Genomic DNA, 57,337 nt, shown 5'->3' with positions numbered 1-57,337 from the left:
TACGGGTTGCCGGCCTTTGATACCGGAAACTGGTTCACGACCATCACCGGCATGTTTGTACTCTCCGAACCGGTGGCCTACCTCAGCGTGCTGCTGCTGATACCCCTGGGTGTGGGCTGGCTAGAGGTTACCCGCGGCAGCAAAACCGCACTACTGACCTTCTTCGGCGGGCAGCTAGGCTCGATTCTGCTCACCGCCGCCACGCTGCTGCTTTTTCGCGACTTGGGCTCGACGTGGATCGACGCTTTGGCGCGCGATGTTGATACCGGTCCCTCCGGTGGCATCTTCGCCGCCATCACGATGGCCGCTTGCCACGTGCGCCAGCCGTGGCGGGGACGCTGGCAATTTCTGCTCCTGGGCGTAGCTATCCTCGGCTCGACGCTCTTCGGGGAGATCCCCGATGTAGAACACAGTGCCGCCATCATCCTGGTGCTGATCATCATGCACCGCACGATTTCCCGGCCCAAGCTCCGCGAACAACGCTTCATCGCCTGGGTCGGACTCATGGCGCTGGTGTCGGTCCAGATCCTGACGATTATCGTGCCCACGCACGGCCCGTTTGGTCCCACCCAGGCCGGCGGCGCCCACATTGCCGTGCTCTTTGACGCCGCTGTGGCTCTAACACTGGCCAATGGGCTGCGCTCCGGGCGCCGTCTGGCCTGGCTTGGCGCCTTAACGTTGGCCACGCTCAATCTGCTCCGCGGCGCGCTGGGGATCACCCTAGTGCTCACCATAGGGCCCCAATTGCCCCGCAACGGCGGCTTGATATCTCTTGCCGCCGCGGTGGCCGGACTCTGGCTATTGTTGGCCGCCCACCTGGTGATTTCACGCCGGGCCTTCGGGGTGCGCAGACACCGGAGATTGCGTTCCGGTGTCAGGCAGCCACCCCTGGAGCGGGCGGACATCGTCACGGCGCTGAAGGAACACGGCGGGGGCACACTGTCCTGGATGGGCACCTGGGAGGGTACCGAGCACCATCGCAGTCCCGGTGGAACTCTGCTGAGCTACCAGATTCATGCCGGCTGCGCGATTGCCCTGGGCGATCCGGTGGGCCCGGTGGCCGACCGGGACGCGGCCATGGAAGATTTTGCCTCCACCGCCGAGCATGCGGGGCTCATCCCCTGTTTCTTCTCTACCTCGAGGCCACCGGGCGCCCCGGCCGACCGCTGGCGGGTCATGACGATCGCCGAAGACATCATCGTGGAGCTTCGCGGGCTGGAATTTTCCGGCAAAGTGTTTTCCGATGTGCGCACGTCACTGAACCGGGCCAGACGTGAGAACATCGCGTTTCGGATGACCTTGCTCATCGATGAACCCGCATCGGTTCTCCGGCAGCTGGAGGAAATCTCCGAGGCCTGGGCCGGAGACAAGCCACTGCCGCAAATGCGTTTCACCCTCGGTACCTTGGCTGAGGCACGTGACCCGGCGGTGCGGCTCGCCGTGGCTCAGGATCCCACGGGGCAGATCCTCGGGTTTCTTTCCTGGTTGCCGGTTCATGCGCCGGGTGGAACCGTCACCGGGTGGACTCTTGATCTGATGCGTCGAAAAGTCGGTGTTTTCTCCCCGGTGATGGAATTCCTGATCGCCTCCTCACTGCGCACCTTCGCCGCGGAGTGCGCAGCCTTCGCCTCACTATCCGGTGCCCCGTTGGCCGGTACCAGCAGTGTTAGCGGCAGCGAACCGGTGGACCGCGTGCTCACCGCCATTTCCCGTGCGCTGGAACCGCTCTACGGGTTCAGCTCGCTTCGGGCGTTTAAGTCCAAGTTCAATCCGCGGAGCACCCCGATGTATCTGGTGTATCGCGACGAGGCAGATTTGCCGCGCTTGGCCGGTGCGCTGGCGCGGGCCTACTGGCCCGAGGCTAGTTGGCGAGAGCTCGCCCGTGAAGGATTGGGCACGCTGCGAGAATTGCGCACCCAACGAGCCAAAGTTTAGGCGGCGTCAAAGCCGTCGATCAGCTGCAGGAATTCGCCCTCGGCCAGAATTGCTACCCGCTGTCCGGCCTCCTGGAGGCGCAGCACCCGCTTAGCCTTGCCGGTCAACCGGCCGGTGGAGAGATCTTCTGGCACAAATCCGTCGCCCACCACCAGGACCGTGGTGGCACGGGTGACCCGGCTGGCGGTGGAAGCACCACGCTCGGCCGCCCGGTCCTTAGCAACCTGGCGGGAAATGCGCAGGTTACCGGTGAACACCACCATCTCGCCGTATAACGGGTGCGCGGGGTCCGCCAGCGGATCGCCGCTACGATCCTCGCCCTCCTGCGGCCAGGCCGCCCACTCCGGCTGTATCGGCACCGTATTACCGCTGGCAGCCCACCCGTGCGCATCGCGCGTGGCCTTGGACAGCGCGTCACCCGGCGCATAGGCGGGGGCAAAGCCCATCTTGACCTTTAGTTTGTCGGCGGCCGCGACCACCGCATCCACGTCCTGGCGATGGGCGATGTCGATCATGATCTGGGCGCAGGCCCGCGCGTCGGCGAGCGCATCGTGGTGGTTCTCCATCGGAGAGCCGGCCTCTTCGGCCACAAAGGGCAGCGAGTAGGAGGAGAGTTCGTAGGTGCGTCGGGACATCTTCACGGTGCAGGCGTAGTCGAAGGCCGGACCGGAGAGTTCTGAGACCTCCAGCCCCGAGCGGATCACGCCCAGATCGAAGGCCGCGTTGTGCGCCACCAGGGTGTCGGTGCCGATGAAGTTGGCCATCGGGGTGAAGATCTCGCCGAAGCGCGGAGCGTTGGCGACCATGTCGGCAGTGATGTGGTGAATCATCACGTTTCGCGGATCGAAGTGGTCAAATCCCACCGGCGGGCGCATCAGCCAGTTGGCTTCCTCAACGATCTTTCCGCCACGGACTCGGCTGAGTCCGACGCTGCAGGCGGAGCCACGGAATCCGTTGGCGGTTTCAAAGTCTATTGCTGTAAAGTCCAGAGCCACGTGCCACAGCTTACCGCCGAACCCCCACGCGTCGGGAACCGGGAAGACAGGATGTGGCACGAAAGACATCACGCCTCCCTGCGCCACACCCCTTCCGGCACGGGAATCTACCCGGCCCGACTCAGGCGTTGGCCCGGCGCAGTGTGAGGTAGGATCCTCCGGCCAGCGCGACGCCAATGACGCCCATGACTAGGGCCAGTCCGGGCACCTTCATCGTGGCAAACCAGGAGCCCACTTGCGCCCAGGCGTCGTTGAGACCTACCAGCGCCAGCAGGCCAAGCACCAACACCGCGAAGCAGATGCCGGCGATCAGCAGGCCGGTGGCCTTCCAGCGCATGTATACCGTGGCGCTCCAGAACCCGATCATGAACAACAGCACCATGGCCACGAAGTAGAACAGGATTTGGATCGCGGCGTTGTTCTCCGCTATCCACCCCAGGGCGAAGATCTGGCCGTTAAAGCCCCACCCGCCGGTGGCAGTTTCCAACAGACCCAGGAGGTAGTACAGGATCGAGTAGCCCAGGGCTAGGGCAGCAAAGAGTCCCAGTGTTCCGAGGTAGAAGGTTCGCCGTGAGACGCTCATGGCCTGAGAGAAGGGGAAGGTGTAGGTCAGCGACTGGATGCCCAGCGCCAGGAAATACCACATGATTGCCTGGCCGGAACCCGAATAGAGTTCCCCATCTCTGGCGCTGGCCGGCAGAAGCGCCCAGATGGCCAGCGTCATGACGGTGGATCCCACCAAGATGACCAGCGGAATCCCCAGGAAGGTCCACCTGTTGATCATTTGCATCTTGGCGACGTTGATGATGCGACTCATTTGAGGACCTCCAGGAATTCGGTGTTGTCGAGGTTGTGTGTCCCGGCCATGGTGGTGCGTACCACCAGTTGCTGTAGCGGAACGACGGAGAGTTCTAGCCCGAGTTCGGCGGCCATGGCCCGCTCGGTATCGCCAAGCCGCGCCCGGATGGTGACGGATGCCAGAGACCCCATGGTGTCCCGGTGTAGTACCTGGTGTCCGTTGATGAAGGCGTCGACCTTTTCCCGACTTCCGGTGACAGCCACCGCCGAGCCGCGCAGCGATTCGGCGTCCTCGTTCAGCAGGATCCGTCCCTTGTCGATGACCACCACGTGTTCGAGCAGATTCGCAATCTCGTCGATCAGGTGGGATGAGAGCACGATGGTGCGCGGGTGCTCGGCAAAGTCTTCGAGCAGTCGATCGTAGAAGATCTGCCGGGCCACCGCGTCGAGCCCCAGATATGGCTCGTCGAAGAACGTCACCTCGGCACGGGCGGCCATGCCGATGATCACTCCTACCGCCGAGAGCTGACCGCGCGAGAGCTTCTTGATACGTCGCTTCATCGGCAGGGCAAAGTCCTGGATCAGGCGGTCGGCAAGATCTTGGTCCCAGTTGCCGAAGAAGAGCGCGGCTGCAGCGAATGCCTGCCGGGCGTTGAAGTCCTCGGGGTACTTCTGTGACTCGCGGATGAAGCAGATCTTCGCCAGCGTTTCGTCGTTTTCGTAGGGGTTGCGCCCGAAGATCAGCGCCTCTCCGCTACTGGGTAACCCCTGGCCGGTCAGGATCGACATCAGGGTGGTCTTTCCCGCGCCGTTGCGGCCCAACAGGCCGTAGATGCGCCCCGACTCGAGTCTCAGCGAGACATTATCAAGTGCATCTAACTCGCGGTAGGACTTTCTCAGGTTCCTAGCCTCGATGGCCGGTGCCGGTGTCTCGTTCATCAAAGAACACTTCCTTCGGTTGCCGCGGCGCTCAGTGATTCGTGAACCATCAAAGCGAGCTGTTCTGCGTTGATTCCCAGTTTGCGGGCCTCACGGGCCAGCGGCTGGACGTATTGATGCTGGAAGGCGCTGCGCCGATCTGCCATCAGCTTCTCGCGGGCGCCGGTGGCGACAAACATGCCGATTCCCCGTTTCTTGTAGAGGATCCCGCTTTCCACCAAGAGGTTGACTCCCTTAGCGGCAGTGGCCGGATTGATGCGGTAGTAGGCCGCGAACTCGTTGGTCGATGGAACTTGGCTCTCTTCTGCCATGGTTCCGGCAACGATCTCCGATTCGATCAGTTCAGCGATCTGGATGAAGATCGGCCGCGAATCGTCAATTACTGCCACGACGGCCAACCTCTCTCGAAACGCAACGACCACGCTCGCCTAGTTGGTTATGTGGTTCATTACTCATGTAACTAACCTAGGGCCGAGCCTTTCCCCTGTCAACCCTTTCTCACCACCACAGGCCTTCGCGCTACGCCCAGCTTGGCTCGACATTGGCCCGAGGTAGCGCGGCAGCAAAAAGCCCGGCCGCACATCAGCGGTTTCGCGTTAGTGCGAATTCCCGTCGTGACGTGCGACCGGGCTAGGGCCCTGCTGCGTCGAAGAGGACTAGTTGGCGGTTTCGCGCTCCCGCGCCGCCGACTTCTTGGCTCGCGTCTTGCGAATCTTGAACACCAGCCAGAGCACCAGCAAGAGGAAGACCACCACGATGACGATCTTCTGGAAAACACCGGCGTAGGCCTCAACGATGTGCCAGTTCTCCCCAAGGAAGTACCCGGAGAGGACGAAGATGGAGTTCCAGATCAGCGAACCGGCAGCGGTGAGCCCCAAGAACTTGCCCTGATGCATCTTGGTGATGCCGGCGGGAATGGAGATCAGCGAGCGGAAGATCGGAATCATCCGGCCAAAGAACACCGCCTTGGCACCGTTGCGCTCAAACCAGCCCTCAACCTTATCGACGTCATCGAGTTCCACCAGTGGCAGCCAACCGAAAATCGCGCGCGTACGGTTGCGGCCCAGGGCCCGGCCCACCCAGTACAGGGCGTAGGCGCCAACGATCGATCCGATCGTCGTCCACAGCAGCGCCTCAAAAAGCGTGAAGGATCCGCGGCTGGCGGTGAATCCCGCCAGCGGCAGGATGACCTCGGAGGGCAGGGGCGGGAAGAGGTTCTCCAAGGCGATGGCCAGGGCTGCCCCGGGGGCACCGATCACCTCCATCAGCTGAACTGCCCAGTCGGCGAATCGAGTAATCAGGCTGCCGTCGGTTGCTTCGGCGGGTGCGGCCTGTAGCGCAATCAAGATAGTCATTACCTTTCAGTCTCCCCTAAGCCCGCCGATTCCTCCCGCGTGGCGGAATGAATGTGGCCAAAAACTCACCAAAACTCCTCGCTCATGCGTACCCGATCAGCGCCAAATACTTCCCCGCGAGCGGGTGCCCACTTGTTAGAGTGAGCCGATGGGAAGCAACCACTCACCGCAGCCAGCAGTCATTCGGATGTTTGTCGACTACGCGGACACCGTGCTGTGGCTCGACGGGCCCATCGACTATGCGGACACGGCGCTGAGCGTCGAACTGGTCGCTGCCCTACGGGCGTGGGAGCGGGACTTCTACGCCTCGCTCAACGGCGATCATGAGTTCCGCACCGCTGGACTTGCTCTGGTCCACTCAGCCGAAGGCCAGCGCCTGGCACAGCGGGTGGCCAGGGAGGTGGGTCACGGTTTTGTCATCGATCGGCAAGGCGAGAATCGGCCCGCGTCCATTCGCCTTCTGCGCAGCGATCACCCCGCCACCAACCCGGAGGCTGCACGGTGTTTTACCGCGCTCTGTGCCGCAGCGCAGAAACAAGTCGATGAACTCACCGCCATGGCCCAGAAAGGCGGACTCTATTTCTCTGCACCGCGCACCGGTGAAGAGTTCCCCTCACGTGCGCAGCGCAAGAAATTCGGGCGCAACTAACGTCGGATAGAGCCCACCGGGTCAAAGCGCCTGCGCCCCGCGTTGCTCACCCGTGCCGTAGGTAGATTCCGGCATGGATCGCATGCACGGTGCGAGCGAGGCCCTGGCGTACATCCGCTCACTGCTGTGGAAGCTGCCCGATGCGGCATTCAGCAATCAGGAATCCAGCGCTCAGGACTAGAGGGTCCGCACCCTCTGCAGAGCCTTAGCCAACTCATCAACCGCGTGAGCAGAAGCGGCGGTTCCGACATCGGAGAAGGATCCCATCCCTCCATACAGCCCAAGAGCCGTAGCCGCGGCGACGTGTAGCTCCCTACCCTCCGTTGCGTCGAGGAACAGCCCCTCGAGCCAATCAGCAACCTGACTGCGCCGACTGTCACCTTCTGACCGGGCAACGGAACGGACATCGGCGATGGCCGCGGCAACATCATTTTGTACCGACTCGACGGTTGCCCGTCTGCTTTTCGCGGGCCGAATCCCTCGGCCTTGTGCTGGTCGTATCCGCTCCACCTCACCACATCCGCAGGTCCGACTTTCAGTTTTCCACAACTTCGCGGAGCTTGCCCCATGGTCCGTAGATCAAGCGCATGCTAACGGACATGGAAACCACCCAATTCATCGAAATCACTGCGGGCTCCCGCGGTATCCAGGGGCACGATGTGTCCCCGGACGATGAATTGTGCGCACTTTTGAAGGCCCAGGTCCTCGTCCGCGATTTGGGCCGCCGGGTGGCCGCCCACACTTCTTCCCCCGTTCGCGCCGCACTGTTCGCCCGCGCCGCCGAAGACGCCCATCGCACCGCTGCCCACATGCAACTCCTGGCAGCCGACAGTGTCAGGCATACCCTGGCCCATGAACTTCCCGAAACGACCTTCGATGAAATTGCTGCAATTCATCAAAACCCGACGAAGTACCTCAGCGGCAACGCCGACTTACCACCGGACCCCAGAACGGTTCCCACCGGTCGGCTTGTATTCAAAGACACCACCGACTTCCTCACCGGGTTCCTGCACATCGGCTACTACGAGGCCCGCGAACGCGTCCGTGCCATCGATCGGCTACTTCCCGGAACAGATATTCACGGCGTGCACATCCCGGCACAATTCCCGACCCTAGCAAAAGACCTAGCCGACGGTGCAGCAGATCCCCACGAAATCGGTACCGCCGCCCGCAAACTTGAAAAGCTGACACCGCAGATCAGCCAACTCCCTGATCCCGGGCCCGCGCGAGAACGGCTCGAAGGCCAAGTCGCTGAATCGGTCCGCCGCGAGGACCCCCGGACCACGGCGAAGCTACTCAGCGGCATCCAAACAACTCTCGACCAGGGAAACAAGGACATCCCCGAAGAGGTCCTGCGTTCACGATGCGGTTTCTTCTTCCGGGGTGTCATCGGAGGGCTAGGAGAATTTCTGCTGCGCACTCGTCCTTCAGACACCGAAGCTATCCTCGCCATGTTCGCGAGCACCGACAATCCTCGGAGCAAGGCAGGAAACCGCGACGGACTACTTTCGCAGGCTCGGGGCGTCAGCGGCCATGCGGACACCAGCGATCCCACCAGGGTTCACAGCGAAGCGGTAACCACGGAGCCGAACACCACAGATTCGAACAGCGGGACCACGACTGAATCAAGTACCACCGAGTCGTCCGGATTCCCCGATTTCCTCGTTAAGCCCTCCACCGGCGAACCACTGACAGATCCGGAAACCATCCGGAATCTATCCCTAGATGCCGACGGCATCGGCAATCTCCTCAACCTATTCAACGACAACGGCACCAACACCACTGGAACCGCCGCTCAGCTGAGCGCACTAAACGCCACGACATACGGCGTTGATGGACTCACCCCTCCGCAAAGGCATCTCCAAGGGCTGCTCAACCTGATCAGATCCGCAGGAACACCCTCCAGCGGTAAGAAGACCATCGGGATGCCATCACCCAAGACCCTGATCATCGCCACACTTGACGAACTGCGCGGGCTGGCCGAGACCAACGGCATCACCAGCCGCAGCCAAAAACTCTCTGCGGCAGAACTCCGACAATCGTTGTGCAATGGCAGCGTCATCCCCATGATCATGAACGGTAAGTCACGAATCCTGGATCTCGGCCGAGAGCAGCGTCTGTTCCCTGATTACATGAGGGAAGCGATTCTGGCCATTTATGGCGGTTGCATCTATCCAAATTGCACCGTCCCACCAGAGCACTGCGAGATCGATCATTTTGACGAATGGGAAGATGGCGGCAGCACGGAAATTAACTCCGGAGGACCTTTCTGCGGGAATCATCACCATGCTAAACACGCGGGGTTGATCACCGTGGTTCGTGATGAAGACGGGCTCTACAGCGTCATCTTGCCCAAATTCCTGGACCCCGAGCAAAAACCTCGACGCAATACGTACTGGCGCAGCCGTCCGCAAAATCCGACGCTGTTTTGAGGCTCCCCGTTGTGGATTCCAGCGGAGCCGGTGCCTGCTCCAGAGAATAAATACCCAGCACTCCGATTCTGCCGCAAGGCACAAAAAGGGCGACTCCCCGTCGGGGTGAGCCGCCCTTCAAACGTCACTAATGTGGCGAAAGATCTTACTTGGACGCTTGTTCCCCCAGCGCCTTCACGATCTGTGGCAGCAATGAACGGAACGCTCCTCCGCGGTGGCTGATCGCGTTCTTTTCCTCGCTGGAAAGCTCTGCCACCGAGATGTCGTAGCCCTCGGGCTGCAAGATCGGGTCGTAACCAAATCCGCCATTCCCTCGTCGTTCGTGCAAAAGCCTCCCGCTCAGATGACCCAACTCCACCGCATCAAACCCGTCGGGCGTCGCCAGAGCCGCGGCACAGACAAATGACGCGCCGCGATGTTCCTCGGCAATGTCCCCCAGCTGGGCCAGCAACAAGTCGATGTTCGCCTCGTCGTCCCCGTGCTTTCCTGCCCAACGGGCGGAGAAAATGCCCGGCGCGCCACCGAGTACATCCACGGTCAAGCCCGAATCATCGGCGATCGCAATCATTCCGGTGGCTTCGGCTACGGCGTGCGCCTTGAGCAGCGCGTTGCCTTCGAAGCTCACTTCGCTCTCCACCACGTCCGGCGCCCCAACGGCGGCTGCGTCAACAACCTGAGTGTCAACGTCAAGGCCCGGAACCTGTCCGCGCAATAGCTCGCGCAGTTCACGCAATTTGCCTTGGTTATGGGTCGCCAAGACTAAGCGTGGAGTGCTGCTCATCTTCAGAGCCCCAGCGTTTCGCGCTGGATGCGTGCCAGATCCTTGGTGCCGATGAGCGCCAGGTCCAGCAATGCGTCAAGCTCGGCACGCTTGAAGGGAACGCCCTCGGCGGTACCCTGAACTTCAACAAAGTCGCCGGAACCGGTGACCACTACGTTCATGTCGGTCTCGGCGCGAACGTCTTCCTCGTACGGAAGATCAAGCATCGGGGTGCCGTCGATAATGCCCACGGAGATCGCTGCCACAGAGTCGGTGAGCACGGTGGCGTTGGCCTTTACCAGCTTCTTGGTCTTTGCCCATTCGATGGCCTCTGCCAGAGCGACATAAGCACCGGTGATCGAGGCGGTGCGGGTCCCGCCATCTGCCTGGAGAACATCGCAGTCAAGCACAATGGTGTTCTCGCCCAGAGCTTTGGTATCGATGACGGCGCGCAGCGAGCGGCCGATCAAGCGGGAAATTTCGTGGGTACGCCCACCGATCTTGCCCTTCACGGATTCGCGACCATTGCGGGTGTTGGTGGCACGCGGCAACATCGCGTACTCGCTGGTCACCCAGCCGGTGCCCTGTCCCTTAAGCCAGCGCGGCACACCCTCAGTGAAAGAGGCGGTGCACAGCACCTTGGTGTTGCCGAATTCAATCAGGGCCGAACCTTCGGCCTGCTTGGACCAGCCACGGGTAATGGTGATCTCTCGGAGTTGGTCTACGGTGCGTCCGTCGGCGCGCACTACTGCTGTGGTTGATGCTGAAGTCATGGTTTCAAGTCTAGTCGCCACGACTGGCGGCGCGCGGCGGTCAAGGCTTCCACCGCGCCGCGCACCGCACTACCGTCGCTTTTTGAGGGGTTGAGTGCCCGGCCATTCTCGGTTCGGTGCCGAGCGCACAATGGAGACCGGCGCGGTGGGTAGCGACTTGGGTGTGCCCAGTTGTGAGCCGGAAAAGACACCGTAGGTGACGCCGGAGACGGCCACGGCAATCCCTCCGCTGTAAACTTCCTTCGCCTCGTTGACCACGGTGTTAATGTCGGTCCAGACCGGGATGTGAGTCAGCAGGAGCCGCTCGACGTTGGCCTCGGTGGCGGCCTGACCGGCACGCTTCCCGGTGAGGTGCACTCCGTCGATGCCATCGTCGCGACCCTCTTCGAAGGCCGCCTCGCACAGGAACATATCGGCACCCGCCGCGGCTTCGACGAGCTCGGGGCAGGAATCGGTGTCACCGGAGTAGGTCAAGACGCTGGTGCGCATCGAACCGTCGGCGACGGGCTCGGTGGCCTCCACGCGCAGGGCGTAGGACTCCTCGATGGGGTGGCGCACCGGGTACGGGGTGATTGAGAACGGGCCGATTTTCACCGGCGTCCGAGACTCCCAATTCTGGAAGTCGTAGTCCGGATGCATGCCCTCCTCCAGCGGCAATCCATAGGCGGTGGCCATGCGGTCCGCGGTAGCTGCGGGACCGTGAACCAGCATTCGATCGCGGTTCCAGCCGTTCGGATCCCAGCGGATGGCCACGTGCATACCGCAAAGGTCCATGCAGTGGTCTGGGTGCAGGTGGGATATGAAGATCCCGTCAAGGTCCTTGATGTCCACGTAGCGCTGCAGCACGCCGAGTGCTCCGGAGCCGAGGTCAAGGAGAATCTTCCAGTCGCGTGTCCCATCGAACGCCGTGATCAGGTAGCAGGAGGCGGGTGAGCCCGGACCCGGGAAGGAACCGGTGCAGCCAATGATCGTCAACTTCATGAGGCACTCGCTTTCGAAAGGGCAAGCATCTGCGGAGTGATCATCGCGATGGAGCCGGTCGGATAGTGGGCGGCCACGTTCTTTACTTGCTCCACGGCAAGGACCTCGGGGCCCAAGAAGCGACGGGCAAGAATCTCAAAACTTTGAGCATCCCCGGTAGCAAGGAATTGGTGGCTTGGCGCGGATTCTTCGGTGCGTGCCAGATCATGGCGCATCAGCTCGCGATATACGTCCTTGGCAGTTTCCTCAGCGCTGGAAACCAGCGTGACGTCCTCGCCCATAACGTAGGAAATAACACCGGTGAGCAACGGGTAGTGCGTACAACCCAATACCAGCGTGTCAACGCCTGCTGCCTTGAGCGGCGCTAAGTAGGTTGCTGCAGTTTCCAATAGCTCGGCGCCTGTGGTGATGCCGTTTTCAACAAACTCAACAAATCGCGGGCAAGCCACCGAGGTAATGGAGTAGTGCGGTGCTGCGGCAAAGGCGTCCTCGTAGGCCCGCGAACTCACGGTAGCCAGGGTGCCGATGACACCGATCTTCCCATTGCGTGTCGCCGCGACGGCACGGCGCACGGCCGGCTGAATGACTTCAACAACGGGAATCCCGTAGCGGGCGGTGTAGCGCTCCCGGGCGTCGCGCAGCACGGCGGCGGATGCGGAATTGCACGCGATCACCAGAAGTTTAACTCCGGCGTCAACCAGCTCGTCCATCACCCCCAGCGCATTGGCGCGGACCTCTGCGATGGGCAAGGGGCCGTAGGGTGAATTCGCCGTGTCTCCGACGTACATCGTCGATTCGCCCGGAAGCTGATCGATGATGGCGCGAGAGACAGTTAAACCGCCAACCCCCGAGTCAAAAATACCCAAGGGCGCATTCGCCTGGGGACTCACGGGGGGACGCTGATCGTTGGAGGACGCACTTGTCATGGTCTACGAAGACTACTTGGTTTTTTCACGCAACCGTTAGCAAGCGCGACACAGTGTCGCTGGACTCACAGCGATTTCAGCATGGCCTGCATCAGGGATTCTTGCATCCACGTGACGAAATTATATACCAGTGCAAGGTATTCGTCGACCGATTCTGCCTTCGACCAATCGTCCTGCGCGTGGATCCGTTCAGCATCTTCTTCGCTCTCCAGACCCAGCCGTTCAGCCAAGACTAGGCGCACGTCATTGATGGCGGCGGCAAAACGTGGGGCTGTTTGTTCACTGAGCAGAATGCTGCCCGATTCCATCAATAGGGCGGCTTCGCGGAGCGCTCCGATTTTGCGTTCACGGATGCCACGCTCGGAAAGCCGGCGGAACTCCAGCGACGCGTCCGCGTCATCGGGGTTTGAATCCGGCAGTAGGCGCATGGTGGCACGATCGGTCGGCGGGCCAAAGTCTTCGCGGTGGGCATTGGAATCCATCCCCACCATGGCCCACAACGGATCCTCGTCCGGTACGACTTCCGGTTCCAGCAACGTGATGACGTCCTGAAACAGGCCGCGCATCAATTGACGTTCGGCGGCTTCCAGCGTTGCGGAGAATCCGCGCGGGGTGTTCTTGAATGCTCGAGCCATGATTAGGCGGCGTCCTCTTTCGACAGGGTGGCCCACAGACCGAAGCCGTGCATGGCCGCGACATCGGACTCGATCTTTTCCCGGTTACCGGTGGCGACCACACTGCGGCCGTCCTGGTGCACCTGCATCATCAGCTTCTCGGCCTTCTCCTCGGAATATCCGAAGTAGGACCGGAAGACATAGCTGACGTAGCTCATGAGATTCACCGGGTCATTCCAGATGATCAAGATATAGGGCTGATCCAATTGGTGTGCTTGGGCCTGCTCCACGTGCTCAAGCACATCGGGCATCGCAGTCATGGTTGGCATGATTCCATTCTACGACCGGGTGCCACCGATTCGAACCCAGTCCAAAGTCCACCTGTGCGTATGTTAGGTGCCCACGGTCCAAAGTGAAGCAAGTGTGTCCGACGCGCTCGGTTCTGACAACAAGGTTCCGGCAGCGGGTTTAGAGTAGCTTCTAACGAACGAACCGCCGGATCTATTGGAACCCACCGTCCATGGTGGGGCACCACCGCGTCCCGCGCCGGGCAATGGTGCCCGGCACAGCAACAATCAACCACCCCCATTCCCCCGTCGCGAGGAGCCCTCGGCTATGTGGCAGCAGCCCACTTCACTGTTTACCGACCACTACGAGCTGACCATGCTGCAGGCCTCACTGCACTCGGGCGCGGCCCACCGACCCAGTGTTTTTGAAGCCTTCGCTCGTCGTCTTCCCGAGGGCCGGCGCTACGGCGTCTTGGCAGGGACCGGCCGGATCTTAGAGGGCCTGAAGGAATTCCGGTTCGGCGAGGAGCAGCTGCGCTTCCTATCCGACACCAAGGTGGTTGATGCAACCACCATCAAGTACCTCGAAAATTTCTCGTTCAGCGGAAACATCTATGGTTATGCCGAAGGGGAAATCTACTTCCCCTATTCACCGGTCATGATCGTTGAGTCAACCTTCGCCGAAGCCTGTGTCTTGGAGACTTTTGTGCTCTCCGCACTGAATCACGACTCCGCGATTGCCTCGGCAGCCTCACGCATGATTGCCGCCGCCGGAACGCGCCCGTGCATCGAGATGGGGTCCCGACGCACCCACGAGGAGTCGGCCGTGGCCGCCGCCCGCGCGGCCATCATCGCCGGATTCGACTCGACGTCCAACTTGGAGGGCGGACACCGCTACGGCCTCAAGACCGTGGGAACCGCCGCACACTCCTTCACCCTGCTGCACGACTCCGAGCGGGCAGCATTCCAGGCTCAGGTCGATTCGATGGGCGTGGGCACCGCCCTCCTGGTGGATACCTACGATGTGGAGCAGGGTGTGCGCACCGCCGTGGAGGTGGCAGGTTCCGAACTCGGCGCCGTGCGTCTTGACTCCGGCGACCTCGTGGAGCAGGCCCGCTGGGTACGCACGCTGCTTGATGATCTGGGCAACGAGAACACCCGGATCATGGTCACCTCCGACCTCGACGAATACGCCATCGCCTCCCTACAGTCGGCCCCGGTTGACTCCTACGGCGTGGGTACCTCGCTGGTCACCGGTTCCGGACATCCGACGGCCTCGATGGTCTACAAGCTGGTCTCGCGCCACAACGACGCCGGTGAATTTGTCGATGTTGCCAAGGCTGCCAAGAACAAGGTTTCCGTGGGCGGACGAAAGTACGCCGTACGTCAGCTGGACGAACGTGGCCGAGCCACGGAGGAACTGATCGGGATTGGCGAGATTCCCGAGACCGACGCCAACGACCGCCTCTTGCTGGAGCAGTTTGTTGTTAATGGCGAGATCAACACCGATTTCACCGCAGCCTCCGGAGTGCGTCGCGCCGTAAAGCGTCACCGTGACTCGATCAAGGAGATGCCGGGGACCTCCCGGCGTCTGCAGCGCGGGGAACCGGTGATCCCCACTCGCTTCATCAATGAGGACTAGCTCCCCCGCACCCTCTCGTCGTCGTCTCCCACTACTTTAATGCCGCAAAGGAACAGTGCCATGAGCCAGGAAGTAACCGAATCAGCTGATCGAGCCCCGCTCAGGGCCTTGATCATCGTTGATGTTCAGAATGATTTCTGTGAGGGCGGTGCCCTGGGCATCACCGGCGGGGAGGCGGTGGCCACGGCCATTGCCACCGTGGTGCGGGAGCGCGCGGATTCATACTCAGCGGTCCTCGCGACCCAAGACTGGCATATTGATCCGGGGCCGCACTTTTCACCAACGCCCGACTTCACCAATTCCTGGCCCGAGCACTGCTTGGCTGCTCAGCCGGGAGCGGCGCTGCATCCGGCGATGGATGAGGTGGCCGGATTGATCGGACAGCATTTTCGCAAGGGCCACTTTGCCGCGGCGTATTCGGGGTTTGAGGGCCGACTGGCAGCTGCCGACGCGCACGCCGCCGATGAATCGGGTCCGCTGCTCGGCGATTGGCTCCGCGACGCTAACGTCACCGCGGTCGACATCGTTGGCCTGGCCACCGACTACTGCGTGCGGGCCACCGCACTGGATGCCATCGCCCAGGGATTCGACACCACCGTCATTTCCCAACTGACAGCTGCCGTCCATCAGGAAAACGCGGCATCGGTGCTTCAAGAATTGCGTGACGCCCGGGTGACGGTACTCTCGCTGGGTTAGTCAGCTGGAGGCTGGGAAGAGTGTCGCTGCCCGTCGTCTAGGCACAAAAATGCCGCTCACCTCGGGTGTGACGAACAGTTCGTCACACCCGAGGTAAGCGGCATTTGCCGTTATGGTTACTTCTTGCCGATGAACCAGCCCTGTAACTTCGCCAGGCGCTTTTGTAGCTGCTCGGCATCGGCTTGGGCGACGGCCGGTCCCCCACAAACCTCGCGCAGCTTCGTGTGAATGACCCCGTGCGGAGTGCCGGTCCGGGCACTCCACGCCGAAACGTTTTTCGACAGTGTCGAGCGCATATCCATCAGCGCGCGGTGGTCAACCAACGGAGCAGCCTCCGGCTCCTGCGCCGTCTTGCGCACCTTGCGGCGGGAAACCTGTTCTGCCTGGCGCTGGCGTAGTAGTACCCCCACCTGCTCGGCATCCAAGAGCCCGGGAATGCCCAGGAAGTCTTCCTCTTCCTCCGAACCCACGGCTCCGCCGGTACCAAATTCGCCGCCGTCAAAGAGCACCCGGTCGAAGGAGGCGTTGGAATTCAGCGCCTCAAACTTCGCCTTGTTCAGCTCATCGCTGGCCTTTTCCTCGCGGTTGGCCTCGGCAACCAGAGCATCCTCGGGATTGTAGTCCGGGTCCTGGAAGTGCTGCTCCGGGCGATCCAGCGCGTGGTCACGCTCGGTTTCCATCTCGTTGGCCAGAGCCATGAGCACCGGCACCGAGGGCAGGAAGATCGACGCGACTTCGCCGCGCTTTCGGCTTCGCACATAACGGCCCACGGCCTGAGCGAAGAACAGCGGGGTGGAGGTAGAGGTGGCGTACACGCCCACGCATAACCGAGGCACGTCAACACCTTCGGACACCATCCGAACGGCGACCATCCAGCGCGAATCCCCGGCGGAGAACGCATCGATCTTCTTGGAGGCACCGGAGTCATCGGAGAGGATGACGGTGACCTTCTCGCCGCAAATCTTCTCCAGCTGCTCGGCATAGGCCCGCGCATCTTCATGGTCGGTGGCGATGACCAGGGCACCGGCATCTGGCACCGTGCGGCGCACCTGAGTCAGCCGCTTATCCGCGGCGGCCAGCACCGAAGGGATCCAGTCTCCGGCAGGGTTCAGCGCCGTGCGCCAGGCATTGGCGGTGATGTCCTTGGTGAAGCCCTCACCAAGCTGGGCTTCCATTTCCTCACCGGCTGCCGTCTTCCAGCGCATCGAACCGGAGTAGGCCATGAACAGCACGGGGCGCACCACGTGGTCACGCAGCGCATTGCCATAGCCGTAGGTGTAGTCGGCCTTGGAGCGGCGAATGCCATCGGGTCCCTCCGCATATTCAACAAAGGGAATCGCAGCGGTGTCAGAGCGGAAGGGGGTACCAGTCAGCGCCAGGCGCCGGGTGGCCGGCTCAAAGGCCTCACGGATACCTTCGCCCCAGCTCAGGGCGTCACCACCGTGGTGGATTTCGTCCATGATGACCAGGGTGCGGGCACCCTCGGTTTTGGCGCGGTGCAGCAGTGGCTTGGAGGCGACCTGCGCATAGGTCAGTACGATGCCGATGTAGCCATCGCCGTGGCGTCCATCGGAATTCTTGAAGTTCGGATCCAACGCCAAACCGACGCGACCGGCGGCATCCGACCACTGCTTTTTGAGGTGGTCGGTGGGGGCAACAACGATGATGCGGTTCACCGTTTTGGCGTCGACCAACACCTTGGCCAGACGAAGCGCGAAGGTGGTTTTACCTGCACCGGGAGTTGCCACCGCCATGAAGTCGCGCGGGTTGTCGGTGAAGTACTTATCCAGGGCTTCGGCCTGCCAGGCACGCAGCTTGGGACCCGTGCCCCAGGCGGCACGTTCGGGGTACGCGGGAGGAAGACGGTCCTCCAGGGGCAGCTTGTCTGCAAGTGAGAACAAGGTATCGGTCATGCATACACCTCCACGGCGCTAAAAACTTTCCCCCTTGCACACAGCTGTGCACAAGGGGGTATTACTCATGAATTGCGTAGTGGAAGCCCTACTTTTTGGGCTTGTCGCCGCCGTTGAAGCCCTCGTAGATTTCCTTGCATTCGGGGCATACGGGGAACTTCTGCGGGTCGCGGCCCGGGATCCAGACCTTGCCGCACAGGGCGATGACGGGGTCGCCGGACAGCGCGGACTCCATGATCTTTTCCTTACGCACATAGTGTGCAAAGCGTTCGTGGTCCCCCGCCTCAACTTCCTGGGCGACCTCGGTGCGCTCGATCGTGGTGGCACCTCCGCCGGAGGTAGTGTGCGGGTCATTACGGAACGGATCCAGGGGCATGCTCATGTCCACCAGTCTAACAAGGCCGACCCCCTTTGCCAGCAGATCGGCAGCGTGCGGTAGGTCGCATCCGCCAAAACCTCTCTACTTGTTGACCATCACCGCACCCATGAGCTCCGGAGCGCGCCGATCCATCCAGCGTCCGCCGATGCGGATTCCCAGTACCAACAAAACACTGCCGATGACGATCCCCACCACACCACCGAGCCAGCCCAAGAGATCATTTCCGGTGAGGTATTGCGCCAAGCCGAGTCCGGCCGCTGGAGCCAACAGCACGCCCATAACGGAGAAGGTGGCCAGCTGCACCACGGCAATGCGCGCACCCGCCCCGGGAGGCGTCTTGAAGGGACTCTCCCCCGGCAACGGCACCGAGTAGGTGAAGCGGGCCGAGGCCACGGAGGAAACTCCGAGTCCGGTCAGCAGTGCACACAGTGAGATTCCGATGGAGGCCGGCAGCAACTCGGCTCGGCCCAGTAACACCGGCGGCAGGATCGATGCCAGGAGCGTCACCGGAAGTCCAATGACGGCACAGGCCAGCACGCGGCCGGCACGGTCATGAATCCCACGTACCCCGGAGAGCACATGCAGACAGAAAGCCGTGGAGTCGTAGGAAACATCGGCGGAAATGGCGAACCCCATCAGCACACCCAGAAGCGGACCGAGCAACAGCATGAATTCAGCGCCACCGTTGAGTCCGGCGCTGAACCAGATCACTACCGGGAGCAGGGGAACCATGACGATGCTGGCCCCGTAACGCGGGTCCTTGAACCAGTAGGTCATGGCCCGAGCGGCAACGGCACCGGTGGGCGTAGAGGGGAAAATGTTAAAGGCGCCCATGCCCACGGCCTTGGTGCTGGTCTTGGCCGAACGCGGGGATTCCATGGCCCGATGCAGTGCCCTTTCCCAGGCCCAGATCGCTGCGGCCAGATAGAGCAGGCCCAGCGCCAAGCGGCCCACCGCCACTGCTGTACTACCCGCGGCCAGATCCCCCGGCACCGCGGCAAAAACGCCCAAGGGAGTCCAACCGAGCACCTGGGCCAGCCGTGGCAGCAAATCCGTCAGGCCGTCAATTCCGTCGGTCACTACCACCAGCAACGGACCGAGCAGCATCAGTGGAATGATCACCAGGATGCCGGCGACATCTTTGAAACGCCGCGACCCGGTGAGCTGGGCCATGGTGGTGGTGGTCAATCTGGCCAGCACCAGGCATAACATCGCCGCTAGCACCCCGCACAGGAGGGCAGCGAGCAGCGTGGAGAGTTCTGCGCGCCAGGCGAGGAACTGGCCGCTGAGCACCAGCAGCGTCAGCAGCCCGGGGATCCCGATGAATCCAGAGAGCAAGAGTCCGATGGCCAACTGGGGCCGCGAAATCGCGAAGGTCGTGAACCGTGCCGGATCCAAGGTCAAATCAACACCGAAGGCTACCAGCGGGATCAGCGCCCAGCCGAGGGTGATGGCCGAGACGGCCAATACCAAGACCATCGAAATGAAGGTGGCCTCCCGATCAACCAAGAACGCCATGGCGGAGACCAGCATGCTGATCACACCCAGGGCATAGAGACCGGCAAGAATCACACCAACCAGTTGCCAGGGGCTGCGCCGGAAGGAGTTGCCTAAGAGCAGGAGCTTGAGCTTTAGGAGGTATGCAACCATGAGAGCCCCTCGTTGTTGCCGCGGCCGCCGACCAGATCCACAAATCTGTCTTCCAGGCTCATCCCCGCGCGCACCTCGTCGACACTGCCGGCAGCCAGCAGGTTGCCGTTGGCGATGACAGCTACGTGGCTACACATGCGCTGAACCAGATCCATGACGTGGGAGGAGACGATGACGGTGCCGCCGTGGGCCACATAGTCGGCGAGAATCCCACGAATGTTGGCCGCCGAGACGGGGTCCACCGCTTCGAAGGGTTCATCGAGGACTAGCAACCTCGGGGAATGGATCAGGGCCGTGGCCAGGGCGATTTTTTTGGTCATACCGGCGGAATAGTCGACGACCAATTTGCTGCCGGCATCTTCAAGGTCCAGCACGCGCAAGAGATCTTCGGTACGTTCATCCACTGTGGCTCGGTCCATGCCACGCAGCAGCCCAGCATAGGTCACCAGTTGGCGCCCGGACAGCCTGTCGAAGAGCCGCACGCCGTCCGCCAGCACGCCCAGCGCTGCCTTGGCCTTAAGCGGTTGCTCCCACACATCGATGCCGTGAACCCAGATCTGCCCGGCATCCGGGCGCATCAGACCGGTGGCCATTGACAGCGTGGTGGTTTTTCCCGCTCCGTTGGGGCCCACGAGGCCAAAAAATGAACCGGTCGGAACGTCGAGAGAAATGCCGTTAACGGCAACTTTTGCACCGAACCGCTTCCCGAGCTCGCGGATCGACAGGGCTGGTGCACCGGGATCTAGGTAAGAGTTGCTCATGCCATTGAAATTAGCAGTCGGCACATGGTTTCGCCGTCATCCCTACGGACTAATTCATTCGTTGGCGTACGTGAGGGAAGCACCAAAAGGCAAAACTCATGGGAGACAACTCGCGGTGCTGCGAGGTGCCTCCCATGAGTTTGTACATGGCGGGTCCTGCCGCCGTAAATATTTAGAACAGAACGCGAGCCAGCTTCTGACGAGAGGTCACAACGCGCGGATCGCCCACACCCACCACCGAATACAGTTCAACGAGGCGTGCGCGGGCCGCTTCCTTCTCGTCCCCCACATTGCGACCGATGAAGGCCACCAACCGGGCGAAGGCGTCTTCGACGTGGCCACCCACCAGATCCATGTCCGCGACGTCCAACTGGCCGGCCAGATCATCGGGGTTAGCTGCCCCCGCGCTGCGGACCTGGGCCAGGTCTTTACCCTCGGTGCGGATCAGCAGACGGACCTGGTTCAGGCCGATGGATGCTTCATTGTCATTCGGCTTTTCGTTCAGCGCCTGCTTATAGGCGTTCTCGGCACCATTCAGGTCCCCGGCTTCCAGCGCGTCAAGTGCTGCCTGATGCAGTGGGGGCAGTGCCACCGGCGCCGCCGTGGCAGCCGAGGTTCCCAGGGGCGGGATGGTTCCGGCGACCCCGTGCTGCACACCCAAGGACATCAGTTCGTCGATGATTGACTGGATCTGTGCTTGTTCGGCACCACCCTGGAAGAGGGGAACGGGCTGGCCGTTGATCAGTGCGACGACCGCAGGCACCTGGGTGAGCTGGAACGCCTGCGCAATGGCGGGTTCCTTTTCCGCATCCACCGTTGCCAGCGCCAGCGCGCCGCCCTTGGCATCGACCAGCGTTGCCAACAGTCCATCAAGTTGCACGGATCCCGGCGAACGTGGGTTACCGAGAGAAACGATGACCGGAACTTGGTTGGACAGGGCCACAATTTCCGGGAAGAGCGCCTGATCAACGGCGCGGACCCAGGTGGGTGCGCCCTCGGCGATTGGTGCGGCAGGCTCGGGCGTTGCTGCCTTGAGGGCAGCCAGATCAATGGCGCCACGGGAGGACGGAGGCGTGGGTTCAGGCATGCTGGTGGTCATCCCTCTACTTTAGGCCCGCGCGGGCCACGAGGAAAACTCGTACGCTGCCCGCTGACAAGCTGAGCCGAGGCACCTTGGGCGCAGGGCACAAAAAAGGCGTGATGGCCTTCGGTACGGGTTCCGTTCCCCGCACCAATTGCCACCACGCCATTTCTTCGCTGGCTCCTCAGTCCGATCTGTGCGGTGACCCGCTGATCGACCAAGGTGCCGCTGGTACTACTTCAGAAGCTTCGCACCCTTGGTAATGACCTCGGCAGCGACCACCGAGACTTTATCCTTTGAATCGGCTGCCGGGATGTAAACCAGCATCGGCTCGCCATAGGTAATCTCGATGCCCTTCTTGGTGTCCTTGGCATCAACAATCTTCGAGGTCACCGCGTCAAGGCCGATGGTACCGCCGTCTTCCTTCGGCTTGGCGGTGGTCACCGAGGTGAAGTTGCCCGATACCAAGGCGCCACCGTCTGGGGTGGAAATCACGACAGTATCGTCGTTGTTTACCGTGCGCTTGAAGCTGATCTTTCCGTCCTTGTTGCCGCTGACCAAGGCGTTTTGGTCCTTGGTGTTCAGCGTCAGGAAGGCGTTCTCGGCGAAGTTGTCGGCGTATTTGGACTTCTCGTTGTCCATGAAATCTGCCAAACGCGTGAGCGCCGTCTTTGGTGTCATCTTCAGATCCTTAGCGTCATCCTTCAGCGACTTCACCGAAGGATCACCCACACCGATGCCCGGGAAGGTGGAGCCGGGCAGCATCTGGGTGGCGAAGGCGACCTGGTAGTTATCGCGCGCGCTCTTCTGGGTCAACGTTATGACGCTCGGGATCGTTGAAGCGGCCGAGTCCTTGGCGGTGACCACCATGATGGAGCGCGGGAAGTGAGCACCGTCGTCAGTGGGGACTGCGGCGGAGCGAATCACCGTGGTGTCGAGGGCGGAGGGGCCATCAATCTTCACTCCGTCGTTGCGCAGCTTGTAGTTCTCCGTGCGCAGAGTCTTTAGAGCCGCGGTGGTGCGCTCATCAAGGTCAGCAGCCTTCTTGGACTTATCGGCCTTCGCCACGGAGGTAGAAACCTCACCGAGGATTCTCTCGAGCTGATCCTGGAGAACCACCGGGTAAACCTCCGGTGCTTCCTCGCTGGCTGTGGCCGAGGCGCTTTCGGATAACGTAGCGCTCTCTGAGGGAGTGGCGCTGGCGGCCATGGCCGGACCGGCGGGAAGCACGGCGAGGGCCAGAACCGATGCTGCTGCAACAACCTTCGCCACGGTGTTCGGTGAACCGGGTTCGTTCTTCGGTTTGCTCGGCGTTTCGATAACGCCGGTAGCTGCGGTGGGCAGCGAACCGGTGGCCGGGGCCACCGCGGTGTCAACGGAACGACGTCCGCCACCGGTGGAGCCGCCACGAGGAGTGGTGCGTACCGCGGCCAGAGCGATTCCAATGATCAGGAGCAGCGCACCGGAAATGATCAGTGGCATCGAGAACGGGGTGGCGGTGTCGCCGGGCCAAGAGGCGGTGATCTGCGTCGGTGCTGCGGCCTTGCCATCGGCGGCCAGCAACAGCGTCCACGAGCCCGCATCGGGGTTGGTCCAGCGGTAGCTCATCGTCTTGTCTGCGTTTTCCGTGCTCTGAACGATATCGGCCTTAGCCGGGTTCGGGACCGTGGCTTCACCGGTCTTCGAGCTGACGTCGAATTCCATGGTCTCGGCGTTGATACCGCTGATGGTGGTGTGAGCGGCCTTGCCCACCCATGCCTGTGCATCGGCCGAACGCACCAGCGAGGCAGTGAACTTGCCATCGGAGGTGATGGTGATATCCGTGGGGTGAGCCCCCACGGTACCGATCCCTGCCTCGAGGAGGGTGACGGGGGCATCGGCCGGAGCCGTGGCAACGGAAGCGGTCAGCGTCTCGGGCGGAGCCCAAATAGTACGCTGACCGATCCCTGCCACCAGGGCAGCCAGCCCAAGAATGATAGCGATCGCTGAGAAGATCTTTCGCACAATTACACCTAACGGAAGGGGGGTCGAAATTCGGCCACTGATACACCTGCCGCAGATAAAACCACGGCGAGCACGTTTCAAGTCTAACGAGTGTGACCGATTTCGGGTTCCTAGATGTGCGTAGTAACACGCCCGGAGGGCACGTGTCCTTCACCATGTCCGCAACCTAGCGTCCCGCGACGAAAGAATGGTGCCAGCTGGTCCCCGGCGTACTAGTCTCGAATTTGTGACTACTCAAGACGGGAATAACGACAAGGACGGGACCACCGCTGGCGCGCCACAAGCCGCCAGTTCGCCGGTTCCCGAACAGAACGAATCCGCGATGGCGAATACTAGCCCAGAGCCGGCGGTGCATAGTGCCCCTCAGCGCTGGTGGCGCCGCGTATTGGGCACCGCGCAGCACACCCTCGATACACGGATCAAGCCACCGGCGAACTTCGGCTTCCCGCCCGTTCCCAACCCGAATCAGGCCCAGACCGATGCCGAGCTCGGCGATTTGGCAGCTGCCCCGGCAACCCACCCCATCGCCTTCGGCTTCCTCTTTACCGTGGGTGTGGGCCTAGCCCTGCTGGGCTTCTTCCTGCTGACCAATGTGGGATCGCTGGTCATCTGGATCGCGATTGCACTATTCATTGCGCTCGGGCTCGATCCCATCGTGCGCTTCCTGGTCACCCGCGGTATCACCCGGACCGTCGGCGTTTTGATCACGATGGTGGCGCTGCTGGGCTCGGTGGCCGGTTTCATCTCCAGCATCATCCCCACACTGACCGAGCAGACCTCGCAGTTCATCGAGCGTGCCCCAAAAATCGTTGACGACTTCCTCAAGTCGGAATTTTTCGTCACCCTCGATGCGCAATATCAGCTCTCGGATCGCATCAGCCTGGAGATTGGCAAGTTCTTTTCCGACACCGGCGCCGTCGGCGGAATCTTTGGCGGTGTGCTGGGCGTGGGCACGGTCATCGCCCAGGGCATGTTTGGCGTGCTGATTGTGCTGGTGCTGGCCATCTACTTCTTGGCCTCATTACCCGCACTCAAGACCTTTGCCTACCGCTTGGCCCCGTATTCACGTCGAGCCCGGGTGGAGGAACTGGGCGATACCATCATGCATTCGGTGGGTAACTACGTCATCGGGCAGGCCTTTGTGGCCCTGCTTAATGCGGCCATCGCACTGATCTTGATGAGTATTCTGCATGTGCCCTTTGCTGCCTTGCTCACCGTGTTGGTCGCCATGCTGGCCTTCATCCCGCTGGTTGGAGCGGTGACCGCCGGGATCCTCGTCTCGCTGATTTCGCTGACCCTGGGCTGGCAGACCGCTGCCATCTACGCCATCTGCTACTTCGGCTACCTGCAGATCGAGGCCTACTTCATCTCTCCTCGGGTGATGCAAAAGGCTGTCTCGGTACCTGGTGCCGTGGCGGTGATCGCCGTGATCGCCGGCGGCTCACTGCTGGGCGTGGTGGGTGCGCTGATGGCAATTCCCGTTGCCGCGGCCATCATGTTGATTCTGCGCGAGGTCTTTATTGTCAGGCAAGACCAGCGCTAATACCGGTAGGAGCGCGAATCCCAGCACTTGGGGTGCCAGTGGCGTCGCGCGGCGGCCGAGGCATCGTCGCCGGACCAGTGATCTGCCCGCCAAGCCACCAGGTGTTCGGTGCCGGGGCCGATGGACCGCCCACAGCCGGGGCAGGTATAGGTCTTGGCCGCACCCACGGAAGAGATGCGACGCACGTGCCACTGCCCGTCCGGAGCGTCCTGCAGCCGCTGAACCCCATAGCGGGCCTTCTCCAGCCACGGCTCCTGAGTATCGTCCACCGGTCTCGTCCATTTATTGACCCGGCCAGATCGGGGCACGGGTGCGGAGGAACGGGAGGGACGATTGGAGCGGGCCATGTTTCAATTCTGCCCCACATCATCGCTGACCCCCAGCCGGGACGCGATGGCACCACCTGCGTGCCCCTCCCCGCGTGGTGAGCGGCACATCTGCTCGGAGCGATGCACGAAACCCGGTAGAGTGCACTCTGTGCGTTTAGTGATTGCCAAGTGTTCAGTTGATTATGAGGGCCGTTTGCGTGCCCATCTCCCCCTAGCGACCCGCCTGTTAATGGTGAAGGCCGATGGCTCGGTGCTGGTGCATTCCGACGGCGGTAGCTACAAGCCGCTGAACTGGATGAGCCCCCCGGCAGTGATGCGCGTGGTGGCTCCCGATGAAGAGCAGGCAGCGGAGGGCGATGTGGAGCTCTGGCACGTTGCCCACCAGAAGTCCGATGACCGTCTGGTGGTGCACATCAAGGAGGTCATCCACGACTCCCAGCACAACCTGGGCATCGACCCTGGCCTGATTAAGGACGGCGTCGAGGGAGATCTGCAGCGGCTGCTGGCCGACCAGATCGAGACGGTTGGCGCCGGCTACACCCTGATCCGCCGCGAATACATGACGGCCATTGGCCCGGTAGACATCCTCGCCCGTGACGCCGCTAGCGCGACGGTCGCCATCGAACTTAAGCGCAATGGCGACATCGACGGCGTTGAGCAGCTCAGCCGCTACCTCGAATTGCTCAACCGCGACCCCTTGTTACGCCCCGTGCGCGGCATCTTCGCCGCCCAAAAGATAAAGCCGCAGGCCCGCACGCTGGCCACCGACCGTGGCATCGACTGCCTGATTCTCGATTACGATGCCATGCGCGGCGTAGATGATGTGGCGGCACGACTCTTCTAGAGTTCTCGCGGCTTTTCGTGCCGCTCGGGACACTCCGTCGCACCTTGGTCGTGCTGCCGCATGCCGGCAAAGCCCGGCGGTTTGAGACGGCCGGCGCATTTGCGCGGAGCGGCACAATGATGACTTGGCTCACCACAACCTAGACTGGGTTGCATGACTGCCTCTTCTGCACCGCATCGCTACGCATTGACCGGCCGACTCCTCTCCCCCGGGTTGGACATCGCCCGCGGCATCATTGCCGTTGAGGGCCATCGGATTGCCTTTGCCGGTGATGAGCACGAGTTTTCTTTCGTGGATGGCGCTGCCGAGTTTGAGCTGCGCGAAAGCCCCGAGGGAACCATCATCATCCCCGGCCTGATCGATCTGCACTGTCACGGTGCCGCGGGTGGAGATTTTCCCTCCGGTGACCCTATCGCCATTCAGCGGGCCATCGAGCACCTGCACCGCTCCGGCACCACCACCTTCCTGGCCTCGCTGGTGACGGCCAATCGGGCGGACATGCTCGGCGCGGCGTCGGTCCTGGCCGAATTCGCCCAACGCGGGGATATTGCTGGCATCCACGCCGAGGGCCCGTTCCTTTCCACCGCCCGGTGCGGCGCTCAGGATCCTGCGTTCCTTTCCGATCCGCATGCTGACTTTGTTGACGAATTGATCAACGCGTCGGCCGGCCAGTTGCGCACGATGACCTATGCCCCGGAACTTGAAGGATCCGATGCCCTGCTGGAGCAGCTGGTGTCCCAGGGCGTTGTCCCCTCGCTGGGCCATACCGATGCCGATGCCTCCACGACCACCGCTTCGCTCGATCTTGCCCGGGAAGAATTGGCCAGTGCCGGGGTTGACGGATTCACCGAGCGGCCCACTGTCACTCACCTGTTTAACGGCATGCCCTCGATGCACCACCGCGCTCCCGGTCCCGTGGCCGCATGTCTGGAGCTGGCCGCAGCGGGCAAGATCATCGTTGAGCTCGTTGCCGACGGCGTCCATCTAGACCCGGTCACGGTGCGCACGGTCTTCAACATCGTGGGAGCCGAATCCATCGCCCTGGTCACCGATTCGATGGCTGCCACCGGCCTAGCCGATGGCGAATACACTCTGGGCCCGGCCGATGTCACGGTGTCCAAGGGTGAGGCACGCTTGAGTTCCAATGGATCTCTGGCCGGCGGCACCGCCAGCATGCTTGAGGTGCTACGTGCCGTGGTGGACTCGGGTGTTGAACTGCGTGATGCGCTGATCTCCGCTACCAAGGTTCCGGCCAGCGTTCTGGGACTGATTGATGAGGCCGGGGAACTACACCAGGGCTTTGTGGCCGATTTACTGGTCCTTGATGACAAGTTGGGTTTGCAGCAAGTCATTCGCCATGGCGAAAACATTTTTAACATTTCTGCCTAACCACGGGCCGTAGGGTGTTGACCCTAGTCACGGGTGTGTGTGATGCTTGACTCAGTCTTTGTGTTGGTTAGTCATACCCGCCAAAGCAGTGCTGCGGGTGTGAAGTGACCATGGCGGGGTCAGACCCACGTCAGTGATCTTCTCACTTGAGTACCACCCCATGGCAGTTGCACAGTGCAGCGGCCAGATTTTCGCACTAAATGAGGAGATATACATGGCTCAGGGAACCGTGAAGTGGTTTAACGCCGAAAAGGGATTCGGTTTCATCACTCCGGATGGCGCCGAGGCAGACGTTTTCGTGCACTACTCGGAAATCCAGACCAACGGATTCCGCACTCTGGAAGAAAACCAGCGTGTTGAATTCGAAGTTGGCCAGGGTGCCAAGGGCCCGCAGGCGACCGGCGTTGTCGGTCTCTAGGACTTCACAGACTCTTTGAACATTCCCTCGAGAAGGTCCCGTATCGCTTAGCGCCACGGATTCTCTCGGGTGGTAACGCTAGAAGAAGCATTAAAAGCATGGGGCGGGATGATTTTCATCATCCCGCCCCATGCTTTTGTCTTGCTTAGTCCTGTCGCCAGGTGCCAACGCCCGCAACGGGGCCAGCCTCTAGCCAGGCCGAAAGGCCGTTATAGGTCTGGTAGTCCATGGCCACCAAGATTTCTCGGCTTTCATAGCTCATCATCACGATGACGCTTCCGGGCTGCACCTGGTGCATCTCCGCGTCCGCAGGTCGCCGCCAGCCGTTAAGCCGGATCGAGCTGCGTCGGAATCTTTGCACGGGAAGCGGGGAAACCGAAAAGAGCTTGAGAAACTCAAGCTCTCCGGCCCCATACCGCGCAATCGCCGTCACCCACTTCCCGGGGGAAGTGGAGATGGAGGCGTCAAAAGTGCCAAGAGTGCGCCGCAATTGAATGCGGCGCACTCCCATGGCACCCAAGAACATCACCACAAGCAGCAGAGCTGCCAACACGATGAGTACAGGAATGCCGAGTTCGTTCAAGGCAGGATCTATCTATTCCCTGCCGGTGCGGAACCAGCCATGACGGCATTGTCCGCTACGATCACCACACGGTCGGTGTCAACGGAGAAGAACCCGCCATCAACCTGAACCGAGAACCGGGAACCGGAAATCGGATCGATTTCAAGATCGCCGGCAGCAAGGACGGCCAACATCGGTACGTGGCCGGGAAGAATCCCGATCTCGCCGCTGGTGGTGCGTCCCTTGACCAGTTTCGCCGCACCCGACCACACGAAGTGGTCGGCCGCAACGATTTCGACTTGGAGTTCGCTCATGTTTAGCGCGTCGACTTCTGGATGTCGGCCCACTGGCGCTCAACGTCGTCCATGCCGCCGATGTTGAAGAATGCCTGTTCGGCAATGTGGTCAACGTCGCCGTTGCAGATCGCGTTGAAGCCCTCGATGGTGTCCTTGATGGCAACCGTCGAACCCTCGACACCGGTGAACTGCTTAGCAGTGTAGGTGTTCTGGGAAAGGAACTGCTGGATGCGACGAGCACGCGAAACAACAATCTTGTCTTCTTCACCGAGTTCATCGATGCCGAGGATAGCGATGATGTCCTGCAGTTCCTTGTTCTTCTGAAGGATCTGCTTAACACGAACCGCGGTGTTGTAGTGGTCGTGACCAACGTACTGCGGGTCAAGGATTCGCGACGTGGAGGTCAGCGGATCGATGGCCGGGTACAGACCACGAGAAGCGATTTCACGGGAAAGTTCCGTGGTCGCATCCAAGTGGGCGAAGGTCGCGGCCGGGGCCGGGTCCGTGTAGTCATCGGCAGGCACGTAAACGGCCTGCATCGAGGTGATCGAGTGACCCTTGGTCGAGGTGATGCGCTCCTGAAGGAGACCCATCTCATCGGCAAGGTTCGGCTGGTAACCAACGGCCGAAGGCATGCGGCCCAGAAGGGTCGACACCTCGGAACCGGCCTGGGTGAAGCGGAAGATGTTGTCAATGAAGAGCAACACGTCCTGGTTCTGAACATCGCGGAAGTACTCAGCCATGGTCAGTGCCGACAGGGCCACGCGAAGACGCGTTCCTGGTGGCTCATCCATCTGGCCGAACACCAAGGCGGTGTCCTTCAGAACGTTGGCTTCTTCCATTTCAACCCAGAGGTCATTACCTTCACGGGTGCGCTCGCCAACACCGGCGAATACCGAAGTACCACCGAAGTTACGTGCAACACGGGTGATCATTTCCTGGATCAACACGGTCTTACCAACGCCGGCGCCGCCGAACAGACCAATCTTGCCGCCCTTGATGTAAGGGGTCAAAAGGTCAATCGACTTAATGCCGGTTTCCAGCATTTCGGTCGAACCCTCAAGGCTTGCGAATGCAGGTGCCTTGCGGTGGATCGGCCAACGCTCGGTGATCTGGAGTTCCGAAGCTGCAATGTCGAGGGGTTCGCCCAAAACATTGAAGATGTGACCCTTGACGACATCGCCAACGGGTACGGAAATCGGTGCACCGGAATCGACTACCTGGGTACCGCGGACAAGTCCGTCGGTGGCCTGCAGGGAGATCGCGCGAACCATTGAGTCACCGAGGTGCTGGCTGGTTTCGAAGGTGATGGTGGTGGTCTTGCCGTTGAGGGTAATCTCAGCGGAAAGAGCATTGTAAATAGCGGGCAGGGAGTCGGCGGGGAATTCAACGTCGACAACCGGGCCGATAACGCGTGCAATACGACCGATAGCACCGGTCGAAGCAGCGGTACCCTGCTCGTGGAGTTGGGCAGTCATCTCTCTCTCACTTCACTTGTGTAGATGGCGTGGATGTAAGTCTGGTTAGGAAGATTCCGTTAGCCGTTCAGCGCGTCGGCGCCGGCAACAATTTCGGAAAGTTCCTGAGTAACCTCGGCCTGGCGGGCGTTGTTACGAAGACGCGTGTACTTCTTGATCAGTTCGTTGGCGTTGTCGCCAGCGGACTTCATGGCACGCTGGCGGTGTGCGAGCTCGGAAGCTGCAGCCTGCAACATGGCATTGAAGATACGCGATTCGATGTACCGCGGGAGAAGTGCATCAAGCACCTGCTCCGGCTCCGGCTCGTATTCGTACTGCGGCAACAGCTCATCGGCAGGAGTCTCAGACTCCTCCTCGACAACCTCAAGCGGCAGCAAACGAATGACCGTCGGTTCCTGAACGACCATCGACTTGAACTGAGAGAAAACAACGTGGATTTCGTCCACGCCTCCCAATTCGAAATCATCGGCGAAGTCCTTGAGCAGGACTTCGCGCAATTCGCGTGCGGTCTCAAACTCCGGGGCGTCGGTTCCACCGGTCCACACCTTCGCGAAGTCGCGTCCACGGAAGTCGAAGTACGCCTGAGCCTTGCGGCCGACCAGGTAGGTCTTGACGTCCTTGCCTTCTTTGTGGAGCAGTTCTGCGAGGTGCTCTGCCTGCTTCAAGACGCTGGCGGAGTAGGAACCGGCGAGTCCGCGGTCCGAGGTCAAAACCAAGACCGCCGCGCGACGGATTGACTCCGGCTCGGTGGTCAGTGGGTGATCAACCTCTGACTGTGACGCGACGGCAGTAACAGCACGGGTAATCGCATTGGCGTACGGCAGCGATGCCGAGACACGCGCGCGTGCCTTGCCAATACGGGAAGAGGCGATCAGTTCCATCGCCTTGAAGATCTTGCGCATCGACGAGGTCGAAGCAATCTTCTGGCGGTAGACCCGAATCTGGGCTCCCATGTTTGTCCTTTCCTTATCCCTTTGTAGAGGTTGCCGCGCCGCGCGAGGTGGCGCGGCAACCACTAATCAAAGGAGATGTCAGCGCTTTTGCTTGACGATCTTTTCCTGGTCAACAGAACCTTCAGCCAAAGCATCAAATTCTTCGTGACCGGCGGCGACCAGCTGGTCGTCACCTTCACCGAAGAAGCCAGCCTTGAAGGTGGCGATGTTCGACTTGAGCGATTCCACGGTCTCGTCCTCGAGCTTGCCGGTTTCGGCAATCACGGTCAGGACGTTGGTGCGGTGACGCAGGTGAGCCAGGAACTCGGTTTCGAAACGCATAACGTCTTCAACCGGGACATCATCCAGGTAGCCCTTGGTACCGGCCCACACGGAGACAACCTGATCCTCAACCGGGAACGGTGCGTACTGTCCCTGCTTGAGCAGTTCCATCAGGCGAGCGCCACGGGTCAGCTGCTGCTTCGAAGCGGCATCCAGGTCCGAGGCAAACATGGCGAATGCCTGCATGTCGCGGTACTGGGCCAGCTCGAGCTTCAACGTACCGGCAACCTTCTTCATCGCCTTGATCTGCGCCGAGCCACCAACGCGGGACACCGAGATGCCTACGTCAACTGCCGGACGCTGGTTAGCGTTGAAGAGGTCCGACTGCAAGAAGATCTGGCCGTCGGTGATGGAAATGACGTTGGTCGGGATGAATGCCGAAACGTCGTTTGCCTTGGTTTCGATGATCGGCAGACCGGTCATCGAGCCTGCTCCGAGTTCGTCGGAGAGCTTTGCACAACGCTCGAGCAAGCGAGAGTGCAGGTAGAACACGTCGCCTGGGTAGGCCTCGCGTCCCGGTGGGCGTCGCAGCAACAGCGATACGGCGCGGTAAGCTTCGGCCTGCTTGGACAGATCATCAAAGACAATCAGAACGTGCTTGCCGTCGTACATCCAGTGCTGGCCAATGGCCGAACCGGCGTACGGTGCCAGGTACTTGAAGCCGGCCGGGTCAGATGCCGGCGAAGCAACAATGGTGGTGTATTCCAGCGCACCGTTAGCTTCAAGAGTCTGGCGCACTGCAGCAATGGTCGATGCCTTCTGACCAATTGCCACGTAGATGCAGCGGACCTGCTTGTTGGTGTCGCCCGAAGCCCAGTTGGCCTTCTGGTTGATGATCGCGTCAACGGCCAGAGCGGTCTTACCGGTCTGACGGTCACCAATGATCAGCTGACGCTGGCCACGGCCGATCGGGATCATTGCGTCTATGGCCTTCATGCCGGTCTGCAACGGTTCGTGAACCGACTTACGCTGCGTCACGCCAGGAGCCTGAGTTTCCAGCGCACGACGTGCGGTGGAAGCAATCGGGCCCAGGTCATCAATCGGCTCACCCAGCGGGTCAACCACTCGGCCCAGGAAGGCGTCGCCAACCGGAACCGAAAGGATCTCGCCGGTGCGCTCAACGCGCTGGCCTTCGGCGATGCCGGCGAAGTCGCCAAGGACGACAACACCGATCTCGCGGGTGTCAAGGTTCTGGGCCAGGCCCAGAGTGCCGTCTTCGAAGCGAAGAAGCTCATTCGCCATGACGGAGGGAAGACCCTCCACCTTGGCGATGCCGTCGCTTGCCGTAGTTACGCGGCCGACCTCGGTGCGCTCTGCTTTGCCCGGTTCGTAGGACGCTGCGAACTCATTCAAGGCATTGCGGACGTCGTCGGCGTTGATGGTCAATTCGGCCATCTGCAGTCCCTGCTCTCCTAAGTTGTGATTACCGCGGTGAATCGTAGCGGTAACCGAAATTTGATTCAGTCTATGGTGACTGGCTGGCAAGACAGACCCGAAGGTACTGTCTAGCCTGCCAACCTGCGGCGCAGATCCGACACGCGGGTAGCGATAGTTGCGTCAACAACCTCATCGCCCACCTTTACGCGGATTCCGCCGACTAGTGCCGGGTCGATCTCGACGTTGATGTTCAACTCTCGACCGTAGAGGTTGTTCAGGCCTGCCTGCAGGCGCGCCAGCTGCTCGGTGGTGAGGTCACGTGTGACGCTCACCGAAGCAATCCAGCGTTCCTGACGCTTTGCCACCAATTCCACGAAGCGCTCCAGCAATGCGATGGGCTTGAGCCCACGCGGTGCCGAGACAGCTTGGCGGATCAACAATGCGGATGCGGCACTGGCGTTCGGCAGAAGACGCAGCGCCAGGGCGCGTTTGGCTTCGGTCGATGCCTGTGGATCATCGAGTGCACGTTGCAGATCATGACTGGATCCAACAACTCGGATGAACGCGAAGAGGTCTTCTTCGAGCCTCTCCAGGCCAGCGGAACCGTCCTGACGCTCGGCAACCGCGATGGCGGCAGTTGCCGCCACGGTTTCCAGTGCATCACCAATGTCTCGTGCCGAGCTCCAGCGCGAGGAGGCCAATTCTGCAACGGTGGATTCGGCAGTTACCGAAACCTTCCCGCGCAACAGCGAGGCTACAAGCCCCGCCTTGTCCTGAGCTCCGCGGGCCGGGTCAGTCAGTGCGCGACGCAGGCCGGCGTTGCCGTCAAGAACCTCGACGGCGCCAAACAGCTCAGCTGACAATTCCAAGGACGCGTGTGCAAGCTTGGTTTCCAACGACGTCAGTGCCGCGGCCAGTGACTCGCTCGATACACCTGCCATTAGTTCGATGCACCCGCGTTCTGCTGGGATTCCAGATCTGCCAGGAACTTGTTGACTACGCGAGCTGAACGCTCATCGTTTTCAAGCGCTTCGTCGACGATCTTGCTAGCCAACGAGGTTGCCAGAGTTCCAACTTCGGCACGCAGCGAAGTAACTGCTGCGGTGCGCTCTGCTTCGATCTGACGGTGAGCCTGCTCAGTAATGCGAGCGGACTCTTCTGCTGCCTTGGTCTTGAGTTCAGCCAGGATTAGTGCACCTTCTTCGCGCGCATCCTCACGGATACGGTTGGCTTCGGTGCGTGCTTCCAGCAGCTGTGCCTTGTACTGTTCCAGGGTGGCGTTAGCTTCTGCCTGTGCGGCTTCTGCCTTCTCAAGTCCACCCTCGATGGCCGTGACACGGTCCTGGTAGGACTTCTCGAATGCCGGGGCAATGTACTTGACCACGATGAACAACAGGACAGCAAAGCCTGCAGCAGTGACAAGAATTTCCCACGGGTTCGGAAGCAGCGGGTTTGCGCCCGCTTCTGCTGCGAGGATCAATTCGTTGCTGATCATTCTCACTCTTCCTTATCTCTTAAGTTCCAACTTGTAATGACACCTGCACTAGTGGCAGGGCCACCATCAAGAGAAACTACGCGCCGACGACGAAGGCGAAGACGAGGCCCAAGATTGCCAGTGCTTCTGCAAGGGCGAAGCCAAGCATAGCGATCGGCTGCAGGATGCGCTGTGCTTCCGGCTGGCGTGCAACGCCATTGATGTAAGCAGCGAAGATCATGCCCACGCCGATGGCCGAGCCGATTGCAGCCAGGCCGTAGCCGATCATGTTAAGGGAGCCGTGGAGTTCCATTTCGTTCCTTTCAAGATACCGACACTCTGTCGGCAGGTTGTGAGGTCATTCCCCCATTCAAAGGGGAAAACTTTTAGTGAAGTAGTGCGAGCCCGAAGTGCTTAGTGGGCGTCTGCATCCAGGGCACCCTGGATGTAGATAGCGGTCAGCAGGGTGAAAACAAACGCCTGCAGAACCATGATTAGGAGTTCAAGGAAGTACATCGCTACGGAGCCAACGATGACCAGAACGCCAACGGCGTTCAGGGCCAAGGACTCCTGCACCATGATCAAGTGGCGAGCGCCGGTTGCGGCGAGCATCACGATGATGTGACCCGAAAGCATGGTCGCCATCAAACGCAACGAGTGAGTCAGCGGACGAACGATGAAGTTGGAAATGATTTCCAACGGCACCATCAGCGGCATGATCCAGTTCGGGACGCCCGAAGGAACGACGGCAAGCTTGAAGTAGCGAATTCCGTGATTCTTCACGCCGACTGCAATCCAGGTGCCATAGATAATGATGGCCATGGCGTAGGCGGAACCAGCGTGGGAGAAGGAGGGAATCTGCAGGAACGGGATGGCCCCAAAGAGGTTGTTCAGCAAGACGAAGAAGAAGGTGGCAAACAGCAACGGAACCCACTGAGCGAAGTTCTTCTCGCCAATGATGTCGCGGCCCACGCTGTTACGGACGAATCCGTAAGCGCTTTCGGCCAGGAACTGTGCCTTGCCTGGAACCAACTTGGGGTTCTTAATAGCTGACTTGAAGAACCACACGATCAAGATGATCGAGAGGATGATCATGATCATCTGCTTGCCGAAACCAGTCCCGTACTCGGCTAACCATGGCAGCACCTCGGGAAGGTGGGTGTCGGATATCGACGGCGGGACGTAAGGTTCAGTGGCCGTCGGAAGCGCAAACGCGGTCAACGCGCTGTCCTCTCTGCAGTTTCGGTCATGGGACAAATTTGGTGATTCGGCGCAGGGCGCCATTCACCGTGTGAAGTTCTAATGGTCGATCTCATCACTTGGCGGCAACCCACGGCTTCGATGCCGTAAATGGTGGCGAGCGAGAAAGTATCCGGCCGTTGCACCTAAGAGCGCACCGAGGAAAACAATCCAGCGAGTATCCAGCAAGAGATCCAGACCCCAGCCTATCAAACCCCACGCGATGAACCCGCCAATAATGTAGTTGGCGTACTCTCGCACTGAGGCAAACTTCGGCTCTAACGAGCGGTCTGGTTCAGAGTTATCCACGCTTGCCTCCCGAAGAATCGGAAGGCGATGGATCGTCGTCATTAAAAATGGGTAGCCGTGCCCGGGAAAAGGCGCGGATCTCGCCAAACTGCCACAACACGAGGGAACCAATGGCGCCCCACATGAAGTAGGGCGCAAGCACCCATGATGGCAACGAAGCAAAGAGCACCAGAAAACCCATGCCTAAGATCTTGGCCATATACATGAACAAGAAGGCGGGAAGCGCCCAGCTGGCGCGATATCTCCCGGCAAATTCGGCAACAAGGAGGCTGACGCCGAAGAAAACGACAATCAATGCGCACCCGAAGGCCAAGGAACCGGCGATTACCCCACTCAGAATCGGCCATGCGGCAAGGGAGAGAACGAGTCCGGCACCAGCGGTGTAGGCCGTGCAGGTCTTCAGAATCCCCATCCAAGGGGAGCGCGGAGCCGACGCTGCGACAAGCGCACCGTTGGTTCTTGAGCCGCGTTCCGGCTTGATCATGAAATCCCAGTTCCCTTGTATACAGAAGCGACCAAAATAGCAGGTCGTCCTGACTGTCATGAAGGATAGATATGAGCGAGCCCCGCAAGGAGGCAACTTGAATTCTACACGAGATAGAAGGAGGGGCCCACTTGAGGAGTCCTCGGGTTGGGCTAACGGATAAAAGCTAACGCGCGGCCTTGCGCTTAGCCCGGGCCCGAGCCCGCTCGAGCATCGGCATCCACGTGATCAACGTCACCAAAATAAACGCAGCAATATATAGGGGAATGGCAATTCTACGATCTGCCAGGGAAATAACTACCACCCCTGAGGCGACCAGAGCGGCCCACATATACAGGATCAGAACTACCGCTCGAGGACTGTGACCCAGATCGACGAGGCGGTGATGGATATGGCCACGGTCAGCACTGAAGGGGGACTTCCGCTTGGCACTGCGCCTGATAATCGAGAGCAGCAAATCAAGATATGGCAGCACTATGACGGCGACCGGGAGAATCACCGGCATAAACGCTGGAACATTCCGGAAACGGAAGGCGTCCTCACCCAGCACATCGCCCGTGACGGCCAAGGTGGAAACCGCAAATAGCAGGCCGATGGCCAGCACCCCGGTCTCCCCCATAAAGATGGACGCTGGCTGAAAATTGTGCGGCAGGAAACCCAGTGTTGCACCCAGCAGAACAGCACACATCAGGGCGGAGAAGTTGGAGTAATCCTCGTCGCTGACGCGGGTAGCAAGCAGGTAACTGTATACAAAGAAGGTTGCTGCGCCGATCGCAGAGATGCCGGCGGCGAGTCCGTCGAGCCCGTCAACAAAGTTGATGGCGTTCATGGTTCCCACGATGACCAGCACCGTGACAACAACCTGCAGCACCGGGGAATCTATGTGTAGCGAGCCGACGGGAAGTGCCTTGAGCAAGATTCCGTGTTGGACAATGACCAGGCCCACCGCTATTTGTCCGATGAGCTTGATCCACCACCGCAGATCAATCAGGTCATCGAGGATCCCCATCACCAAGATGATGCCCAGACCTATCAGGACCCCGCGGATCGGTTCAGCGGATTTGAAGATCCCGTGGAAGAACGGGATCTGCGAGGCGACACCGATCCCGAGGTACAGCCCACCAACAATGGCCACACCACCGAGCTTCGGAGTCGGGACCTGATGGAAGTCACGAGCGCGCACCGGTTGCTGCGGCATTAACCTCGAGCCCACAACACGCATGACCGGAGTGAGCAGATACGAGGTCATGAAGGCGATCCCGATCAGCAGCAGATAACTTCTCATGATTCGCGGGGAGACTCCCCGGGCGTTACTCCATTCGTGTCCTCCTGCTGTGCAGCGGAGGTGCCGGGAGTGCTTTCGGCATCGGCGTCGATCTCAAGAGCCAGTTCTGGTGCGGCAGTCTCTACGGGTTCTGTCGTCTGAACGTCCTCACCGAGCTCGGCGGCATCCGCAACGTCGGTAGCTTCGGCGATCTCGGCAGCGTCAGTGGGCACGACAGCGTCTTCGCCTTCGTCGATCGCTGAGTGGCCATCGATATCCAGGAGTTCCGGGGCCACGGTTCGCAGTTGCTCCAGGCTCAGCGCACCGGCACGCACCACGCGCGGCGGGGTGAGCGTGCAGTCGATGATGGTGGAGCTCAGGGCCTCACCGGAGACGGGGCGCGGCCCGGCCTCTAGATAAACCTCCACGGATTCTCCGAGCTGGTCAAAGGCTTCGGCGGCGGTTGCTGCCGCCGGGTGACCGGTGCGATTAGCCGAAGAAACGGCCAAGGGGCCGGTGGTGCGTAGCAGGGCGCGGGCCACCTCATCGTCCGGGACCCGAAGCGCCACCGTTCCGCGGGTCTCCCCCAAATCCCAGGTGAGCGACGGTTGGGCCGGCAGAATCAGGGTGAGGGCACCGGGCCAGAACTTCTCTGCGAGGTTCCGAGCGACCAATGGCACATCGGTCGCCAGACCGTCCATCGTAGCCATCGCCGGCATCAGCACCGGTGGCGGCATCGAGCGGCCGCGGCCCTTGGCTGCCAGCAGCGTGGCAACGGCCTGGGCGGAAAATGCATCGGCGGCAATGCCATAAACGGTGTCAGTGGGCATGACAATGCAGCGGTTAGCCGCAAGTGCCGTGCGCGCCGCCTCGAGCCCTGCTTCGAGGTCAATGCTGTCGTGGGCGTCAAAACGTGAAGTCACGTGATCATTCTTCCATGTCTGGTGGGATATTCAGCGGCGGACGCCACTGGTGGCACGGTCGCGTCCGTTCAGGTCTTGATGAGTCTTCACATTCTCCCAGTGACCGGTGGCCCTAAACATCGCCGCCATCGCCGGGGCCTGGACCTCGGCATGTTCCATCACGAAGTACCCACCGGGGTGCAAGAGCCGAGCAGCCGAAGCGGCAGCCGCCCGTGGCAGCACCATGCCGTCTTCCCCGCCGCCGTACAGGGCCATCGCCGGGTCGTGGTCCCGGGCTTCGGGTTCCCGCGGCACGGCGTTGGCCGGGATGTAAGGCGGATTGGACACCACCACATCACAGCGTCCATCAAGTTCGGGCAGAGCATCGGTGAGATCCCCACGCACCAAGGTGACCCCCAGCGGCTCCAGATTGCGCGCCGCGTAGGCGTAGGCCTGCTCGGACAGCTCCACCGCATACACCTGGGCACCGGGGACCTCGTGCGCCAGCGAACCGGCGATGGCTCCGGATCCGGTGCCCAGATCTACCATCAGCGGGTTCGTCAGAGTTGCTGCCACGTCGATGGCCAGCTGCACGACCGACTCGGTCTCCGGGCGCGGCACAAAAACACCCGGGCCCACAAACAGGTCGAGGTACCTGAAGTAGGCCACCTGGGTGAGGTGCTGCAGCGGGATGCGCTTTGCCCGCGACGCTATCAGCTGTGCAAAGGCCGGAGCATCGGATTCGGAGAACGACTCCCCCAGCATCACCATGGTGGCCAATCGGCCGCGGCTGACCCCCAACACGTGGGCAGCCAACAGCTCGGCATCAACCTTCGGTGAGGGGACATCCGCGGCCTCAAGCACCGCGGTGGCGGTGGCCAGCACCTGCGCCAGCGTCGCGCCGGAAGGTGTGTGGGTCACGGTGGAGCTACTCCTTGTCCCCGCCGATGGCGTCAAGACGCTGCTGCTCATCCATCTCGATGCAGGAGTTGATCAACGGATCCAGCTCACCGTTCATCACGTGGTCAAGGTTGTAGGCCTTGTAGCCGGTGCGGTGATCGGCAATCCGGTTTTCCGGGTAGTTGTAGGTACGGATGCGCTCGGAGCGGTCCATGGTGCGCACCTGCGACTTGCGGATATCGGAGTTCTCCGCGTCGATGATGGCCTGCTGGTGAGCCAACAGACGTGAACGCAGCACGCGCATGGCGGCTTCACGGTTCTGAATCTGCGACTTCTCATTCTGCATGGCCACCACGATGCCGGTGGGGATGTGAGTCAGGCGCACCGCGGAGTCGGTGGTGTTCACGGACTGGCCACCGGGACCCGAGGAACGGTAAACATCGACCTTCAGGTCATTCGGGTGGATGTCGACTTCTTCGGGCTCATCAACCTCGGGCAGGATCAAAACACCCGCGGCGGAGGTGTGAATGCGGCCCTGGGACTCGGTCTGCGGAACGCGCTGCACGCGGTGCACTCCACCCTCAAACTTCAGGTGCGCGTACACGCCCTGGGCCGGGTCACTCGACTTACCCTTGATGGCCATCTGGGCATCCTTGTAGCCGCCGAGGTCGGATTCGTTAAACGAGATCAGCTCGGTCTTCCAGCCCTTGGTCTCCGCGTAGCGGGTGTACATGCGCAACAGGTCGGCGGCGAACAGTGCTGCCTCGTCGCCACCCTCGCCACCCTTGACCTCGAGGATCACGTCGCGCGCGTCGTTGGGATCTCGCGGGATCAGCAGCCGGCGCAGCTTTTCCTCAAGCACCGGCAGCTTCTCGTTCAGCTCTTCAACCTCGGCGGCGAAGTCGGGGTCCTCATCGGCCATTTCCTGCGCGGTTTCCAGGTCCTCGGTGGCCTGCTTCCAGCGCTTGTGCGCCTCAACAATGCCGTTGAGCTCCGCGGAGCGGCGCCCCAACTTCCGGGCGACGGACTGATCTTGGTAAACGGCGGGATCCGAGAGGCGGGCCTGAAGGGCTGCGTGCTCATCGAGTAGTCCCTGTACGGACTCAAACATGGTTGAACTTCTTTCACTACGACTGTGGTTCCCAGTGTAGGGAACGAAAAGGGATCGTGGGGGCTTAACGACCAACGCCCAGCTCCACCGGTCCGGGTGTCCGGACATGGTGAAACTGGGCGTATAGGGCAGCTAGGCGTCGTTCTTGGAACCCAGCGTGGTCTTGTTGATGACCATCAGGAACTCGGCGTTCGAGGCCGTCTCACGGATCTTGCCGGTGAGGGTCTCCAGCGCCTGCTGGGTGTCGAGGCCCGAGAGCACGCGGCGCAGGCGCCACATGATCTTGACCTCGTCGGGCGAGAGCAACTTCTCTTCGCGGCGAGTACCCGAGGCGTTAACATCAACGGCCGGGAAGATGCGCTTGTCCGCCAGCTGGCGGGAAAGGCGAAGCTCCATGTTGCCGGTGCCCTTGAACTCCTCGAAGATGACTTCGTCCATCTTGGAGCCGGTTTCCACCAGCGCGGTGGCCAGAATGGTCAGCGAGCCGCCGTTTTCGATGTTGCGAGCAGCACCGAAGAAACGCTTGGGCGGGTACAGTGCCGAGGAATCGACACCACCGGAAAGGATACGGCCCGAAGCCGGGGCAGCCAGGTTGTAGGCACGTCCCAAACGGGTCATCGAGTCCAAGAGGACCACCACGTCCATGCCCATTTCCACCAGGCGCTTGGCGCGCTCGATGGCGAGCTCGGCCACGGTGGTGTGGTCATCGGCAGGCCGGTCGAAGGTCGAGGCAATAACCTCACCCTTCACGGTGCGCTGCATGTCGGTGACTTCCTCGGGACGCTCGTCAACCAAAACCATCATGAGGTGAACCTCGGGGTTATTGGTGGTGATGGCGTTGGCGATGGACTGCAAGATCAGCGTCTTACCGGCCTTCGGCGGGGAAACGATCAGGCCACGCTGGCCCTTACCGATCGGGGCCACGAGGTCAATAACACGCGGGCCGATGAGCTTCGGATCCGTTTCCAGACGCAGACGCTCGGTCGGGTACAGCGGAACCAGCTTGGAGAAGTCAACGCGGTTGGTGTTCTCCTCCGGGTTCTTGCCGTTGATCGCGGTGAGCTTGACCAGCGCGTTGAACTTGGCACGTGAGGACGCGTTCTCGTTTTCACGCGGTGCGCGGATGGCGCCCACCACGGCATCGCCCTTGCGCAGGTTGTACTTCTTGACCTGGTTCAGCGTGACGTAAACGTCCGAGGGACCGGCAAGGTAACCGGAGGTGCGGATGAAGGCGTAGTTATCCAGCACGTCCAAGATGCCGGCGACCGGCAGCAAGACGTCGGAGTCATTCAGCTCGGTGTCATCTACATCGGGCTGGTTACGGCCACGGCCGCGACGGTTGTTGGCGTTACGGTCATTACGATCGTTGCGCTCGGAACGGTCATTGCGCTCACCGCGGTCGTTGCCACGGTCATTGCGGTTCGCATTGCGTTCGCGGTTGCGCTCATTGCGTTCACGGTTGCGCTCGCGGCGGTTGGCGTTGCGCTCTTCGGCGGACTCGCGGCGGTTAGTGTTGCGCTCCTCGGAGGAATCGCGGTTACGCTCTTCGCCACGGTTCTCGGCAGACTTTTCGTCCTGTGCCTGAGCCTGAGCCTGCGCCTGGACCGGAGCCTCGACGGCTTCAACGGTGTCGTTCGACTCGTTGTTGTTGTTCTCGCGACGGTTACGGTTGCGATCACGACGATTGCGGTTACGCTCGCTGCGCTCCGGGCGTTCGGAACGTTCGGCGCGTGCCTCGTTGTTCTGGCTGCCTGATTCGGTGGCTTCGGCGGCGGGGGCCTCGGCCACTGCTACGGGAGCAGATTCCGCGGGTGCTTCGGTGGCTACCGGTGCGTTGCCATTGGAATCGGCACGGCGCGAGCGGGTGTTACGTCGCGGTGCGCGTTCCTCCACGGCGGGTGCCTGGGCTGCTGCCAGTTCCGGTGCAGCAACGGTCTCGGTGGCCGGGGCCACGGTTCCGCTGGAGTCGGCGCGGCGGCTGCGGGAGCGACGAGCGGGTGCTTCGGCCTTGGCCTCGGCAGCTACCGGTGCGGCAACTGCTTCGGTTTCGGTCTTGGTTGCTGCTGCGCTCGATGAGCGGCGGTTGCCGGTCTTCGGTGCGGTTTTTGCCTTGGCCGGGGCCTTGGCTTCGGGAGCAGCTTCGGTAGCGGCGACAGCCTCAACCTTGGGCTCCGCCTTGGCCTTGGCTGCGTCGCGGTCTGCGACGGAGCCCCCGCGCTGGTGGCTGGAGATCGCGCTGACAAGATCATTCTTGCGCATCCTCGACCCGCCGGTAATACCCAGCTGGGACGCAAGTACCTGCAATTGTGCAAGCTTCAGGCCGGCAAGTCCGCCGCCCTTGGATGCGTTGTTTTCTTCCACGCCTGCAGTCAGGCTGGTGGTTTCGGTCACGAAGGTTCCTTCCCCCTCGTCGGGCGGATCGCATCAGAGAGATCCGCAACGATTGACTACTCCTTTATCCCGCGTCAGATGCGAGAGAAAGGTTCGGCCGTGCACAGCCCCAAATATCAGGGCAGATGCTTCGGTCGATCATGAGACACACCAAGGGATCGATTCACCAACAAGGTTGACGGAGTCCATCGGATGGTGTGGGTGTGCCAGCAGACCCAGCAAAAATGGTTTGTGATGATCGAAGCCCCCAAGATCCGCCCGCCAAAAGCGAGGGGAGGAGATCGATGGCTGCACGAAACGCGGTGAATCATCCACATATAACCGGAGGATTCTTTTCAAGCGGGTGCTAAAGCACTTCTACTCTAACACCCGTTGGCGCTACCGATTCAATTTGGACACGCCAGTTGGGCCCGGAACGGTCTGCGGCAAAGGCCGATACAACATCGGCGGCCTCGCGGGCTTGCTGCTGCCCCGCGCACAAAATCATCACCGTGGGTCCGGCACCGGAGACCACCGCGGCGTAACCGGCGGCACGCACGTGCTCGATGAGTTCGGCACTGGGTGCCATGGCCGGCGCCCTAAAGCCCTGGTGCAGGAAATCCTGCGTACCGACCATCAGGGATGCGGGGTCGTGAGCCAGGGCGTGAATCAGCAACCCCACCCGTCCCCCATTGGCCGCGGCCACCGCGTGCGGCACCGTGGCCGGCAACAGCCCACGCGCGGCCTCGGTGGATAGCTCGATGTCGGGAATGGCGAGCACCGGAACGATGTCCGGATGCAATACACCCTGTACCGTGCCGAATCCGGAATCCGTGGTCCAGGAGAGCGTCAGCCCGCCGTAGACCGCCGGTGCCACGTTGTCTGGATGACCCTCCCAGCGCGAAGCGGCCTGGAAGATTTCTTCGGTACCGCCACGGCTCGCAGCGGGAAGGAGGGCATCGGCGGCGGCCAACGCGCTGACCATGGCCGCGGCGCTGGAGCCCATGCCACGACCATGCGGGATGTTGTTTCTCGCCTCAATGCGCAGACCCGCCGGAGTAAAGCCAAGTTCGGCCCAACGCTCGAGGATCGTCTTGGCGATCAGGTGCGTTTCATCGGTCGGCAGCGTTTTCGAACCCTCCCCGGTGATGGCCACACTGACGCCGGGTTCGGCCACGGTATGCACCACCAGGGTGTCCCACACCGAAAGGGCAAGTCCTAACACGTCGAAGCCCGGGCCCAGATTGGCACTGGTGGCCGGTACGTGCACGGCAATCGACTGTCCGGCTTGGATCTGCGCCATGAGGGTCTGTGTATTCCTTATTTCCGGTGTGGGTGAGTACTTAGGACAGGCCGAGGGCCGAAGCCACCGAGACCACGTCAAACTCAACCTTGGTGGGGGCGACGGGCGAGCCGTCTTCGGTCTTCAGGGCCCAGTCCGGGTCCTTGAGTCCATGACCCGTCACGGTGATGACGATCTTCTTGCCGGCCGGCACGTTGCCCGCGGCGTGTTGCTTTATGAGCCCGGCAACGCCCGCGGCGGAGCCCGGTTCCACAAAGACGCCTTCACGTGAGGAGAGCCAGCGGTGAGCCGCAAGAATCTGCTCGTCGGTTACCGAGTCGATGATGCCACCGGATTCGTCGCGGGCCTCTTCGGCCTGCTTCCAGGAGGCAGGGTTACCGATGCGGATCGCGGTGGCGATGGTGTCGGGTTCGGTGACCGGGTGGCCCAAAACGATCGGTGCGGCACCGGCGGCTTGGAAGCCCCACATGATGGGGGTCTTGGTGGATACCGGGGCGAGCTTCTCGCCGGCCTGGTTGGTGTACTCGGAGCAGTACTCCTTGTAGCCCTTCCAGTAGGCGGTGATGTTTCCGGCGTTGCCCACGGGCAACACATGGTAATCCGGAGCATCGCCCAGGTAATCGACGACCTCAAAGGCACCGGTCTTCTGACCCTCAATGCGTGCCGGGTTCACCGAGTTCACCAGGAAGACCGGGTAGTTCTCGCTCAGCTTGCGGGCGACCTCGAGGCAGTTATCGAAGTTGCCATCAACCTGAAGCAGTTCCGCACCGTGGGCGATCGCCTGGGAGAGCTTACCCATGGAAATCTTGCCGTCCGGGACCAACACCGCGCATTTGAGCCCTGCCTGGGTGGCGTAGGCGGCAGCGGAGGCCGAGGTGTTGCCCGTGGAGGCACACACCACTGCCTTGGCTCCGGCGGCGACCGCTGCGGTCATCGCCATGGTCATGCCACGGTCCTTGAAGGACCCGGTCGGGTTCATCCCCTCAACCTTGAGGTAGACCTCCGAGCCGGTGAGTTCGCTCAGGGCCGGGGCGAACACCAGCGGTGTACCGCCTTCACCCAAGGTGATGACCTTGGTGTTTTCGTCAACGGGCAGGCGATCGGCATATTCGCGGATGACTCCGCGCCACTGGTGGGCCACTTAGTTTCCTTCAACTCGCAGGACAGATGTAACTTCTTGGACGGCATCCAACGATGCGACGGCGGCCACGGTAGCGGCCAACGCTGATTCGGTGGAGCGGTGGGTAACGATGCGCAGCATCGCCGATCCACCATCGACGCTATCGCTTCCACTTTGGCGCAGGGCCTCAATGGAGACGGAGTTCGCGGCGAAGATCGCAGCGATGGCTGCGAGTACACCGGGTTCATCCGAGACGCGCAAACCGATCGCATAGCTGGTGGTGATCTGCTCAAAGGACAGCGCGGTGTTCGGCTGCTGAGCCGCCACGGCGGGCAGCGGACCTCCGGAGACCACGCGGCGGGCCACGGCGACGGTGTCGCCCATGACGGCCGAAGCGGTGGGAGCGCCACCGGCGCCGGCACCGTAGAACATCAGCTCACCGGCATTTTCTGCCTCAACAAACACCGCATTAAACGCACCGTGGACGGCTGCCAGCGGGTGGTTACGGCGCAATAGGGTCGGGTGCACACGCACACCAATGCCGTCCGCCGAGCGTTCGGCGATCGCCAGCAATTTGATGACCATGCCCGCGTCTTTCGCGGCAGTGACATCCGCGGCGGTGATCTTGGTGATGCCCTCGCAGTGAACATCGGCCAAGTCAAAGTCGGTGTGGAAGGCCAGCGAGGCAAGGATCGTGGCCTTCGCTGCTGCGTCGTGACCCTCAACGTCGGCCGTCGGGTCGGCCTCGGCATAACCCAATGCCTGCGCCTGGGCGAGCACGTCGTCAAACGCGGCACCGGTAGTGTCCATGGCGTCGAGGATGAAGTTCGTGGTGCCGTTGACGATGCCCATGATCTTGGTGATCCGGTCTCCGGAGAGCGAATCGGAGATCGGGCGAAGGATCGGGATGGCTCCGGCGACGGCAGCTTCGTAACGCAGCTGCGCACCGTGCTTGATGGCCAGAGCGTTGAGTTCGGCACCGCGGGCCGCCAGCAGCGCCTTGTTGCCGGTGATGACCGAGGCGCCATTGGACAGGGCCCGGGCAATCAGCTCGCCGGCCGGCTCCAGGCCGCCAAGCAACTCGATGACAATGTCTGCCCCATCAACCAGCGACTGAGCGTCGGTGGTGAATAACGCGGCAGGAATCTGCGCATCGCGCTTGGTCTCCAGATTGCGCACGGCAATACCGCTGAGTTCAAGATTTGCTCCGGCGCGATCGGCCAGCACCGGTGCATCGGCGAGCAGGATGCGGGCCACTTCGGACCCCACATTGCCGCAGCCGAGCAGGGCCACCTTCAGTGTTTTCACGTGTTTTACTATGCTCCCAAATCGCGGGCCAACAAGTCTGCTTCGGTTTCCCTGCGGATGATGGCGCGGGCGGCGCCATTGCGGACAGCCACCACGGCCGGACGGCCCAGGTAGTTGTAATTACTGGACAGTGCCCAGCAATACGCCCCGGTTCCCGGAACGGCCAAAAGGTCGCCGGCTGCAACATCCTCGGGCAGGTAAACGTCCCGTACGACTATGTCACCGGACTCGCAGTGTTTACCAACCACACGTGAAATAATCGGTTCACTTTCCGTCACACGGCTGGCCAGCACCGCCGTGTAATCGGCGTCATAAAGCACCGGGCGAGCGTTATCACTCATGCCGCCGTCCACCGAGACGTAGCGGCGCGGCGCTAAGGTGCCATCCGCGGTTTCCACCGCAACGCTCTTGCGCACCCCGGCCTCGTAGAGGGTGAAAGTGGTGGGGCCGGCGATGGCGCGACCGGGTTCGATGGAGATGCGTGGCACCTTAAGCCCCAGCTCGGCCGCGGTAGCAGCAACCACCTCGGCCATGGCCGCCGCCAATAAGGCAGGTTCACGCGGGGTGTCGGCCTCGGTGTAGGCGATGCCGTAGCCGCCACCCAAATCCAGCTCGGGCAGCTCGATGCCGTGCGCAGCCTTGATCCCGGCCATGAACGTCAGCATCTTCTGTGCCACCAGGGCGAAGCCTTCGGCCTCGAAGATCTGCGAGCCGATGTGGGCGTGCAGGCCCAGCAGGTTCAGCTCCGGGTGCCCCAGGGCAAAGTCGACGGCGGTCGTGGCCGGAGAAGCATCCTGACCGAGCTGCACCATCGAGAGCCCAAACTTCTGATCCTCATGGGCGGTGGCGATGAATTCATGGGTGCTGGCGTGCACACCGGGGGTCAGGCGCAACATCACGTTGGCACGCTTGCCGGTTTCGCGGGCCAGCAGGGCCACGCGCTCCAGCTCATCGAGTGAGTCCACCACGATGCGTCCGAGGTCGGCTTCGAGCGCTGTACGAATCTCCGTCACGGACTTGTTGTTCCCGTGCAGCGACAGGTTGGCCGGCGGAACCTTTGCTACGCGGGCGACGGCCATTTCGCCACCGGAACAGGTGTCCAGGCGCAGTCCCTCGGCGGTGACCCAGCGGGCCACCTCGGTGCTCAAAAACGCCTTGCCAGCGTAGTAGACATCCACTCCCCCGCAGATTGACTCGAAGGCAGCGTCAAAGGCTTCCTTGAAGCCGCGAGCCCGGGCGCGGAAGTCATCCTCGTCCAACACAAAGAGCGGAGTGCCGAACTCGCGAGCCAGATCGGAAACCTTGATGCCCTGAACGGCGAGCTCACCCCCCTCGGACCGGGCCACACCGGCTGCCCATTGAACCGAACGCAGGTCGTTAACATCGGCGGGCAGCGAGAGCCAGGCCGGTGCGAGGGGTGAAGAGGTCATCGTTCCTTACATCTTTTCCGGTGCGGATACGCCCAACAGGTCAAGGCCGTTGGCCAGGACCTGGGTGGTGGCGTCGTTGAGCCACAGGCGGGTGCCGTGGATCGGTTCCACGGCGCCCTCGCCCACGGGAGTGACACGGCAGGCTGCATACCAGGAGTGGTAGGCACCGGCCAGCATTTCGATGTGTCGTGCAATGCGGTGCGGTTCGCGGTGAGTGGCTGCCTTGGCAACCACCGAGGGGAACTGCCCCAAGGCTGCGAGCAGGTCATTCTCGGTTTCGTGGGTCAGCAGCGTCGCATCAAAGTCGGTGCGCGTGACGCCCTTTTCCACAGCGTTGCGCGCCGCGGCGATGGAGCGTGCGTGCGCGTACTGTACGTAGAACACCGGGTTGTCGTTGGTGTTTTTCTTCAGCTGTTCCGGATCGATCGTCATCGGCGAATCTGCCGGGTAACGGCCCAGCGAGTAACGCAGAGCATCGGCGCCAAGCCAATTGATCAGGTCGCGCAGCTCGATGATGTTTCCGGCACGCTTGGACAGACGGGCACCGTTGACGGAAATCAACTGTCCGATCAGCACCTCGATGTTCTTGTCCTTGTCGTCTCCCGCGCAGGCGGCGATGGCCTTGAGGCGGTTGACGTAGCCGTGGTGATCGGCACCGAGCAGGTAGATCTTCTCGGGGAAGCCACGATCCTTCTTGGAGAGGTAGTACGCGGCGTCTGCGGCGAAGTACGTCGGTTCGCCGTTGGCGCGGATGAGCACGCGGTCCTTGTCATCACCGAAGTCGGTGGTGCGCAGCCAGACGGCACCATCGGTGTCATCGATGTGACCCTGTTCGCGCAGGCGTTCCACGGCATTTTCCACGGCACCGCCGGCATGCAGCTCCTGCTCGGAGAAGAAGACATCGAATTCGACGCCGAAGTCGTTCAGTGTTTCTTTGATGTCTGCCATCTGAGCCACGTACGCGGCTTGGCGCACGATCGGCAGGGCAGCTTCCTCGGTGAGCTGGCGAATGTCCGGGTGATCGGAGGCTACGGTGTCGGCCAGTTCCTTGATGTATTCACCCGGGTAGCCACCCTCCGGGACCGGCAGACCGTGCAGGCGGTTGTAGACCGAACGTGCAAAGACGTTCATCTGGTTGCCGGCATCGTTGATGTAGTACTCGGAGGTGACAGAGGCACCGCTGGCCTTGAGCACACGGGCGATCGAATCGCCGAGGGCTGCCCAGCGGGTGTGGCCGATGTGCAGCGGGCCGGTGGGGTTCGCCGAGACGAATTCCATGTTGACGATGTGTCCGGCCAACGTGTCGTTGGTGCCGTATGCGGCGCCAGCCTCAACGATGGTCTTGGCTAGTTCACCGGCGGCGCCGGCCTCGAGGGTGATGTTCAGGAAGCCGGGTCCGGCGATCTCAACCTTGGAGATCCCCTCGACTTGCGTCAGTCGATCAACGAGGATCGAGGCGAAGTCGCGGGGGTTCATGCCCGCCTTCTTACCAAGCTGCAGGGCGATGTTGGTGGCCCAATCCCCGTGTTCGCGACTCTTCGGTCGCTCCACACGCACTGCCTCGGGTACTTCAACGGAAATCTGGCCGGCGTCGAGGGCATCACGGAGGCAAGCGGAAATGGCTGTGGAGAGTTCTTCAGGAGTCACTCTTCAAGGATAGCGGTGCCTGTGGGCGCCATTGGACGATATGACGTGGCGGTGTCGCACACATCAACGGCACATTTGGTGGGCCGGACGGCTTCAGCGGAGAGTCGATTTGCGGTTCACCTGTTCACACCTGCTAAGCTCGTCTACGTTCCCAGCCGAAAACATTTTGTGAAGCAGTATTTTCGGCACAAGCCCTCGTAGCTCAGGGGATAGAGCGTCCGCCTCCGGAGCGGAAGGTCGAAGGTTCGAATCCTTTCGAGGGCACCAAAAGAAAAGCTCCTGTTATTCCAGTTTTACTGGAATAACAGGAGCTTTTTTCATGATCCCTCATCAGACCGGCATCCGGTTTGTCCTACATCTCGATGAGCTGCCCAACTGGGGCCGTCGCCGCGAATGGTTGATTCCCAAGGGGAGGCTGAATGTGGCGGTAAGGCAGCCCAGAACCAACACCAGCGCCCAGCATTGCTGTTCTTATTTCAATATCACTGGACGCGCTGTGTCCACTGGGGATCACGTTCGGCCTATGCGAAAACAATAACTATCGAGGTTGGGTAGAATTGATATAAATCCTCGTCATCTTGGGGAATTATTTCTACCCCCGGCGGGAGTCACCATGCGCGCATCGGAAAACGACGCCTCGCAGCCCGTGGCCGATCTGTTGATACACCAGACCCAGACGCAGCCCTGGGACCCGGAACGGACGGCACTTTTACTTCCAGAACCGGAGCCCGAACCGCGGCGTAGACACCCCGTTGCCAGACTTGTTGCCACTACGTTCAAGACGCTGATCGCTATGTTGGTGATCACCGAGCTTGTGGCCGTCTCCTTCATCTGGTTCACACCGACCCGTACCTCGTTCATGCTGCAGAACCAGAGCGGGCCCATCGCTTATCAGTTTGTCTCCCTCGATCACATCAGCCGATACATGATCGCTGCCACCATCGCGCATGAAGATGAAGACCTCGGATCCCGCATGGGGGCGTTCAGCTTCACCGAGTTCAGGGCCCGTGCGGTTGCGCACATAGATGGTGGTGAAGACCCCAGCGGGTCCACGATCCCACAGCAGCTGGTCAAAAACATCTTTCTCTGGCCCGGCCAAAGTGGCTTCCGTAAGGGTCTGGAGGCCGTGTTGGCCACGCAGTACAGCCTGACGCTTTCGGATCAACGGATCATGGAGCTTTACCTGAACTACGCGCAATTTGGCCCTCGCCTGTATGGGATCTGTGCTGCGTCCTGGTACTACTTCGGCACTCCCCCATATTTCATGAATGAGTACCAAGCAGCCCAATTGATGGGAGTGTTACCGCTACCTAGCAAGGTGGAGCGTGCGCCGGGTGGCGGAATACTTCTGGATTCAAGGGCTCATCCTGGCGCGTGGAATCTGGTCAACGGGGCGGCAAATGTCCACGTTCCGCGACAAATTGCCGGTATGGGTGGCTGGAAATCGGCCGTTGGCACCATCGGAATTTCTGACAGTGCCTCGGACTATGCCGATGAGCGGCTGCCCGGAGCTTCCGCGCACAACGTGGCCTGCACCAGTTATCCGGAAGACGTGGTGGACTTGCTGCGGGAACAAGGTGTCGAGTTCGACTCGCAGTCGATGAAGATCACCAAAGACCTGTAGCTGAGAGCAGACCGGTGCGACCCTGTTGAGCTGGCAGACCCTGTTGCGGCAGGGGAACCTGGAATTCTATTAGTGCCTCTTGGCGGGCGAGGTTTCACGGACATTGGCTGGCGCATTTTAATGCCAACTAGCGCAACCGCACACACACCATCGGAGCGTCCCGATTCGAGTGAAATCATCAGACCAGGGGTACCGGAAAAATAAGACAGCCCCCGTGGTGACGGCGAATCTCCACGGGGGCCTAACCGCCGCTCCTTTGAGAAAAGGGGCATTGGCTTCCATGAACAATACAGCCATTGGGCCCAAGAGGCCGCATCGGCGCTAGGTGATCCGCACTACACTTCCCCCAGTGCCGATGTGAACAGGACTATCTGCCAATCCCGTTCTCGTAGGAATACACCACGATCTGCACCCGATCCCTCAGCTCAAGCTTGCGCAGGATGGCACCAATATGAGTTTTGACGGTTGATTCGCTCAGGAACAACCGGCCCGAGATCTCTTGATTTGTTAGGCCGAGTGCCACGGCCGCAAACACTTCGGTTTCGCGATCGGTGAGTGCGGCGAAATTCTCGGGTACTTCGCGTGCCGGTTCCGGCTCAGATTCCAGCAGGGCTGCAAGATTTTGTGGGGCGATGACGGAGCTTCCCGCATGCACGGCGCGAATGGACGCGCAGACAAACTCCGGAGTGCTGTCCTTGAGAATAAATCCACTGGCCCCGTGACGCACTGCGGTGGCCGCGTGCTTGTCCCAGTCGAAGGTGGTGAGCATGATGACCTTCGGAGCCCGGCCCAACTTTGCCGAATCCGTTTCAAAGATTCGCCGCGTCGCTTCGACACCATCCATGGGCGTCATTTGCACATCCATCAGCACCACGTCGGGACGCGTAGCGGCCACGGTCTGGAGCGCCTCGGTGCCATCGGCCGCCTGGCCCACCACTTCCATATCAAGCTGTGCGCCCAAGATGATGGCAAGTCCGGAACGAAAAAGTTGTTGGTCATCGACCAACACCACGCGGATCATATTCTCGTTCAACGTCATACCCATTCTTTATTCAGCGGAAAAGTTGCGGCGATGGTGAAGGTACCAGGTACTCCTCCAGCACCGTCGTCGGTATCAATACTTAGTGTTCCGCCAACCGACGCCAAACGCTCACGCATGCCACTGATTCCGGTACCCACACGTGTTTCGGCGAAATTGCTGCAGAAGTCGTTGGTCACGCTCAGGGTATAGCTGCTCGCTCCCCAATAGTGGCGAACACCAATATCCGTGTTTTCGGTACCGTGGTGCAACGCGTTGGCCAGCATTTCTTGGATGACGCGCCTGATCACGGGAAGGATGTGCGCGGGAAGCGGAAGGCTCTGCCCAAGCATCTCCTCGGTGACGACGTATCCGGTGGTCCGAACGCCATGCAGGATCCCCGAGATGTCCGAAAAGCTCGGCGGCACCAATCCCAGCTGTGCAGTTTGCAGGGCCTCCGATGGCATTGGTGAGCCGCCCAATGGTTGAGATTCGGCTGTTTGGTTGAGTACCTGGCGCACCTCGCCCAAGGAACGACGTGCAGCATCGGCGATGGTGCCGGTGGTTTCGCGGATACGTGCAACATCGGCATCCGGAATAAATCGGATGGAATCGGCTTGGGCGATGATCACTGCCAGCGAATGACCCACCACGTCGTGCACGTCTCTGGCTAGCGCAGCGTTTTCTGCCCGCAATCGAGCCAGCTCCAAGGCACCCTCGGCTTCGGCCTTGGCCTTGACCGTGCTGCGTTCGGCGCTTTGTCGTCCGGTGAAGAGCCGAAAGAGCAGACCCAAGAGCCATGGCAGCGTCATGACCGAGATCACGACGGCGAAGACGGCAAGCACCTGCTTATTTGATGGCCATCCGTTGGATTCCATGGCCCGGAACAGTGGATTCGAAATCCACGAATCGACAGCAACGATGTAATACGTGCCCAGCACCGATCCTAAGGCGATCGAAAGTCCGGTCAGCAGGACCCACACCCGGGAACCATTCAGTGCCACCATTCCGACCACATAGAGCATGCCGATCTGGGCGAAGTTGATGTCCACCCCGGCCAGCATCTGGGCCGCGGTGCCGCCCCACACGAGAATCACGGCCAGCGTAGGAAGTGCCCGCGCACATCCGATGGCCAGCGTCGCAGCAAGAATGTAGTAGGTGTACTCCCCAAAGCCGGAGCCACCATAGGACATGTGAAAAAGGTACTCGTGGCAGAGTGCCGCCACCATCAGGTACACCAGTGCCAGACTGACATCTGCGGGCCATCCCCAGCGCCGACGTCGGGGCATGGGGTACGGCGTCACCTCGCGACCAGGCATCGTTTTGCTCATCAGGACCAGACCCGACCCACTTCGACGCTAGGCCCAGCCATGGCCGGGGCCGTCCTCGACGTGGTTAACAAGACGCAATTGTGCATACTCCTACGGTAGTCGGCCCCACCCACCTCGTGAGTCACCCTTAGGTACCGCACCTCTGGGCCCACGGTACAGATCTTGGCTTCACACCTTGAGACCGCGGCTTGATGTGCGCGGCTCAAAAATGGCAAAGACTTGATGTCATGATGAAATTTCCCTCACAAGTTGGACGCTCAGCACGGAACAAAGCATTGCGCCTGTGCATCGTGCTCACCGGTGTGTTGGTCTTTGTGGTCTCACTCCTTGGTCTGGGTTACGCGTTGAAGCCAACCACTGGCGAGATGACTACCGCCGGCTTTGACACGATCGCCGGGAAAACGGCGGGGAGCACTTCTGCGCAGGTGCTGGCTCTGGGGGAAAAATATGGAAATGGCAGGATCCCCACCTCAGAGTTGGTCCAGGTGGCACCGGAGCGGTATCTGACACCCGATGCCGCCACCGGATTCGCGGCGCTGGCCGCCGGACTGCGGGCCGCGGGGCACGACGTCAAGATCAATTCGGCGTATCGGACGTTGGCCGAACAAGAGGAACTGGTCAGCGACCTGGGCTTGCTGGGCGAAGGTGGTACGGCGGCTGCGGTAGGTACCAGTGAACACGGTATGGCGATCAGCGTTGATCTGACGCTCAACGGCGCCGCCCTGACCTGGATGTTTGCACGGGCGCAGGATTCTGGCTTTAGCCAGACCGTGGCCGAGGAACCGTGGCACTGGACATGGATCGGCATCGACTGACACGCTTTCGCGGCCCTCACACTGGCACCCAGCGGTCAGTGTGGCCAGCGCGGAGCCAGCTCTGGGCCCACCACGACTCCGCCATCCCTGTGGTTTAGGCTTATCAGCGCCATCCGTAGCGTAACGTGAGGATGTTTGATCGTACGCGGGGAAAGTAGTCAACATGTTTTCAGGTGCTTCGTGGTGGGCGACCGCCCTTCTGCTCATCGATCTCACCATCCGCGTGCTGGCGGTGATCATCGTCCCGCGCAACCGCCGTCCCACCTCGGGCATGGCGTGGCTACTGGCGATCTTCCTGATTCCCTATTTCGGGGTCATCGCCTTCCTGCTCATCGGCTCCCCCAAGCTGCCGCGCAAACGGCGCAAGGTACAAAGCGAGATCAACGCCTTTATGCGCGAGGTGACGGCCGAGGAACGCCACGAGGAAACCCACGAGAAGAATCCCGCATGGTTCAACTCGCTGGTGAAGATGAACGCCACCTACGGCGGACTGCCCCTGCTGGCAGGGAATTCGGGCCAGCTGCTCGGCGACTACGAGCAAACCATCAAGGCGATGTCAGCCGCGGTGGACAACGCCACCGACTACGTTCACGTGCAGTTCTACATTCTGAGCTCGGATGCGACCACCAACGGCTTCTTCGAGTCCTTGGAGCGCGCCATCGCCCGTGGTGTGATCGTCAACGTCATGCTTGATCACTGGGCATCACGCGGTAAAAAGTACTACGCGGCCACCAAGGCACGCCTCGATACCATGGGCGCGAGCTGGACCTTGATGCTGCCACTGAAACCGTTGGAAGGAAAGTTCCAGCGACCCGATCTGCGGAACCACCGCAAGATCCTGATCATTGACGGCACCGTGGGCTACATGGGATCACTGAACATGATTTCGCGCGACTACAACGTCCCCAAGAACATCAAGCGCGGGCTGAAGTGGCAGGAACTGGTGGTGGAGTTGCGCGGCCCGGCGGTGGCAACCCTCGATGCGGTGTTCATCTCCGATTGGTATTCCGAAACCGGTGAGGTCATCAGCGCCGGTGTGCGTCGGGACGAGCTGGTGGCCAGCGGGGAGCATCTGGGCCGGATCAGCAAAGCGCTCATCGACCACAACACCGAGGCCGGGACCATGCTCATCCAGGTGGTCCCCTCGGGTCCAGGTTTTGAGCGCGAGAACAACCTGCGGCTTTTCCTGGGCCTGATCCACGCGGCACAAAAACGCATCGTGATTACCTCCCCCTATTTTGTGCCCGATGAGTCACTGATGTACGCCATCACCTCCGCGGTGGCCCGCGGGATCCCGGTGGATCTCTTTGTCTCGGAGATCGGTGATCAGGCGCTGGTTTATCACGCTCAGCGTTCCTACTACGAGGAATTGTTGCGCGCCGGAGTGAACATCTACCTCTACCCGGCGCCGTACATTTTGCACGCCAAGCACTTCACCATCGACGACGAGACGGCGCTAATCGGCTCGAGCAATATGGACATGCGCTCCTTTGGATTGAACATGGAGGTCTCCATGCTGGTGCGTGATGCGGGCTTCGTGGCGCAGATGCGTGAGGTCGAGGATCACTACCGTGAACTCAGCCGACCGCTGACCCTCGAGCAATGGATGGAGCAACCCCTACGCTCCACCGTGCTGGATAATCTGGCGCGGCTGACCTCCGCCCTGCAGTAGTCACGCGTTCGCAAAGCGGGCGCCAAGCTGTAACCGAGCAGCAGCCGGGCACCAAAAAGCCGCGCCTCACACCTCGCCTCCCCCATTCAAAGGGGGAACTGGGGTGCGAGAAGCGCGGCTTCTCAAGGGTGTTATTTCGTCGATGCCCCCAACGTGCGTGGACACATCACTCGGAGACTACTGCAGCATGGTCCGATCATCGAGCTGAGCGCCCTTGATCTTCTCGAACTCGTGCAGGAGGTCGGGAACCGTCATCTTGGCCTTCTGCTCGGAGTCCAAGTCCAGAATGATCTGGCCATCGTGCATCATGATCAGGCGGCTACCCAGGCGCAGCGCCTGTTCCATATTGTGTGTGACCATCAGCGTGGTCAGCTGATGACGTTGAACGATCTCTTCAGTCAAGCGGGCCACCAGGGCCGCGCGCTGCGGATCAAGGGCAGCGGTGTGCTCATCAAGCAACAGAATCTTGGGCCCGGAGAACGTGGCCATCAACAAACTCAGCGCCTGGCGTTGACCACCGGAGAGCAGCCCTACCTTGGCCTTGAGCCGGTTTTCGAGTCCAAGTTCGAGGGACTTGAGTTCCTCAACGAACTGCTCACGCTTGTTCTTGGTGACCCCAGATGCCAAACCGCGGAAGGTGCCGCGACCCAGAGCCAGCGACATGTTTTCCTCGATGGACATACTTGGCGCCGTGCCTGCCATCGGATCCTGGAAGACCCGGCCAATATATTTGGCGCGGGCGTGATCCGCCAGCTTGGTGACATCTTTCCCGGCGATGCGCACGCTACCGGCGTCGGGCCGCATCTTGCCGCCGACCATGTTCAACACCGTGGATTTACCGGCACCGTTGGAACCGATGACCGTAACAAATTCACCGTCGTTCAGTCTCAGGTTGATATCGCGCAGGGCCTTGCGCTCATTAACTGTTCCGGGGAA

54 protein-coding genes and 1 tRNA gene (2 of these 55 running past the window's edge) are annotated in these 57,337 nt (G+C 61.1%); 13 read left to right on the top strand and 42 right to left on the bottom strand.

The features are described 5' to 3' along the window. On the top strand, positions 1-1,935 hold the 3' portion of the coding sequence (locus HED64_RS07295; protein WP_168151383.1) for a bifunctional lysylphosphatidylglycerol flippase/synthetase MprF. The gene continues 183 nt to the left of window position 1, outside the view; only the last 1,935 of its 2,118 coding nucleotides appear in the window; the start codon falls outside the window, past its left edge; it ends in the stop codon at positions 1,933-1,935. Here HED64_RS07295 and HED64_RS07290 read toward each other — a convergent pair. The 5 genes from HED64_RS07290 to HED64_RS07270 all read right to left on the bottom strand — a co-directional run bounded on the left by HED64_RS07290 (position 1,932) and on the right by HED64_RS07270 (position 6,022). Then, complete coding sequence (locus HED64_RS07290; protein WP_168151479.1) at positions 1,932-2,930, bottom strand: exonuclease domain-containing protein; 999 nt, start codon at positions 2,928-2,930, stop codon at positions 1,932-1,934. The genes HED64_RS07295 and HED64_RS07290 overlap by 4 nt on opposite strands. A gap of 121 nt (positions 2,931-3,051) precedes the next feature. Beyond that, complete coding sequence (locus HED64_RS07285; RefSeq protein ID WP_168151382.1) at positions 3,052-3,747, bottom strand: hypothetical protein; 696 nt, start codon at positions 3,745-3,747, stop codon at positions 3,052-3,054. Continuing rightward, on the bottom strand, positions 3,744-4,667 hold the full coding sequence (locus HED64_RS07280) for an ABC transporter ATP-binding protein (protein WP_168151381.1): 924 nt from the start codon (positions 4,665-4,667) through the stop codon (positions 3,744-3,746). The genes HED64_RS07285 and HED64_RS07280 overlap by 4 nt, the downstream gene beginning before the upstream one ends. After that, the gene (locus tag HED64_RS07275) at positions 4,667-5,056 is read right to left on the bottom strand and encodes a GntR family transcriptional regulator (protein ID WP_342590670.1); all 390 of its coding nucleotides are present in this window, start codon (positions 5,054-5,056) and stop codon (positions 4,667-4,669) included. Before HED64_RS07275 ends, HED64_RS07280 begins: the two co-directional genes overlap by 1 nt. Positions 5,057-5,323: 267 nt before the next feature. After that, on the bottom strand, positions 5,324-6,022 hold the full coding sequence (locus tag HED64_RS07270; protein ID WP_168151380.1) for a DedA family protein: 699 nt from the start codon (positions 6,020-6,022) through the stop codon (positions 5,324-5,326). Positions 6,023-6,170: 148 nt separating this feature from the next. Between HED64_RS07270 and HED64_RS07265 the strand changes: the two genes are divergently transcribed. Next, entirely contained in the window at positions 6,171-6,671 is a 501-nt protein-coding gene (locus tag HED64_RS07265; RefSeq protein ID WP_168151379.1) for a hypothetical protein, read from the top strand. A 177-nt stretch (positions 6,672-6,848) separates the two neighbouring features. On the opposite strand, the gene HED64_RS20260 is transcribed toward HED64_RS07265, so the two are convergent. Then, positions 6,849-7,181: a DUF6966 domain-containing protein gene (locus HED64_RS20260; protein ID WP_132358288.1), complete on the bottom strand. Its 333-nt coding sequence runs from the start codon at positions 7,179-7,181 to the stop codon at positions 6,849-6,851. Positions 7,182-7,270: 89 nt separating this feature from the next. Between HED64_RS20260 and HED64_RS07255 the strand changes: the two genes are divergently transcribed. Further along, positions 7,271-9,103: an HNH endonuclease signature motif containing protein gene (locus tag HED64_RS07255; protein ID WP_245325796.1), complete on the top strand. Its 1,833-nt coding sequence runs from the start codon at positions 7,271-7,273 to the stop codon at positions 9,101-9,103. Positions 9,104-9,248: 145 nt separating this feature from the next. On the opposite strand, the gene rdgB is transcribed toward HED64_RS07255, so the two are convergent. The 6 genes from rdgB to clpS all read right to left on the bottom strand — a co-directional run bounded on the left by rdgB (position 9,249) and on the right by clpS (position 13,477). Further along, a complete protein-coding gene (rdgB, locus tag HED64_RS07250; RefSeq protein WP_168151377.1) occupies positions 9,249-9,884 on the bottom strand; it encodes an RdgB/HAM1 family non-canonical purine NTP pyrophosphatase in 636 nt (211 codons plus the stop codon). Positions 9,885-9,886: 2 nt separating this feature from the next. Next, complete coding sequence (gene rph, locus HED64_RS07245; RefSeq protein WP_132358294.1) at positions 9,887-10,636, bottom strand: ribonuclease PH; 750 nt, start codon at positions 10,634-10,636, stop codon at positions 9,887-9,889. A gap of 69 nt (positions 10,637-10,705) precedes the next feature. Next, positions 10,706-11,617 (bottom strand): MBL fold metallo-hydrolase, encoded by a 912-nt coding sequence (locus HED64_RS07240; RefSeq protein ID WP_132358296.1) that lies wholly within the window; start codon positions 11,615-11,617, stop codon positions 10,706-10,708. After that, the gene (murI, locus tag HED64_RS07235) at positions 11,614-12,543 is read right to left on the bottom strand and encodes a glutamate racemase (RefSeq protein WP_132358298.1); all 930 of its coding nucleotides are present in this window, start codon (positions 12,541-12,543) and stop codon (positions 11,614-11,616) included. The genes HED64_RS07240 and murI overlap by 4 nt, the downstream gene beginning before the upstream one ends. 65 nt (positions 12,544-12,608) lie before the next feature. Then, positions 12,609-13,178, bottom strand: coding sequence for a DUF2017 domain-containing protein (locus HED64_RS07230; RefSeq protein WP_168151376.1), 570 nt, complete (start codon positions 13,176-13,178; stop codon positions 12,609-12,611). A gap of 2 nt (positions 13,179-13,180) precedes the next feature. Then, positions 13,181-13,477 carry an ATP-dependent Clp protease adapter ClpS gene (gene clpS / locus HED64_RS07225; protein WP_132361011.1) on the bottom strand — a complete coding sequence of 99 codons (297 nt, stop codon included), beginning with the start codon at positions 13,475-13,477 and terminating at the stop codon, positions 13,181-13,183. A gap of 295 nt (positions 13,478-13,772) precedes the next feature. On the opposite strand from clpS, the gene HED64_RS07220 reads away from it, so the two are divergent. Together HED64_RS07220 and HED64_RS07215 are read left to right on the top strand one after the other, a co-directional pair. Continuing rightward, positions 13,773-15,086 (top strand): nicotinate phosphoribosyltransferase, encoded by a 1,314-nt coding sequence (locus HED64_RS07220; protein WP_168151375.1) that lies wholly within the window; start codon positions 13,773-13,775, stop codon positions 15,084-15,086. 60 nt (positions 15,087-15,146) lie between these two features. Further along, positions 15,147-15,782, top strand: coding sequence for an isochorismatase family protein (locus tag HED64_RS07215; protein ID WP_168151374.1), 636 nt, complete (start codon positions 15,147-15,149; stop codon positions 15,780-15,782). Between the two features lie 116 nt (positions 15,783-15,898). On the opposite strand, the gene HED64_RS07210 is transcribed toward HED64_RS07215, so the two are convergent. The 6 genes from HED64_RS07210 to HED64_RS07185 all read right to left on the bottom strand — a co-directional run bounded on the left by HED64_RS07210 (position 15,899) and on the right by HED64_RS07185 (position 23,570). Beyond that, the gene (locus tag HED64_RS07210) at positions 15,899-17,695 is read right to left on the bottom strand and encodes a DEAD/DEAH box helicase (RefSeq protein ID WP_168151373.1); all 1,797 of its coding nucleotides are present in this window, start codon (positions 17,693-17,695) and stop codon (positions 15,899-15,901) included. 88 nt (positions 17,696-17,783) lie between these two features. Next, complete coding sequence (locus HED64_RS07205; protein WP_168151372.1) at positions 17,784-18,077, bottom strand: DUF3039 domain-containing protein; 294 nt, start codon at positions 18,075-18,077, stop codon at positions 17,784-17,786. Positions 18,078-18,155: 78 nt separating this feature from the next. Then, positions 18,156-19,724 carry a transporter gene (locus tag HED64_RS07200; RefSeq protein WP_168151371.1) on the bottom strand — a complete coding sequence of 523 codons (1,569 nt, stop codon included), beginning with the start codon at positions 19,722-19,724 and terminating at the stop codon, positions 18,156-18,158. Further along, positions 19,706-20,485 carry an ABC transporter ATP-binding protein gene (locus tag HED64_RS07195; RefSeq protein ID WP_168151370.1) on the bottom strand — a complete coding sequence of 260 codons (780 nt, stop codon included), beginning with the start codon at positions 20,483-20,485 and terminating at the stop codon, positions 19,706-19,708. The genes HED64_RS07200 and HED64_RS07195 overlap by 19 nt, the downstream gene beginning before the upstream one ends. A 172-nt stretch (positions 20,486-20,657) precedes the next feature. Continuing rightward, the gene (locus tag HED64_RS07190) at positions 20,658-21,572 is read right to left on the bottom strand and encodes a tetratricopeptide repeat protein (RefSeq protein ID WP_168151369.1); all 915 of its coding nucleotides are present in this window, start codon (positions 21,570-21,572) and stop codon (positions 20,658-20,660) included. A 228-nt stretch (positions 21,573-21,800) separates the two neighbouring features. Further along, positions 21,801-23,570 (bottom strand): hypothetical protein, encoded by a 1,770-nt coding sequence (locus HED64_RS07185; protein ID WP_168151368.1) that lies wholly within the window; start codon positions 23,568-23,570, stop codon positions 21,801-21,803. 226 nt (positions 23,571-23,796) lie between these two features. Here HED64_RS07185 and HED64_RS07180 point away from each other — a divergent pair, with 226 nt between their 5' ends. Next, a complete protein-coding gene (locus HED64_RS07180; RefSeq protein WP_342590669.1) occupies positions 23,797-25,113 on the top strand; it encodes an AI-2E family transporter in 1,317 nt (438 codons plus the stop codon). Here HED64_RS07180 and HED64_RS07175 read toward each other — a convergent pair. Beyond that, entirely contained in the window at positions 25,110-25,382 is a 273-nt protein-coding gene (locus HED64_RS07175; protein WP_245325795.1) for a hypothetical protein, read from the bottom strand. The genes HED64_RS07180 and HED64_RS07175 overlap by 4 nt on opposite strands. A gap of 208 nt (positions 25,383-25,590) precedes the next feature. Between HED64_RS07175 and nucS the strand changes: the two genes are divergently transcribed. From nucS to HED64_RS07160, 3 genes are all read left to right on the top strand, one after another. Beyond that, positions 25,591-26,286 (top strand): endonuclease NucS, encoded by a 696-nt coding sequence (gene nucS / locus HED64_RS07170; protein ID WP_168151366.1) that lies wholly within the window; start codon positions 25,591-25,593, stop codon positions 26,284-26,286. 153 nt (positions 26,287-26,439) lie between these two features. Further along, entirely contained in the window at positions 26,440-27,675 is a 1,236-nt protein-coding gene (locus HED64_RS07165; RefSeq protein ID WP_168151365.1) for an N-acetylglucosamine-6-phosphate deacetylase, read from the top strand. Positions 27,676-27,889: 214 nt separating this feature from the next. Continuing rightward, positions 27,890-28,093 (top strand): cold-shock protein, encoded by a 204-nt coding sequence (locus HED64_RS07160; RefSeq protein WP_068735141.1) that lies wholly within the window; start codon positions 27,890-27,892, stop codon positions 28,091-28,093. A 145-nt stretch (positions 28,094-28,238) separates the two neighbouring features. Here the strand turns inward: HED64_RS07160 and HED64_RS07155 are convergent, their stop codons facing one another. From HED64_RS07155 to argS, 20 genes are all read right to left on the bottom strand, one after another. Further along, complete coding sequence (locus tag HED64_RS07155) at positions 28,239-28,676, bottom strand: DUF2550 domain-containing protein (RefSeq protein WP_245325793.1); 438 nt, start codon at positions 28,674-28,676, stop codon at positions 28,239-28,241. An 8-nt stretch (positions 28,677-28,684) separates the two neighbouring features. Beyond that, positions 28,685-28,969 (bottom strand): F0F1 ATP synthase subunit epsilon, encoded by a 285-nt coding sequence (locus tag HED64_RS07150; protein ID WP_168151364.1) that lies wholly within the window; start codon positions 28,967-28,969, stop codon positions 28,685-28,687. A 2-nt stretch (positions 28,970-28,971) separates the two neighbouring features. Further along, complete coding sequence (gene atpD, locus HED64_RS07145) at positions 28,972-30,429, bottom strand: F0F1 ATP synthase subunit beta (RefSeq protein WP_132358322.1); 1,458 nt, start codon at positions 30,427-30,429, stop codon at positions 28,972-28,974. A gap of 59 nt (positions 30,430-30,488) precedes the next feature. Beyond that, positions 30,489-31,382 (bottom strand): F0F1 ATP synthase subunit gamma, encoded by an 894-nt coding sequence (locus tag HED64_RS07140; RefSeq protein WP_168151363.1) that lies wholly within the window; start codon positions 31,380-31,382, stop codon positions 30,489-30,491. Positions 31,383-31,460: 78 nt separating this feature from the next. Next, positions 31,461-33,098 (bottom strand): F0F1 ATP synthase subunit alpha, encoded by a 1,638-nt coding sequence (atpA, locus tag HED64_RS07135; RefSeq protein ID WP_132358326.1) that lies wholly within the window; start codon positions 33,096-33,098, stop codon positions 31,461-31,463. A 110-nt stretch (positions 33,099-33,208) separates the two neighbouring features. Beyond that, positions 33,209-34,021, bottom strand: coding sequence for a F0F1 ATP synthase subunit delta (locus tag HED64_RS07130; RefSeq protein WP_168151362.1), 813 nt, complete (start codon positions 34,019-34,021; stop codon positions 33,209-33,211). After that, on the bottom strand, positions 34,021-34,575 hold the full coding sequence (locus HED64_RS07125; protein ID WP_132358330.1) for a F0F1 ATP synthase subunit B: 555 nt from the start codon (positions 34,573-34,575) through the stop codon (positions 34,021-34,023). The genes HED64_RS07130 and HED64_RS07125 overlap by 1 nt, the downstream gene beginning before the upstream one ends. 76 nt (positions 34,576-34,651) lie before the next feature. After that, positions 34,652-34,867, bottom strand: coding sequence for a F0F1 ATP synthase subunit C (locus HED64_RS07120; RefSeq protein WP_071213157.1), 216 nt, complete (start codon positions 34,865-34,867; stop codon positions 34,652-34,654). A 101-nt stretch (positions 34,868-34,968) separates the two neighbouring features. Further along, positions 34,969-35,775, bottom strand: a complete 807-nt coding sequence (gene atpB / locus HED64_RS07115) for a F0F1 ATP synthase subunit A (protein ID WP_245325792.1) — start codon at positions 35,773-35,775, stop codon at positions 34,969-34,971. 319 nt (positions 35,776-36,094) lie between these two features. After that, on the bottom strand, positions 36,095-36,586 hold the full coding sequence (locus tag HED64_RS07110) for a hypothetical protein (RefSeq protein ID WP_168151360.1): 492 nt from the start codon (positions 36,584-36,586) through the stop codon (positions 36,095-36,097). 166 nt (positions 36,587-36,752) lie between these two features. Further along, on the bottom strand, positions 36,753-37,871 hold the full coding sequence (locus tag HED64_RS07105; protein ID WP_168151359.1) for an MraY family glycosyltransferase: 1,119 nt from the start codon (positions 37,869-37,871) through the stop codon (positions 36,753-36,755). Then, complete coding sequence (locus tag HED64_RS07100; protein WP_168151358.1) at positions 37,868-38,773, bottom strand: L-threonylcarbamoyladenylate synthase; 906 nt, start codon at positions 38,771-38,773, stop codon at positions 37,868-37,870. The genes HED64_RS07105 and HED64_RS07100 overlap by 4 nt, the downstream gene beginning before the upstream one ends. A gap of 30 nt (positions 38,774-38,803) precedes the next feature. Further along, the gene (gene prmC, locus HED64_RS07095) at positions 38,804-39,673 is read right to left on the bottom strand and encodes a peptide chain release factor N(5)-glutamine methyltransferase (protein ID WP_342590668.1); all 870 of its coding nucleotides are present in this window, start codon (positions 39,671-39,673) and stop codon (positions 38,804-38,806) included. 7 nt (positions 39,674-39,680) lie between these two features. Beyond that, positions 39,681-40,763 (bottom strand): peptide chain release factor 1, encoded by a 1,083-nt coding sequence (prfA, locus tag HED64_RS07090; protein ID WP_132358342.1) that lies wholly within the window; start codon positions 40,761-40,763, stop codon positions 39,681-39,683. Between the two features lie 132 nt (positions 40,764-40,895). Then, positions 40,896-43,154, bottom strand: a complete 2,259-nt coding sequence (rho, locus tag HED64_RS07085; protein WP_168151356.1) for a transcription termination factor Rho — start codon at positions 43,152-43,154, stop codon at positions 40,896-40,898. Between the two features lie 346 nt (positions 43,155-43,500). Beyond that, entirely contained in the window at positions 43,501-44,436 is a 936-nt protein-coding gene (gene thrB / locus HED64_RS07080) for a homoserine kinase (protein ID WP_168151355.1), read from the bottom strand. A 40-nt stretch (positions 44,437-44,476) separates the two neighbouring features. Next, a complete protein-coding gene (gene thrC / locus HED64_RS07075; RefSeq protein WP_168151354.1) occupies positions 44,477-45,577 on the bottom strand; it encodes a threonine synthase in 1,101 nt (366 codons plus the stop codon). Then, a complete protein-coding gene (locus tag HED64_RS07070) occupies positions 45,578-46,864 on the bottom strand; it encodes a homoserine dehydrogenase (protein WP_168151353.1) in 1,287 nt (428 codons plus the stop codon). An 8-nt stretch (positions 46,865-46,872) separates the two neighbouring features. Next, positions 46,873-48,294 (bottom strand): diaminopimelate decarboxylase, encoded by a 1,422-nt coding sequence (lysA, locus tag HED64_RS07065; RefSeq protein ID WP_168151352.1) that lies wholly within the window; start codon positions 48,292-48,294, stop codon positions 46,873-46,875. A 6-nt stretch (positions 48,295-48,300) separates the two neighbouring features. Further along, positions 48,301-49,941 carry an arginine--tRNA ligase gene (gene argS / locus HED64_RS07060; RefSeq protein ID WP_168151351.1) on the bottom strand — a complete coding sequence of 547 codons (1,641 nt, stop codon included), beginning with the start codon at positions 49,939-49,941 and terminating at the stop codon, positions 48,301-48,303. 191 nt (positions 49,942-50,132) lie between these two features. Between argS and HED64_RS07055 the strand changes: the two genes are divergently transcribed. Further along, positions 50,133-50,208 (top strand) — tRNA-Arg (locus HED64_RS07055). 346 nt (positions 50,209-50,554) lie between these two features. Beyond that, positions 50,555-51,565 carry a transglycosylase domain-containing protein gene (locus HED64_RS07050; RefSeq protein WP_168151350.1) on the top strand — a complete coding sequence of 337 codons (1,011 nt, stop codon included), beginning with the start codon at positions 50,555-50,557 and terminating at the stop codon, positions 51,563-51,565. A gap of 367 nt (positions 51,566-51,932) precedes the next feature. Here HED64_RS07050 and HED64_RS07045 read toward each other — a convergent pair whose 3' ends face one another. Continuing rightward, a complete protein-coding gene (locus tag HED64_RS07045; protein WP_245325791.1) occupies positions 51,933-52,604 on the bottom strand; it encodes a response regulator in 672 nt (223 codons plus the stop codon). Then, positions 52,601-53,902, bottom strand: coding sequence for a sensor histidine kinase (locus HED64_RS07040; protein WP_168151349.1), 1,302 nt, complete (start codon positions 53,900-53,902; stop codon positions 52,601-52,603). The genes HED64_RS07045 and HED64_RS07040 overlap by 4 nt, the downstream gene beginning before the upstream one ends. A 239-nt stretch (positions 53,903-54,141) precedes the next feature. On the opposite strand from HED64_RS07040, the gene HED64_RS07035 reads away from it, so the two are divergent. Then, positions 54,142-54,729 (top strand): M15 family metallopeptidase, encoded by a 588-nt coding sequence (locus tag HED64_RS07035; RefSeq protein WP_168151348.1) that lies wholly within the window; start codon positions 54,142-54,144, stop codon positions 54,727-54,729. Positions 54,730-54,892: 163 nt separating this feature from the next. Beyond that, a complete protein-coding gene (gene cls / locus HED64_RS07030; protein WP_168151347.1) occupies positions 54,893-56,401 on the top strand; it encodes a cardiolipin synthase in 1,509 nt (502 codons plus the stop codon). 177 nt (positions 56,402-56,578) lie between these two features. Here the strand turns inward: cls and HED64_RS07025 are convergent, their stop codons facing one another. Then, positions 56,579-57,337 carry the 3' portion of an ABC transporter ATP-binding protein gene (locus HED64_RS07025; protein ID WP_168151346.1) on the bottom strand. The gene runs 33 nt beyond the window's last position, so the window shows 759 of its 792 coding nt (coding positions 34-792); the start codon falls outside the window, past its right edge; it ends in the stop codon at positions 56,579-56,581.

The organism is Paeniglutamicibacter terrestris (assembly GCF_012271785.1).
Classification (GTDB): Bacteria; Actinomycetota; Actinomycetes; order Actinomycetales; family Micrococcaceae; genus Paeniglutamicibacter; species Paeniglutamicibacter terrestris.
The sequence above is the reverse complement of the archived record's forward strand: the minus strand, read 5'-3'. Positions and strand labels throughout refer to the sequence as shown.

Excerpts from the sequence above, each read along its gene's own strand:
- HED64_RS07285 (WP_168151382.1), bottom strand. The coding sequence starts at position 3,747 with ATGAGTCGCATCATCAACGTCGCCAAGATGCAAATGATCAACAGGTGG.
- HED64_RS07280 (WP_168151381.1), bottom strand. The coding sequence starts at position 4,667 with ATGAACGAGACACCGGCACCGGCCATCGAGGCTAGGAACCTGAGAAAG.
- HED64_RS07270 (WP_168151380.1), bottom strand. The coding sequence starts at position 6,022 with ATGACTATCTTGATTGCGCTACAGGCCGCACCCGCCGAAGCAACCGAC.
- HED64_RS07265 (WP_168151379.1), top strand. The coding sequence starts at position 6,171 with ATGGGAAGCAACCACTCACCGCAGCCAGCAGTCATTCGGATGTTTGTC.
- HED64_RS07255 (WP_245325796.1), top strand. The coding sequence starts at position 7,271 with ATGGAAACCACCCAATTCATCGAAATCACTGCGGGCTCCCGCGGTATC.
- rdgB (WP_168151377.1), bottom strand. The coding sequence starts at position 9,884 with ATGAGCAGCACTCCACGCTTAGTCTTGGCGACCCATAACCAAGGCAAA.
- rph (WP_132358294.1), bottom strand. The coding sequence starts at position 10,636 with ATGACTTCAGCATCAACCACAGCAGTAGTGCGCGCCGACGGACGCACC.
- HED64_RS07240 (WP_132358296.1), bottom strand. The coding sequence starts at position 11,617 with ATGAAGTTGACGATCATTGGCTGCACCGGTTCCTTCCCGGGTCCGGGC.
- murI (WP_132358298.1), bottom strand. The coding sequence starts at position 12,543 with ATGACAAGTGCGTCCTCCAACGATCAGCGTCCCCCCGTGAGTCCCCAG.
- HED64_RS07230 (WP_168151376.1), bottom strand. The coding sequence starts at position 13,178 with ATGGCTCGAGCATTCAAGAACACCCCGCGCGGATTCTCCGCAACGCTG.
- clpS (WP_132361011.1), bottom strand. The coding sequence starts at position 13,477 with ATGACTGCGATGCCCGATGTGCTTGAGCACGTGGAGCAGGCCCAAGCA.
- HED64_RS07220 (WP_168151375.1), top strand. The coding sequence starts at position 13,773 with ATGTGGCAGCAGCCCACTTCACTGTTTACCGACCACTACGAGCTGACC.
- HED64_RS07215 (WP_168151374.1), top strand. The coding sequence starts at position 15,147 with ATGAGCCAGGAAGTAACCGAATCAGCTGATCGAGCCCCGCTCAGGGCC.
- HED64_RS07210 (WP_168151373.1), bottom strand. The coding sequence starts at position 17,695 with ATGACCGATACCTTGTTCTCACTTGCAGACAAGCTGCCCCTGGAGGAC.
- HED64_RS07205 (WP_168151372.1), bottom strand. The coding sequence starts at position 18,077 with ATGAGCATGCCCCTGGATCCGTTCCGTAATGACCCGCACACTACCTCC.
- HED64_RS07200 (WP_168151371.1), bottom strand. The coding sequence starts at position 19,724 with ATGGTTGCATACCTCCTAAAGCTCAAGCTCCTGCTCTTAGGCAACTCC.
- HED64_RS07195 (WP_168151370.1), bottom strand. The coding sequence starts at position 20,485 with ATGAGCAACTCTTACCTAGATCCCGGTGCACCAGCCCTGTCGATCCGC.
- HED64_RS07190 (WP_168151369.1), bottom strand. The coding sequence starts at position 21,572 with ATGCCTGAACCCACGCCTCCGTCCTCCCGTGGCGCCATTGATCTGGCT.
- HED64_RS07165 (WP_168151365.1), top strand. The coding sequence starts at position 26,440 with ATGACTGCCTCTTCTGCACCGCATCGCTACGCATTGACCGGCCGACTC.
- HED64_RS07160 (WP_068735141.1), top strand. The coding sequence starts at position 27,890 with ATGGCTCAGGGAACCGTGAAGTGGTTTAACGCCGAAAAGGGATTCGGT.
- HED64_RS07150 (WP_168151364.1), bottom strand. The coding sequence starts at position 28,969 with ATGAGCGAACTCCAAGTCGAAATCGTTGCGGCCGACCACTTCGTGTGG.
- atpD (WP_132358322.1), bottom strand. The coding sequence starts at position 30,429 with ATGACTGCCCAACTCCACGAGCAGGGTACCGCTGCTTCGACCGGTGCT.
- HED64_RS07140 (WP_168151363.1), bottom strand. The coding sequence starts at position 31,382 with ATGGGAGCCCAGATTCGGGTCTACCGCCAGAAGATTGCTTCGACCTCG.
- atpA (WP_132358326.1), bottom strand. The coding sequence starts at position 33,098 with ATGGCCGAATTGACCATCAACGCCGACGACGTCCGCAATGCCTTGAAT.
- HED64_RS07130 (WP_168151362.1), bottom strand. The coding sequence starts at position 34,021 with ATGGCAGGTGTATCGAGCGAGTCACTGGCCGCGGCACTGACGTCGTTG.
- HED64_RS07125 (WP_132358330.1), bottom strand. The coding sequence starts at position 34,575 with ATGATCAGCAACGAATTGATCCTCGCAGCAGAAGCGGGCGCAAACCCG.
- HED64_RS07120 (WP_071213157.1), bottom strand. The coding sequence starts at position 34,867 with ATGGAACTCCACGGCTCCCTTAACATGATCGGCTACGGCCTGGCTGCA.
- HED64_RS07110 (WP_168151360.1), bottom strand. The coding sequence starts at position 36,586 with ATGATCAAGCCGGAACGCGGCTCAAGAACCAACGGTGCGCTTGTCGCA.
- HED64_RS07105 (WP_168151359.1), bottom strand. The coding sequence starts at position 37,871 with ATGAGAAGTTATCTGCTGCTGATCGGGATCGCCTTCATGACCTCGTAT.
- prfA (WP_132358342.1), bottom strand. The coding sequence starts at position 40,763 with ATGTTTGAGTCCGTACAGGGACTACTCGATGAGCACGCAGCCCTTCAG.
- thrB (WP_168151355.1), bottom strand. The coding sequence starts at position 44,436 with ATGGCGCAGATCCAAGCCGGACAGTCGATTGCCGTGCACGTACCGGCC.
- lysA (WP_168151352.1), bottom strand. The coding sequence starts at position 48,294 with ATGACCTCTTCACCCCTCGCACCGGCCTGGCTCTCGCTGCCCGCCGAT.
- HED64_RS07050 (WP_168151350.1), top strand. The coding sequence starts at position 50,555 with ATGCGCGCATCGGAAAACGACGCCTCGCAGCCCGTGGCCGATCTGTTG.
- HED64_RS07045 (WP_245325791.1), bottom strand. The coding sequence starts at position 52,604 with ATGACGTTGAACGAGAATATGATCCGCGTGGTGTTGGTCGATGACCAA.
- HED64_RS07040 (WP_168151349.1), bottom strand. The coding sequence starts at position 53,902 with ATGCCTGGTCGCGAGGTGACGCCGTACCCCATGCCCCGACGTCGGCGC.
- HED64_RS07035 (WP_168151348.1), top strand. The coding sequence starts at position 54,142 with ATGATGAAATTTCCCTCACAAGTTGGACGCTCAGCACGGAACAAAGCA.
- cls (WP_168151347.1), top strand. The coding sequence starts at position 54,893 with ATGTTTTCAGGTGCTTCGTGGTGGGCGACCGCCCTTCTGCTCATCGAT.